Here is a 57,671-nt window from a genome sequence, read left to right as displayed (position 1 = left end):
CCATAGATTTTTTTTCAAATTCATCCGAAAAACTTACAAGTCTATCCAGACTGTTTTTTATTTCCCTTTGTTTATCTGACAGGCTTTCAAACTGTAACCGTTTATTTTCTTTCTCATTTAAAAGATCTTTATCAATCGCTTCTATTTTTCCATTAAGGTTTTCACTAATCTTTAGAATTATCCTGTTATCGACTCTTAGAGCATTTGTATCCTCCAATATTCTATTATGGTCTGCCGCCTGGTTGTCATGCGCGCTTATTATTATTGTCCGATGCCTTTCAATCAGGCTGAGAATTTTTGAACCGAATAGCAGTTCACCAAGTATCAGCACTATTATAGTAGTCCCTGCCGATACCAAGCCTATAAAAACACTAGTCATAATTTAATCCCCCATATACCGAAGATACTTTTATTCTATCAAAATATGGAAATATGTCAAACAGTAAACACCTGTGAAGGTGCCGTAAAATAAAACCGGATTTAATAGTATATCCAGATAAATATATGGACAATGCCTCCGGTAGTAAACCGAAGGCACGCCAGTTTAGTCAAAGTGTCTATTATTTTTTTTGATTTGAAATTAATTTAATTTGATTTCACTTTTATATGAATCTGAGTATACAAGGCTTTCAATTTCAACCTCGAGCTTTTTATGTTCTCCATCAACTTGTATGGATTTCTTTAACGGTGACTTTTTCCCGTCCTGAGAGGTCAGACCCAATCCTTCTTTAAGCTTATCAAAAATATTTTCAAATTCATCCGAACTCGAGCTTGAGGACCATGAGAGATGTTGAGTATCAGCTTTTATTCCAACATCAAAGTCACTGAATTTTCTGTTGCTGTCATTTACCTCCAGATCAAAGCATGTTGTTTTTCCATCCTTGATTTTCAAATTTGTCACTTGAATTTCAGAACCGTCTACTTTGATTTTATAATCCCCCGGTGTCTTGTCAAAATCAATTTTTATGCTCTGCCCATATTTTATACTTCTTTTTACTGAATCCACATAAAACGTCACATCCTTAAGGTCTTTCCGGGTTATGGGATATTTAAATATTATTTTACCGGCAAGATCGCCATTTGAGGTTGACCCCTGGACATTTTTGTTTCTTATGTTCATTGAAACCAAAGGCTCAAGTCTGGTCACTTCATAACCCTTATCCGGTATAAATTCATAATCAAGATAAGTGCTTGCCGAACCAAGGTATATGTTTTTTATCTTAAAGCTGCCGCCCTCACTTTTATACTCCTTGTTAACACTAACAGTTTCAACTTCTGCCTTTTTAACCGGTATGGGCAGGCTCCAATTTGCAACCTTCTCACTGCATGTAACTGATATTGTGACCGGTTTGTTGAGTTCAGGCATTCCGTCAAAATACAGGCTGCCATACTTACCTTCATCCCCCGAACTTCTGCCATTGGCGCGGAAAACTTTTTTGTTGGCATCTGTCAGAGTGATTTGAGGGAATAAGTCGTGAACAAAAATATTAGTATCCGGATCACTTTTGGTTAATTCTTTTATTTCCTGTATATAGTCAAAAGTATAATCGATACTCAGTCTTTCCCTTGAGTTACTTGCTGTTACAAACTTTAAAGTGCCATAGTCCGTTTTAATTTCTTTTCCGGGATTGTATTTTGCTCCGTCAGCGGACAGGGATTTATCAAGCACCATTGTATAGGTATAATCAGGCTTTTCTCTTCCTGCTTTGCGTAACGTATGTATTTTTAAATATAATTTATCACCCTTGATTAGTTCCCTGTTCAGATTAAACTCCAGTACTCCTTTTCCATTTCCGCCGTATTCACTGCCATGACCCTGGCTTACAGATTTTCCTTCTTCATTTACAAGAGATATCTGTGACGGCATGACTGAATCCTCTTTGTCTGCATCCGGAACAGAAAAGGCCACTAAAAGCGCATAGTCCTCCCAAACGGCATTTTCAAATTTTATTTTGTGATCTCCGTACTCGAATATTTTATTAAGTTCGACGGCTTTGCCGTTTTCAACAGCAGTATTAATACCGCCTGTCCATCCCCAAACTGGTTCTGCTCCTGCAGCAAACGCTGAAAAAGGCAGCGTGACCGCCATAATCACGGCCAGCAATAATATCTTTGTCTTATTTGCATACTTCATAAAATAATCCTCCAATTCTAAATTCTTCACCAGAAATATACCATTATTAAGTTAGAACCTCCAATATTTCCCCATGGTAATAATTTCCGTATTTACTGGTATATTATAACACACCTGTATTAAGTAGTATTTTCGGTCACACAAATTTAATCTTTATGTAATTTCTTTCGGAAACGGAATAAACCTGCCCATATTAACTTATGGCCAAAACTTTTCTCAGATCTGCTTCCTTTAGATTGTTACCCATTTTCAATCCTGTATCTATTATATAACAACCTGCCTCAGCTTTTTCCAGGTCAGCGCATTTGTCAAGCCAACCGGCCGGAGCCCAATCCACAACCCTGTCATATACATTTGCAGGCCACCCGTATGGCTCGCCCGATTTTCCGATTTTTCTCCGGTTACCTGCAACAGTGATATAATAGTGTTTTTGAAGTTCAACGATTGCACGGTCCACTTTGCTGCCGCCTTTTTTACCGACACCCGCCTCGCGTCTTATATCACTTGTATTGAGCAGTGTTTTAGTCTCGAAGAGCTTCCAGAGTTCTTTTACCTCAGGGCTTACCACTCCCTGCCTCCACCTTTCTTCCATCGTTTCCTCCGGCCGGCAGCAAGCATAAAAGTATGGATACATGCCAGGCGAAACAAACCCCTTATGCCCTCCAAGAATACACCCAAAAGCCAGCTGCTTTTCTCCTGCCGCTTTATCCTTCCAGCACCAGGGGTCGGTATCAAAATCACCGGTATGCCAGGCCTCTTTCCTGGTTTCAGCGGCTAATGAAGGAAGACCGGGAAGTATATCTGATAATGGCATAAAACCCAACTCATTTACTCTTTCTATAAATTCACCGTAATTTTTAATAAAAGCCATAATTACTCCTTTTGACGGTTAACCGGTCCGGTAATCCATCTGTTTTCATACTGCAATAATATCCTTTTCTCCACCGGTAATCAGCTGTCCGCCCTCCGGAGTCACTATATAGGTATCCTCAACACCTACCATGCCCACTCCGGCCATCCCTTTTTTCGGTTCCAGGGCAATAACCATATTTTCCTCAAGAGGTCTGTCAAAACCTTCCGCTATGGCAGGAGGCTCATCGATGTGAAGACCTATTCCATGGCCCAGGAACTTGACCTTCCTGCTCCCGAAGCCCATAAAGTTCTCAAGGAACTCCTCCTCTATCCCCGACATTACCGATTCATATATCCGGGACGGAATGCTGCCGGGCTTCAATAATTCTGCAGCCTGCTTCTGTATCTCAATACATTTGCGGTGAGCCCTGACAACTTCTGCGGATGGAGTTTCACCAAACATGTAAACCTGTGTTCTGTCACTGTGGTAACCATACATTCCGAATCCGATATCCACAAAAACCAGATCACCTTTCCTCAGAAATCTGTCCCTGCTGCCTATAATGGGAACTGCCGCACTCATCCCCTTCATGCCGCCAGGTCCATCAAAATTCGTATGATATAAAGAATTTTCGCCAAATGCAATTTGCCCCGCTATCATTTCGGTCTGATATCTGGAAAACCGTGAAACCCCATGGAAGCCTATTTTCAGCATGTGCCTGTATAACTCTGCAGTAAAGTCCACTTCACTCATGCCTTCTTTCAAAATTGAAGGCACTATTTCATCAAGCAGCTTTTGGTGCCGCTTTCCGGATTCCTTCATGCAGTGTAGTTCGTATGGGCTCTTTATGGCCCTCACTTCAAAAATAATGTTGTCCAGGCTGTACATTTTTTCTATTGAAAAATGCTTTTTAATTCTTTCCAGAATTCCAACCGTTAACAGTTCTGTTTCAAACAAAGTATTTCCCAGCTCGCGGCCTGCCGCGGCCGCAGCATCTCTATAGCTTTCCATGGGATATATGCATGCGAGAGGCGATTCAATCCTTGCCCTGTCGTAGCTTCTCCTGGCAAAATACATCACCTCCCCGTTCTTCTTTATTATAAGTATTCCATCCTGCATGGTACCTGTAAAATAATATTGGCTGACACGGCTTAAAATCACTGCCGTGTCCCATTCGTCATACCTTTTGGTGATTGCCTTGCAAAGTCTTTCTATTCTATCCCTTAATTCTCTTTCAGTAACCTTTATATCCATTAATCAATAAAGTCTCCTTCAGCTGTAATAAGAATAATGTGTTGTATGTTATATAGCAGTGTTATGTAATAATGCTCCATCCAACTTAATTTTACCATAAGGAGTAATGATAGACAAAAATTAATATATCAGCTCATGAATAATAAATGTCTGAAAACTCAATATTTATACGCTCGATCCTTCTCTGCGTTTCAACCTCCTCAAGGTAAAACTCATCCCTCTTGTTTTCTATTGTTGTCACAGGCAGGTCTATAATAAACTCACTTCCCTTGCCATACTCACTGACAGCAGTTATTGTACCCCCATGCATCTCAACAAAGGATTTCACCATAGCCAGGCCTATGCCGCTGCCATCCTTGTTCTTTGTCAGTGTCTGCTCGACCTGGACAAAACGCTCAAAAATGGCAGCCTGCTTGTCCCTGGGTATGCCTATGCCTGTATCCTTTACGGATATTACAACATTTTCACCCCTGTCCTCAACCTTAACATAAATACTGCCTCCCTGATCGGTAAACTTAATTGCATTTGATATAAGATTGAGCATAATTCTCTCTATCTTATCTACATCACAGGCAATTATCTTCTCCTCGGAATTTTTTTCAAAAAACAGATTAATCCCTTTGTTCTGGGTAAATTCCTGTATGGACATGGTTATGTCTTCAACTATTTTTATTATGTTATTATTGCCTGCATGTTTTTCGAGAAATCCCACGTCAATCTTTGTTGTATCAATTAAATTATTTACAAGCCTCATAAGTCTATAACAATTCTGCTTCATGGTCTTTAAGTGTTTTGACATATTGACGTTATGAGTTCCCTTCTCCTTTTCAAAATAAAGTTTACAGAGCTGTATGGACGCCAGAATCACATTAAGGGGAGTCCTCAGTTCATGTGTGATATTGGCGAAAAATTGTGTTCTTAACTTTTCAAGCTCAGAGGATTCCTTTAATAGACGTTTATCCTCCTCAACCCGAAGTTCAAGATCTTGAACAGTTTTCCTTTTAAATAAATACCCTGCTAATAAAAGACAGCAAAATATACAGAATGTTATGGTTATGAGTATCAGTGAAAAGAACTTCTTTTTGAGGATATCCAGCTTTTGAAAAACCTCCTGCTCGGGAGCTGTTAATGCTAAAAACCATTCGGTATCTGCAATTTTTGAATATGTAGTAAAATAATCCTTTCCTGCGTAATTGTATAAGGCATATCCTTTTTCCCGGGAGCCCATTTCATGAATAAAATCTCCAAATTCGGGATTTTCATTGATATCTGACTGCTTGTCCAGTATTTTTTCCCTGTCGGGGCATGCAATTATTCTTCCATCTTTATCTATTATGAATCCGAATCCGGTTTCACCCATCTGCAAATTGCTTATACTGTCAATTAAAAAATGAGAGTCTAATGAAGCTGTCAAAGCTCCGACAATATCTTTCTTTTTATTTTTTATGGGCACAGAGCATGCCATGATTGCCCCCTTGCCGGCACTTTCCTGAAATGGCTCAGATATGTACGCTTCACCTTTTAAGGCACTATGAACCCCTTCCAGGTCGGGCAGATCGAACTGAGCTTCCGGGGTGGATTGGGAATATCCCGCCAGGTCCGTTATCTGAAACCTCATAACGTTTAATCTCTCGGCTTCTTCAAGCAAAACCGGCTTTTGGGACGACCAATCCATTGACTGAATTTCAGTTCTGAAGCTCACTCCTTCAATAATTGTCTTTAGTTCTTTTAAATGCTGTTTCAGCAGATTGGAATTATCGGCAGCCATGCAGATGTTGGAATCAACAATGCTATTTTTCAAAACAATAGATGTATTCTGATATGATATAATTCCGAACGCTCCAAATATGATTAAAATTGATATAAAAATCATTGCTAGGAAATCTATCCCGGGAATATGTTTTGATTTGAGTCTCATTTTATTCAATCCCCTATCAGAAGCTATTATATTAAAATGTTTTCATGGAATCTATATCATTTTACTACTTTCTTACATTAATTTCTATATTTTCTAAGTAATTTAACACTTTCCCAAAAATTTTAGGATTTTGATTACCACTCCCCCTGAATTTCATCATTTTTATGATCAAGAGAAAATTTTGCCGTGTCAAAGTAATTTCCTCCGTTTACTCCAAAAGTGCAGTCCACATTGACCCATCTTTTTGACTGGGAATCGTAAAATTGATTCCAGGCGTGATCCCCCCATGAAAGACCGCTGTATCCCAGCCCTGTTACCAGCCTTACCTTAATTCCGTTTGCCTGGCACATGGATATGAATAAACTTGAATAATCGAAGCATATCCCTTGTTTGGTCTGGTAGCATATTATTGTTCCGGATTGTGTATCCTTTGTCTCTTTTGCTATTTTTCTCGCTTTTTCGTAGTCATATTTTATATTGGCTGTTATCCATTTGTATAGTTTTTTACCTTTTTGGTAGTCCCCGGATTCCCCCCTTGTGAGCTCAACAGCAAGCTTATCTATTTCAGGCGTTGATTTTACGGCATCATCCAGAGTTACACCGTTAAAGTACTGAATTACCTTTATATTATAATTTCCAAGAGCATCCTTGATATTTTCGGCAATTTTTGCTCTTTGCTCACCAACACCCTGCTGCTTGTTGAACTGGTCATTTATGATTACAGGTATTTTCTTTGCAACCTCCGAATCAATGACAGGCTTTAAAGCAGTATCATACACCGAATTCAACACCCTGGATTCATCGATGTATTTTGAGAGTCCCGGCACTGTAAAGTAATATGAAAAAAAGTAAAATATGAAACTCAGACATATTAATGTTACCAGCGCTCTGGGAACACTGCATATTAAAGAAATCAACTTTTTTGAAATGGGGCCCATGGAACTCATGGATTTGTATATCCTGTTGGCAATACCGTCGAAAACATAGTTGTACAAGGGATAGGTTATCAGTCTTAGCAAGAGAACCACAATAATAAGAATTATAAAAGCAACACATAGATAAGTATAAATATTATTGGCAGCCAAACTGGATTTGACAGCCGCAGGCAAAAAATCATAAATAAATTTGAAAACCGCATTGCTTTTATCGAAAAGTATGCCTTTAGTTATAAATAGTGCTATCAGCAGGGCTGTTATAAATTCAATATTGTTCACAATTGAATAAAACCCGTTTAGAATCCTGTCACGGCTGAATGAAGTAAACAAGGCCGAAACCAGTATAAATGCCACGGGAACAATTAATATCAGGCTGACGGGATTAAAATCTATGTTAATATGCATTACCACCTTTATTATATCTATTTAAGTTCTGAATTGTTCCGGTTTAGAGAACATGTCAAAAAAGAGCCTGAGGCTAACATAATAAGTATTATAGCACAGTTGCTCCCGTATTTTAAATTTCCCTGTTAAAAAAGTCAATTACTATCGGCTGAATGCGAAAGTTCTCAACCGTAATTGACTTTGGTAATATTTCTGTAAAAGAACACCATTATAGTCAGAAATGGGCAGATTTTTTTGAAGCAAAAATCAAGCAACTTGCAATTTTTCCGATTACCTTTCATAAACAATATTTTTTATTTTTCACAAAAACAGCTATTTTCAGGCAATACATATTTATTTAAAAAAATCCTCTCAATCCCAAAAAGACGTAATGATTTTTTTCTCTTGCAATTATAATTAAAAAATTGTATCTTTTAATAGTATAAATTAATATGAGTGTAAATTAATAAGATAATAAGTAACTTGGTTTCCAAGCTGCTTTTAATAATTTTTCATGAGGTGATTTATGAGTCATATAAGTGAGATCTTTGGTTCCAGTGTATTCAACGATTCGGTAATGAGAGAAAGACTCCCAAAAGCCACGTATAAAGCACTTAGAAAGACTATTGACGAAGGACTTCCTCTCACTCTGGAAATCTCAGAAGTAGTTTCCAGCTGTATGAAGGATTGGGCAATAGAAAAGGGCGCAACCCATTTTACACATTGGTTTCAGCCAATGACAGGCATTACGGCCGAAAAGCATGATTCTTTCATCAACCCTACTGAGGATGGCAAGGTCATATTGGAATTTTCAGGTAAGGAATTGAGCAAGGGTGAAGCCGACGGTTCCTCCTTCCCTTCGGGGGGATTGCGCGCCACCTTTGAAGCCAGGGGATATACAGCCTGGGATTGTACTTCTCCGGCATTTATTAAGAACAATACTTTATATATTCCTACAGTTTTTTGTTCCTATACCGGCGAAACCCTCGACAAGAAAACCCCTTTGCTCAGATCCATGGAATGTCTCTCCAAAAGCGCTATACGGGTACTTCACCTCTTTGGAAACGAAAAGGTTACAAAGGTTACCCCCACTGTTGGTCCCGAACAGGAATATTTCCTTATCGACAAAAAAATCTATGACAGGCGTAAAGATCTGATCTTTACCGGCAGGACCCTCTTTGGTGCAAAAGCTCCCAAGGGTCAGGAAATGGAAGATCATTACTATGGAAGCATAAAACAGCGTGTTTCAGCCTTCATGAAGGATCTTGATGAAGAACTGTGGAAATTGGGTATCTCCGCCAAGACAGAACATAATGAAGTTGCTCCTGCACAGCATGAGCTTGCCCCCATTTTTACCACTGCAAATATAGCTACCGATCACAATCAGCTCACCATGGAGCTGTTGAAATCCGTAGCCTTGAAACATGGCCTGGTTTGCCTGCTTCATGAGAAGCCCTTTGCAGGAGTTAACGGTTCCGGAAAACACAATAACTGGTCATTGTCCACCAATGACGGTCAAAACCTGCTGGATCCCGGCAAAACACCCCATGAAAATGCCCAGTTCCTTATTTTCCTATGTGCTGTAATCAAAGCGGTTGACGAATATGCCGACCTTTTGAGACTTGCTGCAGGCAACCCCGGAAATGACCACAGACTGGGTGCAAATGAAGCACCTCCCGCCATAATATCGGTCTTCCTGGGTGACGAGCTTACAAAAATATTGGATCAGATTGCTTCGGGCGGAGATATAAGTACCAACAAGGCAGGTAAATTAACCGTCGGTGTATCCACTCTGCCTGCCTTTCCAAGGGATACAACCGATAGAAACAGAACCTCTCCGTTGGCATTCACAGGTAATAAATTTGAATTCAGGATGGTTGGCTCCTCTGCCTCCATCGCATCCTCAAATTTCTTCCTGAATACAACCGTCGCCGAAGTCCTGGAGAATTTTGCCGACAGGCTGGAAAAGGCCTCGGATATCAATGCTGAAGTCAGCAGCATTATAAAAGATGTTGTTAAACATAACGGCCGGGTTATTTTCAACGGAAACGGCTACTCTGAGGAATGGGTGGCCGAAGCTGAAAAAAGAGGGCTGCCCAATATCAAGAGTTATGTTGAATCCATAAAGTGTCTGCTGGAGGAAAAAAATATCTCTGTTATGGAAAAGCACAAGGTATTCAGCAGAGTGGAAATGCATTCCAGGTACGAAATATCCCTCGAAAAATATATAAAGACAATAAACATCGAAGCCCTGACCATGCTGGAGATGTCCAGACGGCAAATCCTCCCGGCCGTAATAAGCTTCGGTGCCCAACTGGCAAACTCCATAAACCAGATAAAGAGCTGCGGAGTGGATGCCGATATCAGTGCCAATGCCGAGCTTCTGAAAGAAGTGACTTCACTGACAACACAGTTAAGCAAGGAAATCGCCCTGCTTGACAAAAAGGTTTCCGAGGCTCAGGAAGCAACCCATGACAGCTATGCGCAGGCTATGCTTTACAGAACCGGAGTATTTGCCCAAATGGGAAGTCTAAGGGCCGTAGCCGACAAACTTGAGTGCATTGTGGATTCAAAATTGTGGCCATTCCCGACCTATGCCGATATATTGTTTAACATTTAGCATTTGCCGGGAACATGTTTAAATAACTAAAATAATTTATAACTTAAAGGGGCTGTTGCACAATGAATACATTTTATTTACCTTGGCAGCAGTTCCTTCTTTATCCTTAAAATGGTAAAACGGATGTCTCAAAAGGAGGGAATTGTAAATAATGGAATACTTATAGTGCGCGAGTACAACTTCGATAAATGGGAAGCTCTGTTAAAAGTACATGCCTGAAATTGTAGGTGAAACACAAGTGTTTTAGCTGACAAATCGGCAGGAAGCCGATTTGAGCAGAACCCAAGACAGGATGTTGAGTGTTCTGCGACAGCTTAAAAATACTTGTGGTGAATCATACAAATTTCAGGTATGTGCTTTGTGAGCAATCCATTTATTGAAGTTGGTATGGGAGCACGATTATCATTTTCCATATATATTTCAATTGTGTCAGTTTTGCGACATCCCCTTCATTATCCTCCCTTACCTTTTCAGCAGCAGAAAAACTGAAAAGATACTCCCTTCCCCAAGTTTTGACTTTACCTTTATATACCCGTTCTGTCTGGTCACTATCTCTCTGGACAGGTACAGACCAATACCTGCTCCGTCCTGCTGCCTGGCGTTGGGACCCCTGTAGAAGCGTTTAAATATATTATTTATCTCCGCTTCTTCAAAACCGGGGCCATTGTCTCTTATATCTATTCTGGCATACATTTCATATTTATAAACATTAATTGCTATTCTGCCGCCATCTCCCGTATACTTGACTGCATTTTCCAGTATGTTTGTAATGGCTTCCGACGTCCACTTGATATCGGCTGTCAGCTTAATATCTTCATCCGGGATGAACTCCATATCCATACCTTTTCTTTCAGCCTTGTGATAAACCTGCTTCAGGGAGGTTAACAGCAATTCATTAACAGAGCTTTCTTCAGGCTTTAATTGAATGATCCCGCTCTCCAGCCGCGACATTTTTATCATGCTTTCCATTAGCCAGTTCAACTTTTCCAGCTGGTTGGAGATATTATTTACATATTCCTGTCTGCTTGATTCATCCAGACACCTATCTTTAAGAAAAGAAATATATAGATTCAGGTTGGACAGGGGATTTTTCAACTGGTGTGCAATATCCGATATCAGGGACTTTATTTCATTTTTTTCCTTCTCGAGTTTGCTGTTCTGCATTTTAAGAATTCCGGAAAGCTTTATTACCTGGGACTGCAGCTTTGAGAGCATATTGTCATCCAGTGCCGAAAATATTTCAGTTTCCCGCATGTCAGTGATGGCAGCTATAACCTCCGACAGCTGCAAAAAGACGTCCTGCATCTGCTTTTTCACCGCTGTGTAGAATATAAAACCGGCAGCCGCTTCAAAGCACATCAGGCAGACATTTATGATGATTTCAATAAAGCTTTTGGAAATTATTATGCCGTAAAACAGGTATACCAGGTTAACACTGATAAACAAAGTTACTATTACGGCTATTTTTTTGTTGAAATTCATGATAACTCTCCATCCTGGCAGCTTTGTAAAACCAATGATACCGGTATTGAATAATACCTACCAGCCTCCCCAGGTATACCCTATACCAAAAACAGTTTTAATATAATAAGGTTTTTTAGGATCCTTTTCAAGTTTCTGCCGGAGCCTTCTCATATTGACACTCAGTGCATTCTCGTCAACAAAGGCTTCATCCACGTCCCACAATTTTTCCAAAATACTCCGGCGGGTGAGAACCTGACCGCTGTTTTTTGTGAGCAGCGTAAGAAGCCTATACTCGGTGGCAGTCAATTTTACTGTTTCATCCGCCCTCTTTACCTGCATCTTATCATAATCAATCAGTATCTCTCCCGAACTGAAAACATTGTTTTCAGTTCTTCCCATTCTCCTTAAAACAGCCTGGATTCTGCGGTACAGCACCTCCAGGGAAAACGGTTTTGCCATGTAATCGTCACAGCCTGACAGAAACCCCCTGACAACCTCCTGTTCGGTATCATTAGCCGTGATAAAGATAATGGGAACCTGTGAAGTTTTTCTGATTTGCTTGCAAAGCTCCAATCCACTTTTATCCGGAAGATTTATGTCAAGTAATATCAGATTAAAGCTCTCAGCCGTAAAATAGGAATACCCCTCAGAATATGTATAACTGCAGGCTACCGAATAATTATTTTTTTCAAGAGCTAATTTTATACCCCTGTTTAGCAGGATATCATCCTCTACAATAAGTATTTTGTCCATTAATCTTTACCCTCGGCGATAAATTTATCTTCGTAATTTATTGTAGCCTAACCCTCAATACTTCTCAACCTTTCGGTAACACTTTGCTTTGATATCAATTTAAAGGTTATTTCCGGTACCGTAAGACATACCGTGAAAATCAATAAAAATGAAACCAGCAGCGCTGTAAATGGAAAGGAATAAACTGCATATGTAGCTTCAGTTTTAAACAACGCAAATAATCCGTATGAGATACCATTGCCTAAAAGTAAAACCAGAATACAGGTTATTGCCGCATACGCCCCCCCTTCAAACAGCAGCATTCTTCTTATTTGTACGGTGGTCATTCCCACACTCTCCAGTACTGCAAGTTCATGCCTTCTGACGTTAATACCGGTTATCATAACATTAACAAAGTTCATTATTCCGATGAAAGCAAGTATCATGGACATTCCTCCTCCGAGAACAAACATTACAAGTTTTGCACCTTTAAACTGTTCAAGCATCTTGATTCTGGAATCCAAAGTAATTTCTCTGTCCCCTCCGGTCAATGCCTGTAATTGGGCTAATACCTCTTTCTCAGCTCCATCTTCAGCCTCAAGTGTAACAGCATATATGACCGGGTCACCGTATAACTGATGCATTTTGGCATTGCTGATATAAATTACTGGAGCAAGCCCCCTGGAACCTTTATATGGCGCATCCTCCGGTATAATTCCTCCCAATTTGGCCATGGTCTTTTTACCGGTATCTTTATCCATGAAAGCAATATCTGATCCAATACTGTATAGTTCCGGCTTGTCAGATGAAAACAGAACTATCTGCCCTTTTTCAAATGCGCCGGTGTCAACAGGTGTTTCAAGCTTTTCATTAAGTTCACTGATATAATCTGTATCAACTCCCACCAGACATGTCCAGAATAAATCAGGATTATTTAAAAACTGTTCCTGGTTATGTGGCGGCAATTTGTACCTTTTTTCCAAATCCGCCATATGCCTGCCGAATATTTCTTCTGAATACTCAACGTTTACCTCATGCATGGATATTTGTCTTATACTGTTGACAGACTTCAGCGATTTCAGTCCGGATAAAAAATCAGTGTCAAATTTCTGCCTGACTGTTGCTCCATATACCGTAGTATTATTGGTTAACCTAAAATCGTTTTTTATATACTCCGAAACAAGATTTTTTACATCCATGCTTTGAACAATTGTATTTACTGCCAGAAAGGTTGTAATACCCAGGAACAGTGATACCAGAACAAGCGCCGCTCTCCTTTTGTCCCTGAAAATATTTTTAAGGGCCATTCTATGAACTTTACCTCCGCCGGTCGACCTGTTTGTATTTCTTTTAAATGTTAGTCCCGTATATCTCATTGCCTCAACCGGAGAAATATTTCCCGCTTTTCCGGCAGGTTTCATACTGCCTATCAGTGTTGTAACCAGGGTAAAAAACGCCGCTCCCATATATATAACCGGGTTAAATGAAACCTTAACTCCAAGGTCGCCGCCTTGAAAATTTAATAAGGAAAGTGCCGTCGGCACCGTAAAAAGTGAAACAAAACCGCCCAGCAGCAGCCCTGCCGGAATTCCGACCACCGTAAGCCGAAATGCCTGTCCCATCACTATTTTGCCCAGCTGTGCCGGTGTTGTGCCTATGGTTTTCAACAGCCCGTAATATCTTATATCCTTTGAGACTGACAGGGATAAAACGTTGTATATCAGCAGGTATCCGCTTGACATTATAATAAATACAATAAAAATCATTGCCAGCAGCGTACCGGTATCAGCCATGCTTCCATTATCATACAAGGGTACGACTTTAAGCTTCTGGTCACCGGAAAGCTTTACATCTCTTTCCAATTCCTTAACCTTGTAATCCATATTATTATCCGATTTAAATACTATAGAGGCGGCACCGGATTTTTGAGGTGACTTTCCCTCTCCTTTCAAAAATTCTTCTGAAACAAGCATGGCTCCGATATTGTCAGAACGCAAATTCATATATTCGGTGTAATAGCCGGATAAAATGAATTTCCGGCTCTTTTCTTCTGAAGTCGTGCCATTTGAGGAAACTCTGTATTTTAAATCTATTTCCATTCCAATTTCAGGTTTATTTATTCCCATTCGTTTAAGAATCCACCCGGCAATCATTATTTCATTGGATTTCTCAGGGTATGAACCCACAATATCACTAACTGTGGGCTTGCGTAAAACCTCCCATTCGGTTTTGTCATACCAGTGAAGCGAAAGTACCATACTCCCCATTTCAGGAGTTTCCGATACATCTGCCGCATTTGCCTGCAAGCCGACTGCCTTAATATAGTCCAGGGTGTGAATCTTTTGTATCTGCCGGTCTGTGGGATAGGTCAGTGCCAAATGCGCAGTTGTGCCCATAGCTCTCAATTGCTGAAGTTTCAATGATTCAACAGTACTCATCCCAATACTGAAAACAGTGGTGAGCAAAAAAGCAGTTAAACCTACGGCAAGTGTGACAAAAGTGTTGCGAAGCCTGTTAGCCCGCATTGTACGTATTGTCAGCTTTTTAACTATGAATTTGTTATTGGTGGGGAATTTCATTTATCTTCACCCCCGGCGATTTTACCGTCTTCCATGCGTATGACCCTGTCAGCCAGCTGCGCAAGTTCCTCGTTATGTGTTATCATAACAATGGTCTGGTTAAATAAGCTGCTGGTCATTTTCAGCAGCCCCACCACTTCAAAGCCTGTTTTGCTGTCAAGGTTTCCGGTAGGTTCATCCGCAAGAATTATTGCCGGCTTGGCGGCAAGGGCTCTGGCCATGGCAACTCTCTGCTGCTGCCCGCCAGAAAGATTATTCGGAAGATTGTTCAGTTTGCCCGACAGCCCCAGAGTTTCAATAATATTTTGGAGATATGTTTTATCAAGGGTTCCGCCGTCAAGCTCAACCGGAAGCGTAATATTCTCATAGACATTGAGAACCGGCACCAGATTGTAATTTTGAAAAACAAAACCTATATTTCTTCTGCGGAAAATTGTCTTTTGTTCATCATTCATTTTAAAGATTTCCCTGCCTGCTACCAAAACAGTTCCGGAAGTAGCATTATCAAGTCCTCCCAGCATATGCAGCAGCGTTGATTTTCCGCTTCCCGAGGAACCCACAACAGCCACAAATTCTCCTTCAACTATTTCCATACTCACTCCATCAAGAGCTTTGACCAGATTTTCGCTGTCACCGTAATACTTCTTCAGATCAATTGTCTGCAAAATACCCATAAATTTTCTACTCCTGTTTCTGCACAAAAAAATTCAGACCATAAACTAGTTTATAGTCTGAATTATAATTTAAAGTTCTTACAATTTAGTGACAAAATTTATTAAATTTATTTTAATAGTCATGTCCAAGATTCAGGGCCTTCATTTCCTCTGGAATCATGTGGTGCTTCTTGGCAGGCAGTACTTTTTTCAGGGCGGTTTCAAAGCTTTCCCTGGACACTATGCCTGTTTTGGCAAGTAATTTCCCTAAAATAATAATGTTGGCGTATGTGAGGTTCCCCATATCCGATGCGATTTGAGTTGCAGGAACTCCGGAAAAATCGATGTCGGTTCTCTTTGGCTTTGCTTCTACCAACGAGCTGTCGGAAATGATCAAACCATCCGGTTCAACCACTTTCTCAAATTTCTCAAGTGAGGGGCCGTTCATAACCACCAGAACATTTGCCGTGTCAAGTATGGGTGAACCCACAGGCTCATCGGATATTACGACACTGCAGTTTGCAGTTCCGCCTCTCATTTCAGGGCCGTAGGACGGAAGCCATGAAACGTATTTTCCTTCCAGCATTCCGGCGTATGCAAGCAATCTGCCTGCCGACAGTATGCCCTGTCCGCCGAAGCCGGCAATAATCAATTCCAACTGTTTCATTATAGCACCTCCAAATCCTTTCCTTTAAAGTTTCCCAAAGGATAGAAGGGCATCATATTCTGCTCAAGCCATTTTAATGAATCAACAGGATTTATGCCCCAGTTTGTAGGACAGGTTGAGAGAACTTCAACTATTGAGAAGCCCTTTTTGGCCTTCTGTACCTGGAAGGCCTTCTTTATTGCCGCTTTCGTTTTGTTTATATTTTTAACGTCATGGACTGAAGTTCTTTCAACATAAACAGCACCTTCAAGTGTGGAAAGCATTTCACAGACTTTAACGGGGTAACCGTGTATTTCAGGCTTTCTGCCGTATGGGGATGTAGTAGTCACCTGATTTAACAGGGTGGTTGGTGCCATCTGGCCCGAGGTCATGCCATAGATGGCATTGTTGACGAAGACAGTTGTAATATTCTCTCCCCTGGTAGCTGCGTGAACGATTTCGGCAGTACCTATTGCAGCAAGGTCTCCGTCTCCCTGATATGTGAATACGTAGTTGTCGGGATGCACTCTCTTTATGCCCGTAGCAACTGCAGGAGCTCTTCCGTGAGCGGCCTGAACGAAATCGCAGTTGAAATATTCATAGTTATTGTAAGCACAGCCAACCGGCGATACGCCTATTGTAGTACCTTCTATTTCAAGTTCGTCTATTACTTCCGCTATTATTCTGTGAATGATTCCGTGTGTACATCCGGGACAATAGTGAAGTGACAGATCTTTTAAAGCATGTGGTTTTTTAAACACCGTTGCCATATAACCTCCATTCCGCTGCTGTGCAGCGATACAATAGTAAGTATTGAAAACCCGCTTGAGGGTTTTATTTTAAAATTTCCTTGATCTTATTAAGAATTTCCTTCTGGCTGGGAACCATACCACCCATACGTCCGTAGAAATGCACCGGACATTTGCCGTTTACTGCTAGACGGACGTCTTCCACCATTTGGCCGGCACTTAATTCAACGCTGAGGAATGCCTTTGGCGTCTCAGCATATTTTTCAAAGGCAGCTGTCGGGAATGGCCAGAGTGTAACAGGACGGATAAGTCCAACCTTAATGCCTTCTTTTTCAGCTGACTTTATAACATTCTTGATGATACGTGCAACAGTACCATAGGCAGTTACTATTATATCGGCATTTTCACAGTTGTAGGTTTCAACGCGCACTTCATTCTGCTCTATTTGCCTGTATTTGGCCTGAAGCTTCAGATTATGTTTTTCAAGCACTTCGGGATTGATATATATGGAAGTTACATTGTTGCTTTCCCTCTGCATTTTTGTTCCCGTGGTAGCCCACTTCTTGTCATCGTGATATATTTCTTCCCTGGCTTTAAATTCTACAGCTTCCATCATCTGTCCCAGCATGCCGTCACCCATGATCATGGTGCAGATCCTGTACCTGTCGGCAATATTAAAGGATTCGACTGTCAATTCGTACAGTTCCTGAACACTGGAAGGAGCAAGCACTACCATCTTGTAGTCCCCGTGTCCCCCGCCCTTGACCGCCTGGAAATAGTCGCACTGTGCCGGTAATATTCCGCCCAGACCAGGTCCGCAGCGTACTATATTGACAATAACGCAGGGAAGCTCGGCACCTGCGATATATGAGATACCTTCCTGTTTGAGGCTGATTCCGGGGCTTGACGAGGATGTAAGCACACGTGCACCTGCTGCTGCAGCTCCGTATACCATATTTATAGCAGCTACTTCACTCTCGGCCTGAACAAATGTACCATTGATTTCAGGCATTTTCTTTGCCATGTAATGCGCTACTTCGGTTTGTGGTGTTATGGGATATCCGAAATAATGTTTGCAGCCGGCTCTTAAGGCGGCTTCTGCAATAACTTCGTTACCCTTCATTAATAATTTTTCAGACATTTTTTATCCTCCCAAATAAATTCTCAACATTTCAAAACACGGGGAACTGCATGTTTGCAGCATTGTGTACCGCCGCGCTTTATTTTTCGACCTCAATGACGCAATCAGGACAAATGGTGGCACAGAAAGCACAGCCGATGCATTTTTCCATTTCGTCCACACCTGCAGGATGAAAGCCCTTCTGATTCAATTTGTCGGATTTCATTATGACAATTTTTTTGGGACATACTGTTACACAAAGCTTGCAACCCTTGCATCTTTCCTCATGGAATATTACTTTTGCCATTGTCAAAACCTCACTTGTATTTGATTTAAATAATAAATTTAAATAATTGATTTGAAATTATTTACTGATTTATTTACTGATTTAACGAACTAAAACTATTGTTTATTATAAAACTCTTTACTTGTATTTGCAAGTCAATTACTAGCAGCTGAAAGCCGACAGCAATTGACTTTGATAAAAATCAGTCCGGCAATTCTTTGAACCTGTCCCCGCTGTATCCCGAGAGCTCCATGATCAGCTGCTGCAAAGTTTTGCCCTGATTTTTCAAATCATCTATATAAACATCTGCCGCTATCCTTCCACGCCGGAGAATGATAGCCCTGTCAAGAAAATTTTCTATTTCATTGACATGGTGGGTGCTGACAAGAATGGTCTCTAATAAGCCCATTAGTCACAACAGCTGAAAAAGGGGTTGAAAAGAGCATATACCCTGTCAGTATGCTGATAAGCTGGAAACATATGAGCATGAGCAGATAAATAAGGCCCGGTATGACTTTGGAGAAATAAATGGCCGACCTGCCGTCAGGAATTGCCATAAGCGTATAGATGCCCTGCTGCCTGAATAATCGGACAGAATACTGTAAACACATCCCGCAAGAGTTGATGTAAAACCAATATAAAATGCCAAGGATACACCCGAAAGTGCTATCAGCTTTTCAAAGGGTATATACCTGTCGGCGGGATAATCCCCGGCCGTTATGTAAAGGAGCATGTTCTGCGCCACGATGAGCAGTAAACACTCAAGCAATACAAGCCTGGAAATAAACCCGAACTGGAAATTTATCAATTTATACAACTTCTTCATATATTCACCCCGCTTGTATTATAGCTATAATACACTAATCCGTTATATATCCCATTTATCCGTTATAAGGCGGATTACTTTTTTATAGGACAGGTTTACTTCTCTGGCCGCAGAAATAAAGTCACTGACCAGAGACTCGGTAAGCTCAGACTCGATCCTGGAATATATTTGATCATTTATGCAGATTACGCTGCCCACATTTGTGCTGGTGACAATAAATCCCTCGTCCTCCATCAGTTTGTATGCCTTCTGGGCGGTATTGGGATTGATGTTCAAGGCGGCGGCCAGCTCACGTCTTGAAGGGAGCCCGGTGCCGTTTTCCGCATGCCCCAGCAGTATTTTCTTTTTTACATAATTAGATATTTGTATATATACAGGATCCTTGTTATTTAGTATCAGTCCTGAAAAATCCAACACTGCCAGGTCACCTCCGCCATCCAGGTGTATTATACCACTAATACACCTGGATGTAAATAATTAATGCACTTACTTGCAAACAATGACACCATTTTGCCTGTACAAATTCCGCAGTCAATTCAATTGCCTCCCATACGCCCCCACTGACCCTTACTGATAAATTCCCCGGCTCTGTTTTCTGCATTTTCCACCATTTCTGCATCATAGCCGAGAATTTTCAGCAGCTTTATGGCATTGCGCGTAGAAGCCTGTCCAGGATAGATTTTATAATCAAAGGCAATCTTCTCCTGGTCAAAAAACTCCTGAAAATGATAATTGTCCACCCTGTCATTTAATATCTGGGCCAGCTCTATATCATGTGTGGCGCACAGGCAAATACAGTTGCTCTGTGAAATATAAGCCACTATTTCGGAAGAAGCCGCTATCCTCTCAATTGTATTGGTTCCCCTGAGCACCTCATCAATGACACAGAGGACGGGAATGTCAGGATTAATACCCTGAAGGATGCGTTTTAACGACTTTATTTCAACAATATAATAACTCTCCTTTGCCTCCAGATTGTCATTAAGTGCCATTGAGCTGTATATATTGAAAAAGCAGGAGCTGTATTCCTTTGCCAGACAGGTGCAGATGGTCTGGGCGAATATGGCATTTATGGCTGCCGACTTTAAGAAGGTCGACTTTCCTGAAGCATTTGAACCTGTGATAAGTACTGATTTTAATGTATCAAAGCTGTTTGCCGCCGGATTATCTATCAGCGGGTGGTATAATTCTGTAAAATGAAATTTTTTATTGTTGTTTTGGTCATTATTTATGCAATTTATTGTATTGCAAAGTTCGAGTTCAGGCAGCGTATAATATTCGAGGCTATCCCTGTATGAAGCGACAGCTATAAGGCTTTCAAGTTCGCCCAATGTCTCATAAATGGTCTTCAGCTCTCCTCTGTACTTCTCGATCAGCCTGAAAATACTGTGATAGGCAATGGGTTCACCCAGAAAGAATATTTTGATAATCTCAAAAAAATAATTCTCAGTTGTATAGAACATAAAAAAGAAAGTGTTAAGGCTGATGCCTTTGATCCTGTTTGTACACTTTTTCAATTTTTCTGTATAGGACCCGATTTGCCCATAGGGCAGCCTGGCAATCCTTTTCGCGGTACCGATCATGTTTACCAGGTAACCCAGCGCCTGCAAATGACCGACTATCTGATCCCTTGCTTTGAAATACATTGATATATTCAAGGCCATTGATATGAAAAACAGGACAACGGCAGGAGGATAAACAGCTGCTGCAAAAGGTGTAACAATAAAAGCAGCGGATAAAATTTTATAGAACAGTCCGCTTTTTCCAAGACCCTTTCTTTTTCCGCTTATGTATTCGAATAAATTTAAGAATCTCAGCTTTCCCAATTGGGACAGCAATATCTGTATTTTTTCTCTTTCGGTGTCATTGCAGCGGAAGTACTCGATCATATCGTTTCTGTTCCGCAATATTTCCTTATCGTATTGAAGCTCTCTAAGAGTCTTGTACAGATATTCCTCACCAATATCGGTCTGCGTGTTATTGATTCTGGAAAAAACCCTGTTCATATCAAGGTCGTTCCAGGTTATATCATCTATATAAAATTTTTCACTGTTTTCTTTGACATTGTTAAAATAGCTGCCGATAGAGATATAATCATTGGGGGTGCACTCTTTTGCGGGTTTCTTTCCCCATTGGGACTGTACATTCTTCCGGCATTTCCTGTCATGTGCGACTTTCCCGTAAGCACTGAAAATAATATAACCCGCTATAACCGCTAAAAAGAAATATAAAACCATCATGATATATTACCTCCATTATGGAAGCTCAGGTATCAAATGGGCTCCCCTTGCCGCCCTCAGCCCCTGTTCCAGGGCAGGTGAATCTGCTTCCTCAGCGGCAGCAGCTCGGAACCGCTGAGCCTGCTGCTTTCAAGACGGCTTATGACCCCTTCCAGACCTGCTGTTATACTCAGTGGAATGCCGAGCTTTTCAGACACCTCAAAAATTATTCCATTGCCTTCAAGAATAATTTCAGGAGTGGTCTCCTCAAGAAGGTTGCTGTTGTTGATAAGCCTGGTGACCTTGATATTGGCACTGTCTTCTACCAGCGCTATCATCTCAAGAATTTTTTCAGGAGTATCGGTCATACCCCTCCTTGTGTTGATGACAAAAAACATTTCATAATCATCACTGAGTATTTCCTCTTTAAACCTGGATACCGCCTTCGCCCCCAGGTCATCTCCTCCCACATCCAGAACGGCCTTGTACTCCTTTTTCTGAAAGAGGGAGTATATTTCGGACGGTATGGCCGGAACATCCACATTGGTATTTGCATACATGGGCAGAATAACCCAGATGTTGTTCTTTTCCAGTTCTTCCCTTGCATCGGCTGTCCTGAAATAGGGATTTACTATATCAAAGTCCACTATTGCGGTCTTATAATGGGCCTCTGCAAGCTTCAGGGCATAATTGACCGCAACTTCGGTCTTTCCGCTCCCGAAATGGCCGGTAAATATATTTATACGCTTCTCAAACATGCTGTTTCTCCCATTCGATAATATCCTTTATAACTTCACCGGCTATGATCAAACCCATAACCGACGGTACAAAAGGCAGACTTCCCGGAATCTGGTGCTTGACAGTGCATTTTCTGGTAGACCCCTTCGGGCAGATGCACCCTGCGCTGCAGCTGGAGCTTTCAGTTTCAACGGGCTTGCGCGGCTCCTCCTTTGAGTACACCACCTTGAGCTTCTTTATTCCCCTTAAGCGCAATTCCTTCCTGACCACCTTTGCCAGAGGATCCACCGAAGTTTTATATATATCCGACACCTCAAACTTTGTGGGGTCAAGCTTGTTTCCTGCTCCCATTGCGCTTATTACCGGTATCCCCAGCTCATTCGCCCTTACGACAAGGTCAATTTTTGCTGTCACGGTATCTATGGCATCCACAATATAGTCGCAGCTTTTATCCAGTATCTCTTCGGCCACCTCCGGCATATAAAACTTCTGTATAATTGTAACCTCACACCTGGGGTTAATTTCCAGAACTCTGTCCCTCATAGCTTCAACCTTGGGTTTTCCCACCGTTTTCCTTGTTGCGTGCAGCTGCCTGTTCAGATTTGTAAGGCAGACACAGTCGTCATCTATGAGTATAATTTTTCCCAGCCCGCATCTGACCAGAGCCTCGACGGTGTATGAGCCCACACCCCCTACGCCAAAAACTGCAACCTTGCTGTTTTGCAGCTTCTCAAGGCCTTCTTTTCCTATTATCAATTCATTTCTTGAAAATTCATTCAGCATACAATTGCTCCATTTTATTCTATAAAAATTAAATTCTTGTTTATGTAGAATTATTAAGAAACTCTACAGTTGTTATTTTATCAGGTTAATTGAACCGTATTCCTTCTGTGGCTTTGCAGACTTCGACCATTCTTTTTGCCGAAATAACCGCCCTTTTCACAGCGTTTTCATCCTCCCTGGCAGGTCTCATGGCACATACCCCGTGGTGCCCGCAGTCATCGTCAATATACCCGTCCCCCACAATTATCATACCGTTGACCAGCATCATATCGTGCATTGCCTTCAGAGCAGCTTCCTGTCCGCCGAATCTTGCATTTCCTACGCTGACTCCAAGCCCTACCTTATTATAAAACCACTTGTTCACTCTGGCTTTTCTTGTTTTATCAAACATCGCCTTGAGCTGTGCCGATACGCTTCCAAAGTATACGGGGCTTCCAATCACAATGCCGTCGGCTTTTTTCATAAGCTCAAAAGCTTCTTCCAGTGAAGTGCCTTTGTAGCAGCTGCCTGTACACGGATTTGAGCACACCGTACAGTATCCGCACTTCTGCTCACCCATTATTTTTCCTATATCCAGTAAAATAGTCCGTGCTCCGAGCTTTGAACATTCCTCAAGCACCCTGCCTGTGAGAAAGCTTGTATTTCCCTCCATGTTCGGGCTGCCGTTGAGTCCAACAATATACACTTAACATCACTCCAAAAGAAAAAAATATGCGTACTTCTAAAAGAATACACCAATTGGTTGATGAAAACAAGTTGTCCTGCTTGTATTAACCTGTATTAAGCCTTATTGGACGGGTAAATAAAAAGAAATTATTCATTTTATGACCTTTCGAGAGTTCAAATCAAACAGCAGGGATTTTTTTATTGCCTTTTCTGCTCCGTCCTTTGCCCTGATTTCCCGGCTGAGTTCAAAGGTATGGTTATCCCGCCATTTTACAAAATCAAAACTATATACATACAACCCACTTATCAAATATTTTTTATCCCTGGCCATATCCCTGCTGCTGTCAAATATCTGTTTGTTATCCCTGCAGTTAAAAACTATAACATTGTCTTCCTCGTTGCAGGGAATATTCTGCTGACTGGCAGAATACCAGCAGGCATTATATTTTCCGTCAGGTGTTATTGCAAAACCTTTAAAAACTCCAACATCATAATGGATTTTTTCCAGGTGGGAGTTCTCCAGGTCGTAGGAATACAGAGTTGTACGGTAAAACCTGTCTTCATTTTTTCCCTCCACGGCAAAGTAAAGCCTCTTCATTTTCTCATTCAGCAGCATATGCTTTATATCATATCCGTTTCGGTACTTTTCCCTGAATCCGAAGATATTTCTTATCTCCTTCATTTGAAAAGCATCGATATTGCCGGTTACCGGTCTGCCGCCAAGCTTATAGTCAAGCTTCAGCGTAACAAGACCATAGTTGTCTTCGGTCAGATACACCTTTAAATCCAGTTTTGCCGCATTATTGGATACATTTATTTTTTCCTGCCTTCTCGCAGTACGTTCATTCTGAATTTTAACGGAATCCCTTTCATCAAAGGACCTGGTCTGAGGACCGGAACTGTCCGGGCTTATTTTATGTGAATAGGCACTGTTATTAATATTGGCCTGGGACTTGCTGAATAAAATAGTCCCGCTGACCAAAACTGAAATCATAACCACATATAGGATCGATAGATATAGTCTTTTCATAAATACCTCCCATCCAAAAATATCTATATTGTATTTTATACAAAAATAGAAAATGTATTTACAATAAATATTCCTGGTGTGTTTTCAAGGTATTTTAAAAGCCCGGTAATTTGAAAATTATCTCAGAAAGGCATCAATAGCCAGCAGGAAGACACCTGTGAAGACGGATGTGAAACCGTTTAAACCAAGAAGAATCAACCGTGTCCCTTCATCCGTTATTTCGCCTTTGTCATGTTTTGGTTCTGCTGCATCAACCACAGTGGTTCTATTCTGGTTTTTGGATATTATGATCACAATCCCTGCTAAAACCAGAACAAGTCCTATCAGAAAAAGTGTCTCAATAAAATTGTAACTAATCCTTAGTGAAATCAGATATCCTGCCAGACAAAAAAGTACAGATAGAACAGCACTGTATGCCAGGGTTAAAATACTCTTGAGCTTCAATTTGCCCATATGTCTACCCTCTTTCCTATTCGAGCTGAAATATTCTTTTGGCGTTTTCGTTAAAAATCAGTCTTTTCTGACTTATATCAAGGTTAAAATTCATAATCCTTTTTAAATCATGTATGGGACTTCCCCAGGGAAAATCCGACCCGAATATAATCCTGTCAGCACCGATTTCATTTATTATTGAAGTAACTTCACCATCATCAAGCCAGCTTGGTTCATTGACATTCAATATTTCAGGATAACCGGTTATGACAATCGATGTATCCAGATAAACGTTTTTATATTTTTTTGAAACTTCCAGACACTGTTCAACACTGCCGTCGGCCATGTGCGCGAGAATTATCGGCAGGTCGGGATATCTTTCAATAACCGGCAATATACATTCAAAATCAGAATATTCATTTAATCTGGCATTGGAAACACGTCCACAGTGGATTAATATTGCAAAACGCTTTTCATTGCAGCTTCCATAAAGTTTTTGCATCCTTTCATCCCTGACGTCAAACCCCTGAGCCATAGGATGAAGTTTTATGCCTCTGGCACCCATATTTATATAGTTTTCAAGGTGTTCCACCAATATTCCTTCCATTTCCGGATGAAAACTTACCAGGGGAATTAATTTTCCGCATGAATTTTTTCCAGTTTCCAGTGTCCAAAGATTGTTTTGATGAATTATCCTGGGCGGAGCGAAGTTAACCATTACAGTGCGGTCTATTCCACCCGTCTTCATATTGTCCAGAACATTGTCAATTGTTCCGTTTCCCGGATTTGTGAACTCAATATCATAAAGCTTGTTAAAGGAAGATATTATCCTTCCCGCTATTTCATCACTGGCGAAAGTGTGTACATGACTGTCAATAATCTCTATGCCGCTTATCATTTTTCCCTCTGGATCTGCTGTACCGTAGCTATATAATCCCGGTGGCCTGTCACATTTTAGACATTACAGCCCACTTGTATGTTTTATTATTTTTAATATAACTCAAGTTTTTTATAAAATCAATATAAAAGCAGTATATTGTATACACATTTTATAAAATCATATTACAGGCATATTATCAGGAATTAATGTAATAATAACTTTGAAATAAAATAACAGGAGGTAATTTATGAGAGCATCTGTAGATCAGGATGGCTGCATCAGCTGTGAATTATGCGTTTCCATATGTCCGTCGGTATTCAGCATGAACGAGGACAACAAGGCCGAAACCATTGAAGACGATATCGCCGAAGAGTTTGAACAGGATGCTGAAGACGCCAGAGACGGCTGTCCTGTAAGCGTTATAGATTTGGAACAATAGAATAGATTGATACCACAAGGTAAAATCCACCCTTCATAGCATCCGGGTGGATTTTTGTTTTCTGAATTAAAGCACCGGTATCCAGATTTCAACCAGATAATCTCCGGACTCCACATCATTTGTAAAATACTTCTCTATCGTTGGCAGCGAGGACTGTTTGTAAATGCTCTGGGGCAGGAACTCCCCGTAAATTCTGCTCCAGGTATTGCCCAGCGTGGGATTTATGGGACCTGCTGACTCGAATACCAGCCAGGTGGACCTGGGAACAGTTACAGTCTTTAAACCGGCTGCATCTTCTTTAACTGTTTCAATACCCACCATGTAATCATTGAAACCTTCCTCGTTATAGCCGAAACACATACCATAAGTACTTGTATCAATGCCCACCTCAAGCAGTTTTTCAATGGTGCCGTCCCTTTTGCATTCATCCCAGAACTGCGGGATCACATTGTTTTCAAGTGATGACCTAACCACTTTCCCTGCAACTCTAAAACTTTCTCTCTCAACAACCCGATAATTCATTTCTGCATCCCCTTTAATGGTTAATGTAAAGGACAAGCGTGGAAAGGATTTCAGCTTGATATTCTGCTGCCGTGCATTTGCCGGCGGAATACCGTGCATCTTCTTGAAGGCCACACAAAAGGCATCTGAGGATTCGTACCCGTATTTCACAGCAAGGTCGATCACTTTGCAGTCGGTGGACTGGAGTTCGAAAGCCGCCATGGTAAGCTTTCTTCTCCGGATATACTCGGAAAGTGTTATTCCGGTCAATAAGGAGAAGGTCCTCAGAAACGGTCCAACCGGGCATAATACTATCCTTCCTATTTCCTCATTTCTTATTTCTGTGTCAAGATGCTCTTCAATATAGTCAATAACAGAGTTAAGTCTTTCAATCCATTCCATTCCGGCTCTCCCTCCATATCCAATTATAAGGAATATTAATTTAAAATTCCCGTTATTTAAAATACAAAAATTAACGGGTTACACCACACAAATTAATACTATATATGGAGTATAATTTAGTCAAGCTTCCGGCATGTAAATATTCCCGGCACAAGACAGGTCAAATTCTACCTGACAAGTATATCCGGTCTCATAATCTCCTGCCCGTCAATTATTATCTTTCTCATAGGCCAGCCGGGTATTTCGGTCAAAATCCTGGGACCCTGGGGGGTTGCCAATATGGTATCCTCGCTTTTGGTTCCTGAAATAGTTGGGTTCCAGGCATACATCTGGTTTTCCTGAACCAGCTCCTCTGTGTCAAAGTTCCCAAGGAATTCTCTGGCCCTGTACCCTGCCGCCCCTCCCTGATGATGGAATTTCCATTCCCCGGCAAAGCCTGTCATTTCATATTTATTGACAGCTGCTTTGAAAATATCGGATACACCGGCACCAACAACGGTATTCCTTATCAAAGCGGCATCAACCTCCAGACAGGCTTTCTGTTTTCTCAGAATTTCGTCATCAGGTTCTCCAAAGCTCACCATCCTGCTCATTGATACATACAAACCGTACTTTTCGGCCCCAACTACAACTAAAGCATATTTTTTCACCTTATTTCCTGCAGGAACGGGATGCCTGTACTTTTTAATCCTGCCGTCGGCCGCAATGAGGCAGACAGGCAGCTGTATCCCCTGCTTCATAAGTTTGCTGCCGATGTTTGCAGCTATTTCGTGTTCGGTATCTCCCACATATATTTCCCTGCAGGTTTCCTGTACGGCAATTGCAGTCCTGCTGCAAAGCTCCTCCAGCCTCCCGGTTTCTTCGGTGCACAGAGAAAATCTCAGCCTTCTGAAATCTTCACAAAGGTTCGGCGTATTGAAATTTCCCGTATCACTGGCAACCTTCCTGCCTCTGGTCAACTGGCCGATAACATCATTTTTATCCCTGTACCAGTCAAAACTCACAAGCTCAAAATCCGGTATTTTTATCTCCTCGTCCATCATCCTGCAGCGCTCTATCTCGGAGGCTGCCACATAGCATTTGTCCTTCATAACTATCAGGTCGGCAACTCCTGTTTCTGAAAATTTGGCTACAAAATCATGAGCTCCGCAGGTCAGCCAGGAAAAGGATTCTCTTCTGGATAAAATTATGCCGTCCAAACCTTTTGCATCCAGGAACCTCTTCACCTTCTCAAGTTTTGTTTGAAATTCGTTCATAGTCCAATTCTCCTTTTACTTTCGGTCTATAGTGTATTAATTAAAGTAAACAGAGCTTTTGTTGAGGCCAATGTTCCGTCGGCATTTTTTTCCATAACTTCCTTCAGGCCGGGATATGACAATATCTTCTTTAAATATTCCTTATCCATCCTGCCCAGGATTTCGGCAAATGAAAGGTGTGTCAGCTCTGATACGGCAGCCAGCTGCTTTCTTGCTCCAGACTGAACCTCTTTTCTGTGCACCGGATATCCTGTGCCGAATTCCACACTGAAAAGCTTCTCAAAGACAAACTCAAGATTTACGTCCCCAGCCCATCCAAAGCCCTTGTTCAGCGCCAGTGAAATACTGTTCCCGCCGTTTATCTGCCCATAGAGCCAGGCGTCAAGAGGCTCTGAAATAAGACCGCAGACTACTCCGGGATATTGAACTATGGCGTTTACAAAGCCCTGTCCCGTACCGCAGCCTCCCACTACAAAATCCACACAGCCGGTATTGAGGAGTAATGCCCCCATAAAGCCGGTATCAATATATGAAACCGCCGGCTCACCGTCCACACCGTACATACCAAGATTTATTATTTCATGTCCTGTCTTGTTCAAAGCGGCTTCCACCATTGAGTTTTTAGCTGCCGAACTTGATTCGGTAACAATTGCTATCTTCATGCAATCAGTCCTTTCGTTTTTATCCCAACCGTTTGAAATTCCACGTTTGTAAATTCTTTATTTTAAAAATCATCTTATCAGAAAGTTTTCAATTTCTTCCCTTGTAGGATCCACAGGGTCGGGAGTAAGTCCCGGAATATACTTACAGGCCTCATACAGAGCTACGGCAGCTTTTCCGTGAACTCCGGTACAATGGTGTATATAAGGGCCATTGATAAGGCGGTTCTCCATCTTCATCCAGTCCCTAAATTCAACCCACACGTATGTGCCGTTGTTTTTCGGGCCCTGAATTCCCCTGCCTTCAGCCAGCAAGAGCTTATACTCTCCACTGACTCCGTCAAATCTGGAAACTGTTATATCCCCGCCCTCTATTTCCCACTCACAGGCACCGGGGAAATTGGCTCCATAGTGGTTATTCAGCACTGTCTTTGAGTTCCTGCTCTTAAGACTTTGTGGGAAAACACCGCAGTGCCACAACAGCTCGGCATTATCATTTTCAGGATGCCGGACAGTCATGTCCGCTAGAAAAGTAGCACTGTCTCCAAGAACTGCAGCCTGAGTCATAATGGAAGTTACCGCACCATGTATATCAGTTTCGCATATGACCGGAAGTCCGTCATCTGTCAGGTCTGACATTGTGAAGCAGGGAGTGATGCCGAAGGCTTCCCTTACAGGTTTATTGCAAAGCATGGCAATAGCTGAAAGTCCTTCGGCATCGGCCCATTGCCTGATGGCAATCTTCAGGGCCGCTGTTTTTTGAAGGGCTTCGTCATTTATATCTATCCTGTCAATCTTTATTTTAATATCATTAAAGGTCTCTTTGAGTATAACAGGCTTCACTGACAGAATTTCATCCATTGAACTTTTGATTTCGGGTATTGTTACAGGTACCACTTCAATGCCAAAGCGTTCAAGCAGCTCTTCCTCGTTGCATTTTACAGTCCAGAAGCCTGCGGGACGTGTTCCTATCTGACCGATTCTCAAATTTGTCATTGACTTGACAACAGCCGCTGCCGATATAAAATTTTTCAGTCCTTTTTTAAACAGTGCATCCTCAACTCGGGTATTTGGTATATATGTAAATGGGACCCCGAATTGCTGAAGAACCTTTGAGGTGGCAAAAAGGCCGCACTGGCTGTCTCTCTCCCGGCTTCCGTCCTGCTTTGGAGCTCCATCCCTGGGACCCCACAATAGCAGCGGCTTGTTAACTTTTTTAGCCAGCTTTGCAACTGCATCTTCAGTCCCGAAATTGCAGTGTGGTGCAAAGATGGCATCCACACCTGCTTCGATGAATTTTTTAGCCGCTCTGTCGGAATCACAGCCCTGATAAAGCAAACCTTCTTCATTAAGAAAATCCAGATTTACATATTCTATTCCATTCTGATCCAGAGTGTCTTCTATAATATCTTTTTCTTTTATGGCATCGGCTTTGTTAAAAAAGTTCTTTCTGGTCAGAATTCTTCTTGTCGGAGCTAAACCGATCTTTACCCTGTGCTTTTGCTTGTATTCCTCCAGCATAAAATACCTCCTCAGCGTGCTTTTAATGTGCACGTATACTAAATTGACCTGTTTATATTGATTTTCCTTGTGTTTTTCATAAACTCCATAACCTGGTCCATACTGTGTACAGCGCCATTTGAGCCAACCTTCCCCACCGCCAGCGATCCCACGGCGTTCGCCAGTTCTATGCACCTGCTCAGCTCCCAATTCATGTTTAAGCCTGTCAAAAAGCCTGCAACAAAGTTGTCTCCCGCACCTGTCGTGTCTACTACCTCAGCCTCATAGGGAGCTTCATAAAAACTTTGTTTATCATTGGAAACAAAGCAGCCCTTTGCGCCCAATTTGATGATCACATTCTTTATACCTATATCCAGCAGCTTTTCTGCTATCTTTTCAACCCTTGTTTCTCCTGTTACTGCTGCAGCCTCATCATAACTGGGAATAAAATAATCCAGCTTGCCCAATGCTCCCTTTATTGCATCAAAGCCTTTTCCGTATGTGTCACACATCATGTCCGCGCATGTAATGACTCCATTTTTGCGCGCTTCAAGTAAAATAGTCTCTACACCTTCCCCGTCGAGTTTTTTCAAGGCATAGATACTTCCTATGTTTACAATTTTGGTTTGCTTTAGAATTGAAAGATCTATGTCCTCCAGAGAAAATTCACAGTTTGCGCCTCTGTGAGATGCGAAATTGCGGCTTCCGTCCTGATTGACCAGCATTACACATACACTCGTACCAGCATTTTTATCCTTACATATGTATTTCGTGTCAACTCCTGCCCTGGAGGTCATCTCCAGCAGTATCTGACCGAAAATGTCCTCTCCGATTTTCCCCACAAGTCCCACTCTGTTGCCAAGCCTGCTCAGGGTAATGGCTTCATTCATGGCATCTCCGCCCGGCATTATATCAATTGCATCCACCATTGTCACATCCCTGTCAAAAACACCTTTATCAACCGGTCTGACAGGCATGTTCATATTTATAAGCCCAATGCACAGCACATCGTATTGGCGGTTAATGTTAACCTCAGAGTCTCCCAAACTATTCTCCCCCTTTCTTTAAGCTTGCGGCCCGGATAATTTTTAAGCAAATTGTTTTCCGGGCTGTCTCAAAACAAATGAAAATAATGTGTTACTGATCATAGTGCGCGAGTACAACTTCAAAAAATGATAAGCTCTATTAAAAGTACATGCTTGAAATTGTAGGTGAAAAACAAGTGTTTTTGCTGGCAAATCGGCAGGAAGCCGATTTGAGCAGCAACCCGAAACAGGATGTTGAGTGTTCTGCGACAGCAAAAATACTTGTGATGAGCCGTACAAATTTCAGGCATGTACTTTGTGAGCTATCCATTTTTTGAAGTTAGTACGAGAGCACTAAAGTTTCACATGGATTTAAATTGTATTAGTTTTGCGATACATCCTTTGTAAACAAGTTGCTTATTATAAAGAACCATCCCAGGTACTGACGTTCTTATTATTTTTTTCAGCATCGTCAAACCATCTGGTAGTTACCGCCTTTGTCTCGGTAAAGAACCTGACTCCGTCTTTTCCGATGGCATGCAAATCTCCAAAGAAGGATTGTTTGTGGCCTGTAAACGGGAATATACCTACCGGAACAGGAATGCCCACATTTATCCCCACCATGCCTCCGTCTGTTCTCTTTGCAAATTCCCTGCTGTAATATCCGCTTTGAGTAAATATTACCGAGCCGTTTGCAAACCGGTTTGCATTCATTACTGCAAGGCCTTCTTCAAAGTCCTTTACACGCTTTATGCATAAAACAGGCCCGAAGATCTCATCATCACCCACAGTCATACCAGATGTCACATGGTCAAATATGGTGGGCCCGATGTAGTATCCGCCTTCATTTCCATCCACCTTCACATCTCTGCCGTCAAGCACCAGCTTTGCTCCTTCGGAAATTCCCTTTCCGATCCAATTGAGCACCCATTCCTTGTGGGAGGATGATATAACCGGACCCAGGGTTGATGTTCTATCATAAGCAGGTCCGATTTTAAGCTCTTTAGCGTATTTGACCAGTAAGCCGGTCAATTTATCGGCTATGCTCTCCTGTGCCACAACCACGGGCAGTGCCATACATCTTTCACCCGCACAGCCAAAGGTTGCATTGATTATTCCTCTTGCAGTTCTCTCCAGCGGTGCGTCTTCCAGCACCAACGCATGATTTTTTGCTTCGGTCAATGCCTGGACTCTCTTTCCGCTGGCAGCTGCGGTTTTATATACGTGGGCACCTATCGAGGTTGAGCCCACGAAGCTTACACCCTTTATTGCAGGATTTGTCAATAAAATTTCCGCTTCATTCCTGCTGCAGGTTACAGCATTTATAACTCCGGCCGGCAAACCCGCTTCCTGCATAAGTTCCAGACATCGGATAGAAGTCATGGGCGTCATACTTGCAAGTTTAAGCACCATTGTGTTGCCGGTGGCTATACACAAGGGCATCATCCAGCCCATAGGGATCATTCCGGGGAAATTAAACGGTGCAATTCCTGCAAAGACTCCCACAGGTTCACGGTAAAGCACCGTATCATATCCGGCCGAAGTATTCATCAGAGATTCCCCCATCATCAGAGACGGAATACCGCAGGCATGTTCTGTTATCTCTTTTACCTTTAAAATATCACCTTTGGCTTCTTCCCACACTTTTCCGTTTTCCCGCGCGCAAATGTATGTAAGCTCATCCAGGTGCTCTTCCACCAGACTTCTGAACTTATATAAAATTTGCACTCTTTTAATTGCAGGCGTATCGGACCATGCAGGAAATGCATCATTTGCAGCCTTAACGGCCAGCTCTACCTCTTCCTGTGTACAGCACGGAGTTTGTGCTATGACCGTACCCGTACTCGGATCCATAATGTCCATGTATTTTTGGGATTTGGACTCCACCCACTCATTATTTATAAAAAGCTTTAATTTATTTACTTCCATTTTTCATACCTCCTGTATTAACCCGTTATAATTTTTTTAACTGTGCCGGCCAGCTGTTTTGCGCTGAGTCCCAGATGTTCTGCAAGCTGTTTGTATGTACCTGAATGAATGAATATGGCTTTCCCGCTCTCATCCAGGGCATTGATGGAAAATATTTTATTAAGATCGAAGTTCACTTTATTTTTAAACATGGTTTTCTGGAATTCCGAATATAAATACCCGTTGTTCTGTTCTGCAAAGAGCAGTGACTTGCCTGATCCGGCCAGTTCAACAAACATTGCTTCATCAGCCGACGGCATGTCAATAATATCAACTTCCACACCTTCGCTTTTCAGGATTTCTGCCGCAGCAAGGGCTTCATGGGCACCCCTTCCGCTTGTTATAACAGCAATTTTACTGCCTTCATACCTGCTGAGATAATAGCCCTTTCCATACTCAAAGGTATAATCGGAGGAATAGAGCACCTTCGATTTTGCCCGCATTATTCTCAGGTACACCAGGCCCTTGTTTCCTTCGGCAATCCATTCCATGATACTCATAAGCTGCTGCGGACACGAGGTGTCTATTATTTTAAGATGTGCAATTCCGCTGAATACGGTTATATCGTCATTTCCCATATGAGTTGCACCGTTTGTCTGGGTCTCGAGATTCGGTGCCGTAGCCAGGAAGGTGAGATCAAGCCGGTGTCCGTCGCTAAGCCAGCCAGCTTTTGACTCTATTGCTTCAAGGCGTTCCTGGTATCCTATGGCTATTCTTCTCAGCGCTCTCCATTCAAAGAAGGGACAGAAGGTGCTTACCCAGGCATTATAGCCGGCTGCCGCGTAAGCCTCTCCCATACACATCATATTAACTTCTGCGATTCCCACATTTACGGCCCTTGTTTTATCAACGGCACTTATCCCGTCAAATAACCCGCTTGTTGACGACAGGTCGGAATCTATGGACACAACCTTTTCATCCCGTGCAAAAACCTTCATTACATCTGTGACTATTGAGCTGGCAGCATATTCTTTTGTTTTATCAAGTACCGGCAGCATATCCCGGGGATATTGCAGCTTTTTGTTTCTGGGCGCTGCTTTGCAGGTTTTAACCTTTGGCTCTGTAACTGTAACTCTAAAAGAATTGTCCGGGGCATCCGGAACAACAGACAGGTTCATACCGGCGGCAAAAGCTCCCAATTCCTTTACTGCGGTTTCTTCCTTTCCCTCCAGTCCCGACCAGAAGCCTGTCAGCTCTTGTGCCCTGTTTGCAAGCCTCTTTTTTTGATATTCCATTTCCAACTCAAAAACCTTGCCTGAGAAATTCGTCTTATGACTGTCAGTAAGATTGGAAAATCCACCAAAGCCTTTGGTTGTATTGGATATAATCACTGTAGGCCTTCCGTCCCGAACTTTGTTTTTAAAAGTATCAAAGGCTTCATAGGCTTGAGAATAGCTTCTTCCGTCAATTTCAAATACCCTCCAGCCGAAGGCCTCAAATTTTGCTTTTAAATCGCCCAGTCCAAGTATCAAACGGTTGGTGCAATCCAGCTGTCCGTAATTTCTGTCAACTATAAGGCACAGATTCTCCAAACCGGTTTCGCCGGCATACATAACAGCTTACCAGATGGAACCTTCCTGCAGCTCTCCGTCCCCGGACATACAGTAAACATCCCGTTTGGGAGCTTCCCTCCCTATCAATGCGAAACCGGCTGCTGCTGATAGTCCCTGCCCTAAAGGTCCGGTGGAAATATGCACTCCAGGCATCAGAGGACCGGGATGACCGTTGATTATACTCTCAATTGATCTTGTATTCTTTAATAAATCCTTCGGGAAATATCCCTTATCGGCATATATCGTTGTAATTGCCGCTACCGAATGGCCTTTGCTGAGTACAAATGCATCCTGGTCTTCTGCGGTGGGATTCTCAATATCCAGCTGGATAAATCCGCCGTAATACAGCGTCGCAAGCGGAATCACCGCAGAAAATACTCCTCCTATGTGGACTCCGTTATCCACAGCATCGGCAGCTTGCTGCAGGACAGATATTCTGAGAATTGAGTCCTTATATTCCAATAACAGTTCTTTTCCCTTTTGCAGTATGTATTCCGTATTTTGTCTACTCATTTTTTAACCTCCATGTCCCAATGTGCCGGATGGTTGTCCCATGGCGGCACACAAAAAAGCATCTATGCAATACTTTTTCATTTTCTTTCTGTGCTTATCATCTGAAATAACTTTTTAAAAAGTTTAAGGAATCCAAAGCATCTTTTTCGAAGTCATTTGTATAGGCTTCCACACTGATTCTTGCATCGTAGTTTATTTTTTTCAGAGCTTCAATAAAAGATTGATAACTGTCTTCTTCAAGCTGCTTTGGGAAGACCCTGTCAAATGTATTTGCTATGTGTACGTGTTTTATATAATCCTCTGTTTCCAGTATTACAGAGGGGTCTTCCTGCTGGTGCCTCAAGTGAAAGAAGTCCACCAACAGCTTAATATTCGGATGTTTTACACTTTTAGCCAGTCTCAAACCTTCCCTGACCGAATTTATTATGTTGCATTCCTGGCGTCTCAAGGGTTCGATCAGGACGGTAATATTGTATTTCATGGAAACCGTTCCAATATAACGGGTTATGGCCACCAGACGGTCCCAGGCATCAATTCTGCCCAGTCCCTCCGGAACTGTTCTGGAGGGTCCGCTCCCAAAGACCGCATATTGCACACCCAGTCTTTGTGCACGGGAAAATGCATGCTTCAGATACTCTCCTATTTGCTTGTCACTTGTTTCAGATGAAAAGAGTTTAATTTGCGGAGGAAATAAAATGTTGCATACCTCACATTGAATTTCCGATTCCTTCAAGTTTTGTTCCACTGCTCTGAAATCCTGCTCATCAAGCTGTGCCATCGCAGCCAGTGGAAGCTCGATATAGTCGTATCCCAACTGCTTTATGACCGGAGCTGTAAAATCTCCCACACCGGTTTGTACCAGCATATTGCCGCAACAGCCAAACTTCATTTTCATCCCCCATTCCATTATTTATTGGTCGTTTGGTTTCCTCAGACAGCCAAATAAAAGGATAAATTCCTTTATAAGCTTTGTAAGCTCTAAACGCATATCCTTTGAGAAATCCAGCCACACACTGTATTCGGATTGTTTTGTTCTGAAAAAGTCAAGTGTACAATCTGAAAGTGCGGTATATATATTTACCTTTTTGATTCCTGTTTTTACCGCCCTCACAAAATCGGTCTCAGAGATTCCCGAGCCGCCGTGAAGTACCAGGTCGCAGGCTGTCGCAGCTCTTATTTTTTCCAGTCTGTCAAAGTCAAGCTTCGGACTGCCCTTGTAGTGACCGTGCAGATTTCCTATCGCTACCGCAAGTGCATCTGCTTTTGTACGCTCTGCAAAGTCGGCAGCCTGCTCGGGTTTGGTCATCAGTGAACTGTCTATTGCTCCGCTGGCTGCATTTCCCACGTATCCAAGTTCCCCTTCAACTGAAACCCCCATTGCATGGGCAATTTTTACTATTTCGGCTGTCTGCTTTACGTTTTCTTCATACTCCAGTGCCGAACCGTCGAACATGACCGAGGTAAAGCCTCTTCTTAAAACTTTCATGACCATATCAAAGCTTTTGCCGTGATCAAGATGTACGACAATCGGTACCGAGGCATTCCGGGCCAATTCAACGCACAGATTTGACATCATATCTATATCATAGAATTGGAAAAATCTTTCGGGCATGCCGATGATTGCAGGCATATTTGCTTCCTCTGCAGCCTGTACTATCGCTGCGGCATATTCGGCTGTTACCACATTGAACATACCTATACCGCACTCTTTTTGTCCTGCAAAGTCCAGTGCTTGTTTTAATGTGCATAAAGACATAGTGTGCTCCTTGTTTTTTTAAATTTGTATACATGTATACATATATGATTAAAGCAGTACCACTCCTGTTACCAGGTTTGTATCAACCTGATACTGACAGCTGTAAGTGCTACATGCTTAATCTGCTTTTTTCAGTTATATTTCTTAGAACAGCAAAGTCAGGATAGAGTGTGCTTTTACGTTAAAATCCGCAATTTTCCCTTCAATTCTCAGTGTAAATTCCTGGTCGGCATCATTTTTATTCATAACTATTGCAACCTTTTGCCGGTCGGGATTTTCAAAGGCTATGGCCTCCAGATTCGGAGTATATGTACTTAAGCCTATTCTTCTGGCACCTCTTTTTACGAATTTGCTGAAATGACCCATGTAATAATATGCTGCTCCGTAGGTTATATCACCTGTCCCGGTATCTGCCATAATGGGTGAATTTCCAAACCAGTAAACGCCTTTGTCACCCATTGCTATTTGCTTTTCCCGCCAGTGACTCGGACCGGTATTCTCGTCCAGAAGCAGATTCCAGTCGGTCCAGGCACAGGACCAATTATTAAAGTTCCCAATTATATCATGTGCATATCTTTCCCCGGACAGCCAGGGATTTTCAAGGTTCTGTCTGGTACAGGCCTCTGTTCCGTAAATATTTTTGTCAGGGAATAATTCATGAGTTATGTTAAGAGCCTCAAAATGATCTCCAGAGTAATAATGCACTCCCACGCCGTCAATATACTCCGCTGCTGCCGCATCTCCAAAAGCGACCCTGGAGCGCTCTACAATTCTCTCCTTATTGTGATCCCAAATAATTATCCTGATATGGCCGAGTCCATTTTCTCTTAAAATGGGGCCGAGATAATCCCTGACAAAATCCCTTTCCTCTTCGGCGGTATACACGCAGGATTCCCATGGCTGTACCGCCTTTGCTTCATTTTGTACTGTAATACCCCATATATCTATATTCTGGTTTTGATACTCCCTGATATATTTTGCAATATACCTGGCCCAAACCCCATAGCATTCCTTTTTAAGTTTTCCGCCGTTGACCATTTCCAGGTTGGTTTTCATCCATCCCGGCGGACTCCACGGACTGGCGAATAATTTCATGTCAGGGGCAATGGCAAAAGCATCCCTGATCATTGGAACCAAGCTTTTAGTATCACGTTCTATGGAAAAATGCTTCAGCTCAAAATCTCCCTCAACCTCGTCATATGTATATTCTTCCAGGGCGTAATCACAGCTGTTGATATGTGTACGGCAAAAATTGTAGCCTATTCCCCTGTCTTTATCGAAGTAAGCAGTGAGAATTTCTTTACGCTGTTCCGTTGTCAATTTGTCCAGGGTGGTACAGGAGGCTTCAGTAAATGCTCCTCCAAAACCTTCTATTGCCTGGTATTTAACATCACTGTATATGTTTATCAATTTGTTTTCCTGCTCAAGTGCATCAATTCTGAACTCTTTTGTACCTTTATCGCTCAGCCTGTCCTCTGTATCCTTACAGGTTTCTATTACTCTTATCAAGCTCTTCATATTAACCTCCTAAGCCATGTTATGGCTTTGAGCCGAATAGCGGCCGCAAACCAGCTATGTTTCATACCGGACAAACATCCAGTATATATCAGGAATTTGTCCGGTATGGCATTGGATATTACTTGTTATCTGCTATAAATTTATCTATTTGTGCCTGGAGTTCGGCAAGAACTTTTTCATTGCCGGCTGCCTTCATCTGTTTCTGTGTAGTGTCCAAACCCTTGACAGGATCCACATAACCCAGCTCAAGAGGATTGAAGTACTGTTCCATAACATTCTGTACGGCTGCATATTCGTTCTTTATCTTTTCAGTGTCCATGTAGTATGATCTGAATTTATTGGGTACTGCCGTGTCATGATATTCTTTCTGAATCTGTGGAAGTGTTTCAGGTGATCCCACCTTGTTCAGGTCGAAGTCTCTCATCTGCATTCCCCAGAAACCATTCTGAAAGGCGAACTTTGTGGAATCTACAGACTCAATTGTGTTGTCTTCATGAATCTTGTAGTTTACACCTTCAATACCGAAGTTAAGCAGATTGTAGTAGGTTTTGTCGGATTTGATTTTATCCAGAAGCATTAGGGCACGTTCGGTATTGTTTGAAGAAGTAGGTACCGCCATGGCATCCTGCATGTGTGAAAGTATTTCTATCGGCTCAACAAAGTTATAGAAATTGAAATCCCACTTTGTATCAATGTTACTGCTTACCCAGACTTCAAGATTCTTTATTCTTGATGCGGCAGTTCCGTTGTTCATCTTTTCGGTATCCTTGTTTGCCAGGGCGGATTTGGACCAGCAGCCCGCATCACTCCATTCCTTCATCTTGGCAAGGAATTCAGGCATGCCATCCCAGTCGGTCTTTGAGAAAACCTTGGGCTGCTCCTGCTTCGGATCAATCCAGTATATGCTGCCTGAATTTCCCGTTAAAGGATACAAGCCCTTGCTAAGCATATAAATATCATCTATTTCACTTCCGGTTGAAGTAAAGAAGGTGGGGTCCATACCTTTTTCATTCTTTGCAACAGCCTTGAGGAAATCGCCGTACTGGTCAAAGGTATCAATGGATTTCATACCGTACTTGTCCATCAGGTCTTTTCTCACAACCGGTCCATATGCGTTGTAGCTTTCCTTGGTTCCTGCCACGGCATAAACATGCCCGTTTACGGTTGCCTGCTTCATAGCTTCTTCGGTAATGGTTTTGTAGCTTTCAGGGCAGTATAACGGCAGCAAATCCTCAATGGGCTTGAAGGCTCCCTTTTGTGCCTGGTAATAGTAGTTCATCCAGGTAGCGGTATAGATCAGGTCAATTGGTTCACCGGCCGAAAGTATCAGAGGATACTTGGTTTTGTACTCACCCCAGTTGAGGTAGTTTACCTGCAATGTGGCATTCAGGTCGTCCAGTGACTTTTTGTTGAATTCCTTCATTACATTTTCAAAATCCGGAGATTGATTACCTATTATGTACATCACTATCTCCGCCTCTTTAGATGTATCGATCTTACTCTGAGCTGAAGAACCGGCAGTTGAAACCGCACTTGTGTCTGACGCTCCCGACGGGTTGCCGGCCTGACTGCCGCAGCCGCCGAAAACCAATGCTGCAGCCAGTACCGATACCAGTAAGGAATAGAGCTTTCTTTTCATACTTTTTCCTCCCGAAAATATAATTTGGTATTTATTTTTAACCATACTGCAGTTATATTATCCCTTAACTGCACCAATGGTAATACCCTTGACAAAATACTTCTGAACAAATGGATATACCAGCAGCACAGGTCCTGTAGCAATAACCGCCATAGCCATCTTTAATGATTGTGCCGGCATATTCGATATCTCAATACCCGACGACGAGGATATCCTCGAAATTGCCTCTGTCGCAGAAAGCATGTTGTACAGCATGTACTGCAACGGATACATTTTATAATCTGAAATATACAGCATCGCATTGTACCAGTCATTCCAATAGCCCAGCAGGATGAACAATCCGATGGTAGTCAGTCCCGACTTGCTCAATGGCAGGATTAGCCTGACATAAATGAGAAATTCTCCGGCACCGTCAATTTTAGCAGATTCAATAATGGATGAAGGTATTGAGGTCATAAAACTTCTCATGATCAGCAAATAAAAGACATTTATGAGTAACGGCAGTATTAGGGCCAAATAACTATCCTTCAGGTTTAAATATTTTACAAAGAAAATATATATGGTCAGTGTTCCCCCGTTAAAAAGCGTGGTGAAGTAAAAGAAGAAAGAAAAGCCGTTACGGTATTTGAAGTCCTGTCTGCTGAGCACATATGCGGTCATGCTTGTAACAAACAGGCCGAAGAAGGTCCCGGCTGCAGTTATAAATATGGTTACACCATAGGCATGTACTATTTCTCCCGGATTTTTGAAAAGCAGGTCATAAGCATTTGTGGAAAATTCCCTGGGAATAATGCCATAGCCGTACTGTGCTATTGATTGCTCTGCAGTGAAAGAACCCGATAAAAGCATGATAAAAGGGAATATGCAAAGCAGTGCCAAAACCGATAATATTGAGTAACCGATTATGTTAAATATTATTGTAGATTTGGACATCCGGATTCTATTGTTTACTAATGTAGAATAACTCATTTATAAGGCTCCTTTGTTGTTTTTTATTTCTGGAGATAAGTTCAAGTCTAGAACAGCGCGTATTCTTTATTGACCCTTTTTACAATTCCGTTAACCGCCAGAATGATTACCAGGCAGAGTACCGACTGGTAGAAGGAAACTGCGGCGGTCATTCCCATATCGCTGCTGGTAAGCAGTGACCTGAATACAAAAGTGTCAATGACATCCGTTGTATTATACAGCTGCCCGTTGTTGCCGACGATCTGGTAAAACATCTGGAAATCTCCCCGCAGTATACGGCCTACATTCAGTAACAGCATAACAATGATTGTGGGCATGATGCTTGGAAAAGTGATGCTTCTGATTTTCTGGAAAATGTTAGCTCCATCAATATCGGCTGCCTCATAACATTCGGCATCAATGTTTGTTATGGCCGCCATATAGATTATCGAGTTATAACCCACCCATTTCCAGGAATTGAAAATCATTATAATCCATACCCAGGCTGACGGTATGCTGTACATATTGATGGGCTCCATATTGAAGAATTTTAAAATTGAATTAAATGTTCCCGTTTCATAGTTGAATATATTATAAATAAAGGTTCCCACAATAACCCATGAAATAAAATACGGAAGAAAAATCAGAGACTGGCATATTTTTTTATAGGTCTTCCCAAATATTTCAGTGATAAAAATAGCTACAAGCATGGATAAAAACTGAGATGTTATCAGATTTATCAAATTGTAGAATATGGTATTGAAAGTTACTCTTGCACCCGTTCCCGATAAAAAGAAATATTTAAAATTCTCAAACCCTGCCCAGGGACTGCCAAAAACCCCCAAATCATATCTGAAATTTTTAAAAGCCAAAACCAGGCCGCTCATTGGAATGTAGGAAAGAATTATTGTTAATAGGACTGCCGGAGCAATCATAATAAAGAGTGCCTTGTTTTTATTGAATTCATTTAGGAATTGATGATTTTTCATTATACCGACCCTTTCTGGTTCCCGATTGGATGTTTGCATTTGCATTTGGTGTGTGCTGCTCTTGTTGTGTTAAATTATAAAGCATGGATTTTGATAATTTAATACGACAAAACTACTGTTTTAAGGAAAAATCTAAGATATATTTTCACATGGCACCAGGACGTATTGCGTTATAATTATTAGTATGTTAATCTAACAATGACGCTGTTTGGAGAGGGTTTAGCGTTCCATATCATCTTGTTTCGGGGATAATTAATTTGTTATCATTTTATAAATTGCATACTGAAATTTATTTTGAAATTTATTTAATATCTGTTATTATCTTTTAGTCAAGCCATTGTATGCGCATTGCTAAACCGGCTTGTCAACACGTGGGGGTGCAGGGTCTGTGAAGATTTTAATAGTTGATGATGAAATAAGCACAAGAAACGGTTTAAAAAAATATATTCATTGGGACATGCTGGGTATTGATGAAATACAGGATGTCGGAAATGCCTTTGATGCAATAGACCTGTCCAAGACATATCAGCCCGATATAATTTTGTCTGATATCTGTATGCCGGGAATGGATGGAATACAACTGTGCCGGCAGCTGCGCCAGCATCAGCCCAACTGCCGTATAATTTTCCTGAGCGGCTACTCCGAAAAGGAATACTTAAAGGCTGCCATTGCATTGTCCGCAGTAAGCTATGTGGAAAAGCCCATTGAAATACCGGAGGTGGAACATGCAATCAAAGCTGCTGTGGAACAATGTCTCCAGGAACAAAATCAAAAGCGTGAACTGGAAAATATTAATCAGACTTTGATAAACAGCCTTTCACTGATAAAAAACAGAGTTGTTTCCACATTGATATCTTCCCGTAATACCGATGCGGTTGAACACGACCTGAAACTGCTGGATAACTTGTTTCAGAAAAAAGAGGACTTTTATCTTGTAATCATCTTCAAGTTAAAAAATGAATCGGCCCACTGGCAGCAGGAGGATTCAAATATAAAAAGCAGTCTGGCCGGGGTGCTTTCAGCCTTTGAGCATATTATTACCTACAAGGACAGCCGTCATCTCATTTCAATAATATCCTGCGATAATGCTGCCGATCTGAAGAGCCACGGAAGAGCAATTTCAGCAATCAATCAGGCTTTTGCATCCGAAAGCATTGATTCCGACGGTATGTACTAACCTGAAAAAGGCCTGGACCGTGTAATCGATTCTTATCAAAAAGCAGTGATTGCACTGCAGAAGCTTTTTTTCCATGGTTACGGAAATGTTGTTGAATACAGTGACACCTACAGTGATAATTCCCTTTCAAATACATTTTTGTATGATGAGTTTACAAAGTCTTTTGATAACCATGATAAAGCACTGACAACCGGTATTGTCAACAAAATATATGATTTCTTTAAAACCCAGGACAATGTCCTTATTAACAACATCAAACATATATACCTGCAAATGATATACCAGCTCATGCACTCTGCCGATAAATTTCACGGCCAGCTGGACTTTACTGTCGATGTACCCAGTGACTATATCTGGGAGAAAGTGTCTTCCATGGATACTCTGCAGGAGCTCCATGATTTCCTCATGGAAAAGGTAGACCTGGTTTTTAACTATTTTCAGGATTTGAACAGCAATCATGCAACGATACTGGATGTTGCCTATCATATACAGCAAAATTACTCCGATGTGAATCTCTCGGTGCCCTGGCTGGCTGAGAAAGTATACCTGTCGCCTACATACCTGTCAAATCTGTTCAAAAAGGAGACCGGCAAAACCATAGGCCAGTATATTACTGCTGTTAGAATAGAGCGCTCAAAGGCATTTCTGAGGGATAAGCAGTTTAAGCTGTATCATATTGCCGAAAGTGTGGGCTATCAGGATCCCAATTATTATGCCAAGATGTTTAAAAAGCTGATTGGAATTACACCTTCTGAATTCAGGGAGAAAGGCTTATGATGAATTTTCCTTTTAAAAGGCTGTACCAAAAATATATGAACCGTTCCATGCGGACCAAACTCATGCTGTCCTTTTCCGCCCTGATCTTCATTTCGATAATGACGGTCCTTGTGGTAGTGTACTCTTATGTATCAAGAGATTACAAGCAGCAGATACAGTATTCGGCCGATAAATCCTTTTCCCAGGCATATGATTTCATTGATAAAAAAATAGAGTCCCTTCTGTATACCGCCGATGTGGTTTATTCCAATGAAGCAGTCCAGTCAATATTGAGCAAGGACCTTTACAGCTACAGATATGATTATCAGCAGCAGCACTTGGATATGCTGGCACTGGAAAAACTTTTAAACTCCCTCAGTTATTCCAAGGATGCCTATCTTGCAAGCTTATATGTAGACGACAGTCTTATGTATTCCAGGCAGAACCTGTTCTTTTTCTCAAACCAACTTCTGGAACAAAATGAAGAATATAAAAAATGGTTTAGTTCCAACGAAATGCGGATCTGGCTTCCGCCCGAAAAAATCAGGCTGCCCGATCAGCAGTCACCTGTCACGCTTATCAGTCTATTGAGAAAAATAAACAGCATATACGGAGGGAATAACACTATCGGAGTCGAGCGGATCAGCATGAAAGCCGACGGTATCAATGAAATTATTCAAAAGGCCAATATTACACAAAACGGTGTAGTGTATATCCAAAATTCAAATAATCAGATGATAAACTCCTTGAGGGAAAATGCCTTTGAAAAGCTTGATCTGGCCCGCGATCAGCTGCCCGACCGGGAAATGAAATGGGAAAAGCTCACAAGAAATGGAAAGTCCTTTTTGGTAAATTCCCGTCGCTTTCATGACTCGGATTGGACTATGATAGCTATAATCCCCTTTTCGGAAATATTATCCCTGAGCAACAGGCTGGGAGTTATTATAATGCTCCTGCTGCTGGTCAGCATAGCCGTCACCTGCAGTGTTGCCTACCTATTCGCCCGTTCCATGACAAAAGGGCTCAGCATTCTCTCCAGGCAGATGGAAAACGTACAGAATGGTATACTTGATAATACAATAACCACAAAAAAAAGGGATGAAATCGGTAAGCTCATAAACAGCTTTAATTACCTGGTAAACTGGATAAAACAGCATTCAAAGGAGCAGTATGAAAGCGGTAAGGCAATTAAAACCGCCGAACTCAAAGCCTTGCAGGCACAGATCAATCCGCACTTTCTGTATAATACCCTGGACCTTATAAACTGGAGAGCCCTTAATTACAATGCTCCCCAAATAGTGGAGATTTCAACGGCACTGGCAAAATTCTATAAAATAAGTCTCAATAAGGGCAGGGATATTTTAAGCATTGGGGAAGAAGCAGCCCATGTTTCAGCATATGTTAAAATACAGAATTTCAAATATGACGGAGCTATAAATCTTACAATTCAAATACCTGATGAAATAAAGTCATATTCAATCATCAAGACTGTGCTCCAGCCTATTGTGGAAAATTCCATAATGCACGGTATCATGCTCAACAGGGATGGACGTCCGAAGGAAATAGAAATAAGCGCAGTCCGGCAGGCTGAGGATATAGTCATATATGTGAGGGATAATGGCGTTGGAATGTCCCGGGAACAGCTTGCCGTTATTCTGGAAGAAAAATCAGGTACTTCCATTTCGGGCTATGGGGTATGGAATATTCATTCCCGGCTGCAGCTGTGTTACGGCCCTGACTACGGACTTCATTATGAAAGTGCTCCCGGCGCGGGAACGACAGTAGCTGTAAAAATACCGGCAGCACCATTGTGACCCGTCAGGCAGGGAGAGTATTTTAACTTCCGGATAAAGAGTTTTTCACTCACATATCTTAAATTCATTACTACATTGTGTTATTATATTTCCTTTTTTACATTCACATAAAAAATATGGATGATATTGAAGCTTTTTATAGCTAACAATTTCAACGCAATTTAATTTGCAGTAACCTTTAATTCCAAATAATCGTTTAAAAAATTTAGATCTTACATAATATTTACATTCCATTACAGTCATCCTTTTAAAAATAGAAATTTATATATTGAAGGTTTTATAAAACTGATAAAATCTTTGGGCATTCCCGGGCTGGTTCATTCCCTTATAGGAATTGCTGATCAGCAGATATATCTCAGGATTGTTCAATTCCATTGACAGGGCGGTTTTCAATACCTCAAGCGCTTTATCGTACCGGTTTTCTTCAATAAATTTCCTGGCATCATTTATCAAATCCGCCGGCTGAGCTGCTGCTTTTTCAATATTTACAGTTTTTAAACCAAATTCCTTCAGTACACTTCTGATCTTTTCTGCCGAAAAGGGCTTCTGAATATATGCCACCGCTCCCAGGTTTGTGCAATCCACTGCATTCTTTACGGTGGCATACGCCGTTATTATTATCACCGGAGTCCTTATGCCCGCTTCCCTTATTCTCTTGAGCACTTCGGTGCCGCGTATTTCGGGAAGCTTGATATCCAAAAAGGCCAGGTCAAAAGTATTGTTTCCGAACAGCTCAAGAGCCTGCTTTCCGTCACTTGCGGTCATTACCTCATAACCTTCCAGTTCCAGACACTTTGTCAAAATCATCCTGATATTTTTTGTGTCATCTACAACCAGTACTCTCTTCATCTGTTTTGTTCCTTCCCGGCTATATTGAGAGTAAAAATGAAGCTGCTGCCCACATCAAGTTCACTTTCACACCAGATTTCCCCATTGTGCGCCTCTATAATTTCTTTAACAACAGCCAGTCCCAGGCCTGTACCCCTGGCTTCAAAATCTCCGTCTTTAACCTGTACAAACTTATCAAATATTTTATCTGTGAATTCCTTTGGAATGCCACGTCCTGAATCCTTAACCGTTATATAGATCATCCCCGCTTTTTCTTCTGCATTTATGACAATTTCATCACCTATTTCGGTGTATTTTAATGCGTTGGAAATCAGGTTGTTAAGAACCCAGGTGATTTTTTCAAAATCGGCAACGACATGTGGAATGTCATCCTCACAGCTAAAATACAGATTTTTTTCCTGCTGCTGGGCCAACTGATAAAATGGCTTGACAGCACATTCAATAATATCGTCAATGGCATATTCCTCAAATTTGAATACGGCCTTTCCCGACTCTATCCTGGTCAGTTCCAGCAAATCATTTACCAGTTTGGATAATCTCTCACTGTCTTCACGAATAGCCTGAATAAATTGCTTCTGGTCAGCATTGAGCTGCCCCATGCCCTCTTCCTGCAAAACATCCGTACCCATTATGATAGAAGTTAACGGCGTTTTAAACTCATGTGATATGGTAGCAATAAAATCTGTACGGATTTTTTCGACTTCCTTTAACTGGGTGACATTCTGAAACAGTACGATCATCCCTGATAGATTTGCATTGCTGTCCTTGACTGTTGTAACTATGACATTAAAATAATAATTCTCGCTATTTCTTGAGATAAAGAAAATTTTTTGTTGTGTTTCGTCACCCGACTTGAATGTACTGGATATAAAGTCAAATACTTCACCATTTCTAACTCCCTCCAGAAAATGCCTGTTTAAAAAAACATCCTCGGCAACACTGAATATTCTTTCAAAAGCATTATTGACCAATATGATCCTGTAATCGGTATCCAGAACTATCATCGGATCAGAGATACTTTTGACAATTGCCAGGGACTTGTTCTTTTCAATAAGCAATTGGCCCAACGTACTTTGCTCATATTGCTGCAGTCTTCGGGTCATATTGTTGAATTCGGTAGAAAGTTCTCCTATTTCATCCCTTGTTTGTATATCAGCCTGTTTATTCAGCTCTCCGGCTTTAATCAGCTTCATTGTCTGTGTCAGTATGGTTATTGGCTGTAAAAATCTGTTTGTAAAAAATCTTGAAATGGCATAGCCCCCCACTATTGCAAATAAAGAAATTCCCAATACCAGATACATGGACTTTTTTGCATTCTCGGTAGCCAGATCCTTACTTTCAAACATGGCTTTTTCGTTAATGAGACTTAATTTCCTTAAATCCTCCTTGGTATTAATAAATTCCGGCGTCATTTTTGAGTTATAAAACTCATTGGCCGCTTCTACACCCGACCGGCTGCGGATTTCCTGCAAATCCAGGAATAGATTTACATAGTTTGTATACGAGCTCTTAAGTGACTGGACAAGATCCCTTTCACCCTTTTCGGTTACGTTATTGACATCCACCTCGTACCATTTTAAAAATTCTTCGTTGTTAGCCGTGAAAAGCTCCCTGCCTTTTTTTACGTCCACATTTATATATGTCAAAGCGGCACTGTCCTGGCGTTCAATTGCCTCGGTCATTTTGGAAGCAGCATTGATGCTTTTGTAGTTTGCTATCATCAAGCCGTCAATGGCCCCGCTCAAATTGAACAGATTTATGGAAGCAGTGATACCGACTACAGCAATTAATAAAACCAGACTTAAAAACAATACCGAAATTTTGCCCTTTAATGTCTTTATCATTTTAACCTCCATGTCCATATATTACAGCTTTTCAGACTGAAGGCCTTCAAGCTGTCCCCTAAAATAAATTCTTAACTTTAGTATATGTTTGAAGGTATTTTTTATCAAGCAACCATACTATCGCATTTTGGAAAGAAAAAGAGATAACGTTATGAGTAAAGGTGATAAATTTGAATGAATGCTTTTTATGGTATGGGCAAAAGGAGCTATCAAAATTTCTCAGGCTTTAGTTTGACAGGCCAGGGGATTTATAATCTAAACTGTGAATCGGGTTTGTGCAATTGTTGCACGATATCACAATATAGCTAATGCAAAATAGTTAATGCAAAGGAATGTATTTTTTAATCGGGAGGCTAAGCATGTTTGATTTTATTATTCTGATGACTATATTAATATGCTTCGGATCAGCAATCTTATTCCTGAGCTGGTGCAGCAAACAGATTGAATAATAATAGTATAGGGGGTTTAAGCATGGCAATTTTAATCGGTATTGTTGTTTTATTGTTTATATATCTGGGTTACGTATTGATTCACCCGGAAAAATTTTAGTATAGGGGGAAACTTTGTATGGGTATTATTCAAATTATAATAACTCTTGTCCTATTGGCAGCTCTTGTTATACCAACGGGCAAATATATATTCAACGTTATAACCGGCCGAAAATCATTTATAGATCCTGTCTTTGACAGGGTTGACGGTCTGATATACAAAATAACCGGTGTAAGACGGTCTGAAATGAACTGGAAACAATATGCCGTTTCGTTGCTGGTCACCAATCTTGTTATGGCACTGCTTGTTTATCTGGTTTTCAGGCTTCAAGGTTATTTAGGGTTAAATCCAAACAAAAATGGAAGTATGGAACCGTCACTTGCATTCAATACCGCAATAAGTTTTATGACAAATACAAATTTACAGCATTACAGCGGTGAATGGGGATTGTCTTACTTATCACAATTAGCTGCCATCACTTTTCTGATGTTTACATCGGCAGCTGCCGGCTTTTCTGCTGCTGCAGCATTTATGCGCGGATTAGCCGGTAAAACCAAAAATGTCGGTAACTTTTTTGTTGACCTTATAAGAATAACAACCAGAATATTAATTCCGATATCAATTGTTGTTACTTTACTTTTGGTTTGGCAGGGAGTACCTCAGACACTTTCCGGCAATCAGACCGTAACCACAATCGAAGGAACTGTGCAGGACATTCCGTTGGGACCTGTTGCCAGTCTGGAATCCATAAAGCACGTGGGTACCAACGGAGGCGGATTTTTTGGAGCAAACTCCTCACATCCTTTTGAAAACCCCACCCCTCTTACAAATCTTATTGAGATACTGTCCATGATGCTGCTTCCGGCGTCACTGGTATTTACTTTCGGTCTGATGCTGAAGAACAAAAAACAGGGCCGGGTTATTTTTGCCGCAATGGCCATACTATTCCTAATATCCCTTCCCGTATGTTATTTGTCTGAGCAGGCGGGAAATCCCGCATTGGCAGATGCCGGATTAAGTCAGACTATGGGCAGCATGGAAGGTAAGGAAGTACGCTTCGGGATTGCTCAATCAGCACTGTTCTCCACTGTAACAACAGCATTTACTACCGGTACGGTTAATAACATGCATGATTCCCTGACTCCTTTAGGAGGGTTGGTAGCTTTAGGGCAAATGATGCTGAATGTGGTATTCGGAGGTAAGGGTGTGGGCTTTATGAATATGATGATGTATGCAATACTGGCTGTCTTCCTGTGCGGATTGATGGTTGGCCGCACACCCGAATTTTTAGGAAAGAAAATTGAAGGAAAAGAGATGAAATTAATAGCACTGACTATTTTAGTGCATCCGTTTATTATCCTGATCCCATCTGCAACAGCCCTGATCACCAAGTCAGGACTTGCGGGAATTACAAACCCGGGGTTTCACGGGCTCTCACAGATACTTTATGAATTTACTTCGGCAGCAGCAAACAACGGTTCCGGTTTTGAAGGCCTTGCAGATAATTCTTTGTTCTGGAATATTTCCACCGGACTTGTAATGTTCTTTGGAAGGTATATTTCAATAATTGCCTTATTGGCTGTGGCAGGGTCACTGGCAGCCAAGCGGGAAGTTCCTGTAGGAATCGGGACCTTCAAAACAGATAATGCGCTGTTTACTTTTATACTGCTTGCAGTAGTGCTGATAGTCGGAGCATTAACATTCTTCCCTGCAATTTCATTGGGACCGGTCGCAGAGCACTTAACACTTGGGAGATAGGGGATGATAGTATGGATAAAAATATAAAACCAACAAAAAAGAGTTGGATAACTAAAGATATATTGATAAATGCAATTAAAGATTCCTTTAAAAAATTGAATCCGAAGGATATGATTAAAAATCCTGTTATGTTTGTGGTTGAAGTGGGATTTATCATTACCATGGTTTTAACCGTTTTCCCGGATTTGCTCGAAAAAAACGGCAATGCCTTATACAACGGTATTGTATCAGTAATACTCCTTGTTACTATTCTTTTTGCCAACTTTGCCGAAGCTGTTGCGGAAGGCAGAGGAAAAGCCCAGGCCGAGAGCATGAAAAAAACAAAAAAAGATACTCCGGCAAAGCTTCTGGACAAAAACGGAAACATTAAAATTCTGAATTCAAACGAAATTAAAAAGGGAGATATTGTTTTATGTGAAATCGGTGACATAATTCCCAATGACGGAGAGGTTATAGAAGGCCTGGCCTTTGTGGATGAATCAGCCATCACCGGAGAATCGGCTCCTGTAATGAAAGAAGCCGGAGGAGACTTCAGTTCGGTAACCGGAGGAACCAGGATAAAAAGCGACCGGCTTAAAATCAGAATTACTGCGACTCCGGGAGAATCCTTCCTTGATAAGATGATTAGTCTGGTTGAAGGTGCTTCAAGACAGAAAACTCCTAATGAAATAGCTTTGACAACCGTTCTTGTAAGTCTTACCATGATTTTTCTTATTGTTGTTGTTGCGCTTTATCCTATGGCGGATTACACCGGTGTAAGGATTTCAGTTTCAACACTGATTGCCTTATTGGTATGCCTGATACCCACAACAATTGGCGGATTATTGTCAGCCATAGGTATTGCAGGTATGGACAGGGTTACACGCTTTAATGTAATCGCCATGTCGGGAAAAGCGGTGGAAGCCTGCGGGGACGTAGATACTATGATACTGGATAAGACAGGTACAATAACCTTCGGAAACAGGCTGGCAGCGGAATTTATTCCGGTGGGTAAATCTACACAGGAAAACATTGCCCGGTTTGCCTTGATAGCGTCATTAATGGATGAGACTCCCGAAGGCCGTTCGGTGGTTGAATTGGCAGCCAAGCAAGGGATTAGTATCAATAAGGCGGAGTATGATAAGGCTGAAAATGTGGAATTCACCAGCCAGACACGTATGAGCGGATTAAATCTTCCCAATGGTGCACAGGTAAGAAAAGGTGCCTCCGACACTATTCAAAAGTATGTTACCGGTTTAGGCGGAGTAATCCCTGAAGATTTGAAGTCAAATGTTGATAAAGTATCCAAACTTGGCGGTACTCCTCTGGTAGTTTGTGTTGATAAGGAAATAATGGGTGTCATCTATTTGAAGGATACTGTCAAACCCGGGCTGGTTCAGAGATTTGAGCGTCTGCGCCAAATAGGGATTAAAACCATAATGTGCACCGGGGATAATCCGTTGACGGCTCAGACTATTGCAAAAGAAGCGGGCGTAGACGATTTCATTGCCGAATGCAAGCCCGAGGACAAAATAGATGTAATCAAGCGTGAACAGGCCGAAGGCCGGCTTGTAGCCATGACCGGCGACGGAACAAATGATGCCCCCGCCCTGGCGCAGGCCGATGTGGGGCTTGCCATGAACAGCGGTACAACTGCGGCAAAGGAAGCTGCCAATATGGTGGATCTGGATTCCGACCCTACAAAAATAATCGAGGTTGTTGAAATCGGCAAACAGCTTTTGATTACCAGAGGTTCCCTGACTACTTTCAGTATTGCCAATGATGTTGCAAAGTATTTTGCCATCATTCCGGCGATGTTTACAATAGCCGTTCCCCAGATGAATGTTCTGAATATAATGGGGCTTTCAACTCCGCAAAGTGCTGTTCTCTCGGCGCTTATCTTCAACGCAGTTATTATCCCTGCCCTGATACCCATAGCAATGAGAGGCGTAAAATACAAACCCATGAGCGCCCAAGCCATGCTGGCAAAAAATATGCTGGTTTACGGGCTGGGCGGAATGATAGTTCCGTTCGCAGGCATCAAATTAATAGATATTCTTATAAACCCAATCTTAAAGGCACTGAATTTGGGTTAAGGAGGAAATAACTTATGAAAATATTTTTAAGAGCAATTACTGTAACAATAGCATTATTTATTCTGTGTGGATTTGTATATCCGCTTGCCATGACCGGAATAAGCCAACTGATTTTTCACAAACAAGCCAACGGCAGCATTATAGAAAGCAACGGCCAGGCCGTGGGTTCGGAACTCCTGGGGCAGAACTTCACCGACCCGCGGTTCTTTCATGGAAGAATTTCAGCCGTAAATTATAACACTTACAAGGCTGAAGACAAAGTTCCTGATACAAACGGTAAAACGGCTTATTCTGGGGTATCCTCCGGTTCTGCAAACCTTGCACCGTCAAATCCGGCACTGGCTGAACGCGTAAAAAATGATATTGATGCATTTTTAAAGGCAAATCCTGATGTTAAGAAAGAGGATATCCCCGCTGATCTTTTAACGAGTTCCGGCTCGGGACTTGATCCCCATATAAGCCCTGAAGCTGCAAGGGTACAAATTCCTGCAATCTCCAAAGCTACAGGACTCAGCAGTGAAGAACTCGGTAAAATAGTTGAGAAATGTACAACCGGCAGAACCCTGGGAATATTCGGCGAACCCCGTGTCAATGTCCTGAAGCTTAATATTGAAATATCAAAAATGCTGAAATAACCTGTTTTCAGTTGGATAAATGATTGTTTGATTTAAACGATTTAAATGATTGGTTAACCCGGTATTTAGATGGTCGTAAAATAGAAAGAGATGTGAGTTCATGAAAAACATATTATCAACAGTGGGATCCTGCTCTATCACCGTATTAATATTTTATATCATAAAAAAGATCCAGGATTTCCTGCAATCTGAAAACGAAGAAGACGACAATTATAAAATTGATAAGGATGATGATCTGTAGAATATCTTCTCACTGCCACCTCTTGGGCGTATAAACAATTTTGCCGGTTTGAATTTTTCAAGTCCTTCCCGGCAAGGGCAAGTCTGAATTTTGATACTTCAAATTTGATGCTTCAGGATAAATAGCTGCTGTCCCAGAGGGAGGCAGCTTTAAAAAGCCAAGTATCACCAAGTATCAATAGTGTGCAAGACGATAAATCCTATATAGCAGAGTGCGGAACGTTAAATCAGTTACAGTTCATTCGGAATCACATGCACTTCAATGTTTTTGGTCTGTTTCAGCAGTTTTGACACTGTGGACCCGCGAAGTATGGTTTGCAGCCTGGTTCTTCTGGAGTGTCCTATAATTATCTGTGTGATATGTCTCTCGTGCGCGAAATTTATAAGTTCCCTGGAAATGCTTTTGCCTTTTAAAGTCACAACATCTGCTCCCAGCTGTTTGGCCAGCTTGTGGTAGCTTTCCAGTGTTTCCTGCTGCCTGGGAGTTGTTCTGGGCGCGAATCTGTGCGTGCAGTCGACACTAACTACCACCCATTCACATTTGTATCTGCGGGCAATTCTCGCCCCGCGCCTGATGAGTTTTTTGGCAGAAGGGCTGGGGCCGATACATACCATGACTCTCTCCACAATCCTCCAATTTTCTTTAATCCCGTGCTCCCTCATGTATTCTTCAAGATCTTCGTCCACTTCCTCAGCTGTCTGCCTTAAGGCTAATTCCCTCAGGGCATTCAAATTTCCCTTTCTGAAAAAGTTCTTCAGAGCCTGGGGTACTTTTTCAAGGTTGTATACATTACCGCGTTTCAGTCTGTTTTGAAGGGCATCAGGTGTTATATCCACTATGACCACTTCATCCGCCTTTTCCACAATGTAATCTGGTATGGTTTCCCTTACAGCAATACCTGTAATTTGCCTTATTACATCGTTCAGACTCTCCAGATGCTGGATATTCAATGTTGTTATGACATTTATACCCTGACATAAAATTTCTTCAACATCTTCATACCTTTTCTGGTATTTTGATCCGGGCACATTTGTATGGGCCAGCTCATCAATGAGGGCAATATCAGGCTTCCGGGCAATTATGGCATCGGTGTCCATCTCTTCCATAACAACGTTATTGTAAGAAATTTTCTTACGGGGAATTAATTCCAAATCACCGATCTGCCTGTCGGTTTCCTCTCTCTGATGGGACTCAACATAGCCTATGACAATATCCTTGCCCCTTTTTGCCCTTCTGTTGCCTTCATTCAGCATGGAATACGTCTTTCCTACTCCGGGAGCGTACCCGATGAATATTTTCAGTTTTCCCTTCTTCTCTGAGTTGCATTGCTTTAGAGCTTCCTCAGGTGTAATGCGTTTGAATTCTTCGCCCATCGTTTTATACTTATCCTTAAATATTTTGATAAATTTATTTTATCAAAATATTGGAGTTATGGCATTTAAAATGTTAAATAAATGTATATATTGATCATACTTGCAAGTTTGAGTCCGATTGTCTGCGTTTAATACCGTACTAAATATTTCCAAAGGCTGTGTAGGCTCACCCCTTCAGCTTGTTTCTATAGCTATGTTGACCCATTTATTTCTTCTACTTGTATTCCTTTGCATACTACAGATAACCATGGATCGTAAGCGCTTAATTTGAAAGTTTCAAATTAAGCACTCTTGCTGGACCCTTCCTAGACCAGGACATCATGTCTTCCATTCATTCAGATTCGTTTTTGTAATCCATATCCGGCATGTAAAGTAGTAGATAGTTCAAATATGCATATACATTTAGATTGTTTATCTTATGATTATCTCTTGATAAAAGAATGGAATTGGATTCACATGCCATGGATCGAATTTTTCTGAGCCAGTAGTAGTATGACTTTATTTTTACATTATTCTGCTCACACCAGGATACCACTGTCATTCCGCTTTCCTGACAGATTTTAATTATCTGTGTCAATTGCCGTAAACGAAATTCAGTTTTAGTCTCTGTTATTTTATTCATTTGTGATAGCCTCCTTAAGTAACTTTAGACTTTTTAGCACTGTTAAAAAATTCTAAAAAGTCTAAAAAATTATTTGGATGGTAAACGCTTAGTAAAAGGGTGCCTGCCAATTTTGTTGTAAACATGAGATAATACTCCCAAAACTTTTAAGAGTTTTTCAAGTTTTTAAAGTTACTTGAGTAAACTCTGAAGTTAAGGGGGATTCCAGATGGATAATGTATCGGAAGCAAAGGCAGAATTCCGAATCAGACAATGGACAAAGATTGTCCAAGCACGTCAATCCAGCGGTATGACGGTGAAGGACTGGTGCAAACAAAATAATATCTCAGATACGGCATACTACTGCTGGCTGCGGAAAATACGCCACGCAGCATGTGAAGGCAATGTACCAATCAAGTTACAGGATAGCCAGCGATTTATTGAACCGGCAGCATTCCACCAGGTAAAAACGTCAGCTTCTATCATAATTCACTTTCCCTCCATTACTGTCGAAGTAAACGATGGAGCATCCCAGGCAACTATTGAGGCTGTATTGGTAGCCCTGAAAGTCATATGTTAGGCGATATATCAAAAGCAGAAGATATTTATGTCGTCTGTGGCTATACTGATATGCGCAAGTCTATTGATGGCCTTGCCTCCATGGTCAAAGGAACTCTTGGGATGGATCCTTTTGCTCCGAGCCTATTCCTTTTTTGTGGAAAAAGACGGGATCGTCTTAAAGCTCTCTACTGGGAAGGGGATGGATTTATCCTTTTATACAAGAGATTGGAGAATGGAAACTTCCAATGGCCCCGTACGGCACAACAAGCGAGACATCTTTCTCAACAGGAATTCCGGTGGCTTATGGAGGGATTAAAGATTGACCAGTCCAAGGTAATTCAGAAGGCAAAACCAGGAGATATTTACTGAGAAAAAAGTGCCTAAAAGTATTGAAATTACTGCACTTTAACTGGATTTTCTCCACCAACTATGATAGAATAAAGGTAACAAATTACAGGAGAAAAACAGCTTCATGGATTCAAAAGATCAGTACATCCTTCAGCTGGAATTACTATAAAGAGATTGGAACTACAGGTAAACAACCTGACTGAAATAGTCCTTCTCCTGCGCAAGCGGAAATTCGGAAGTTCCAGTGAAAAGACTCCCCGGATAGCGGATGGAGTTCAATTGAACCTCTTCAATGAAGCTGAACTTGAAGCGTCGCCGGATGTACCGGAACCAATCATTTCAAAAAGCGGAAAGCTCTATCGCAGAAACCCAAAAACAAAGCGTGAAGAAATCCTGAAGGACCTCCCTGTCGAAGAAATCGAATGCGATATTCACGAGAGTGAATGCACCTGCCCCAAATGCAACACAAAACTTTCTCCCATCGGAAAGAGAATGTAAAAATTTTTGATGGTTTGAACTAAGGAAATAGCTCCTTCTTGGCAAGAATTTAAACAAATGCTGAGGAGGAGATTTTTTATGAGTA

General features: G+C 41.6%; 54 protein-coding genes and 1 pseudogene (1 of these 55 running past the window's edge). 13 read left to right on the top strand and 42 right to left on the bottom strand.

The window, feature by feature from the left end:
- The 6 genes from T344_RS0114315 to T344_RS0114290 form a co-directional block, all read right to left on the bottom strand.
- Positions 1-379, bottom strand: the 5' portion of a protein-coding gene (locus T344_RS0114315; RefSeq protein WP_027629283.1) for a hypothetical protein. 170 nt of this gene lie to the left of the window's left edge; 379 of the gene's 549 nt are visible here — the first part of the coding sequence; the start codon lies at positions 377-379; its stop codon lies beyond the left edge, outside the window.
- A 201-nt stretch (positions 380-580) separates the two neighbouring features.
- Entirely contained in the window at positions 581-2,134 is a 1,554-nt protein-coding gene (locus T344_RS0114310; RefSeq protein WP_027629282.1) for a hypothetical protein, read from the bottom strand.
- 193 nt (positions 2,135-2,327) lie between these two features.
- Entirely contained in the window at positions 2,328-3,005 is a 678-nt protein-coding gene (locus T344_RS0114305; protein ID WP_027629281.1) for an AlkZ-related protein, read from the bottom strand.
- Between the two features lie 45 nt (positions 3,006-3,050).
- The gene (locus tag T344_RS0114300; RefSeq protein WP_027629280.1) at positions 3,051-4,241 is read right to left on the bottom strand and encodes a M24 family metallopeptidase; all 1,191 of its coding nucleotides are present in this window, start codon (positions 4,239-4,241) and stop codon (positions 3,051-3,053) included.
- A 133-nt stretch (positions 4,242-4,374) separates the two neighbouring features.
- Positions 4,375-6,159, bottom strand: coding sequence for a sensor histidine kinase (locus T344_RS30400; RefSeq protein WP_084331235.1), 1,785 nt, complete (start codon positions 6,157-6,159; stop codon positions 4,375-4,377).
- Between the two features lie 134 nt (positions 6,160-6,293).
- Entirely contained in the window at positions 6,294-7,499 is a 1,206-nt protein-coding gene (locus T344_RS0114290) for a transglutaminase-like domain-containing protein (protein ID WP_027629279.1), read from the bottom strand.
- 505 nt (positions 7,500-8,004) lie between these two features.
- Between T344_RS0114290 and T344_RS0114285 the strand changes: the two genes are divergently transcribed.
- Complete coding sequence (locus tag T344_RS0114285; RefSeq protein WP_027629278.1) at positions 8,005-10,098, top strand: glutamine synthetase III family protein; 2,094 nt, start codon at positions 8,005-8,007, stop codon at positions 10,096-10,098.
- A gap of 462 nt (positions 10,099-10,560) precedes the next feature.
- Here T344_RS0114285 and T344_RS0114280 read toward each other — a convergent pair whose 3' ends face one another.
- The 18 genes from T344_RS0114280 to T344_RS0114195 form a co-directional block, all read right to left on the bottom strand.
- Positions 10,561-11,580: a sensor histidine kinase gene (locus T344_RS0114280; protein ID WP_027629277.1), complete on the bottom strand. Its 1,020-nt coding sequence runs from the start codon at positions 11,578-11,580 to the stop codon at positions 10,561-10,563.
- A 57-nt stretch (positions 11,581-11,637) separates the two neighbouring features.
- Positions 11,638-12,315, bottom strand: coding sequence for a response regulator transcription factor (locus T344_RS0114275; RefSeq protein WP_027629276.1), 678 nt, complete (start codon positions 12,313-12,315; stop codon positions 11,638-11,640).
- Between the two features lie 47 nt (positions 12,316-12,362).
- On the bottom strand, positions 12,363-14,873 hold the full coding sequence (locus T344_RS0114270; protein WP_027629275.1) for an ABC transporter permease: 2,511 nt from the start codon (positions 14,871-14,873) through the stop codon (positions 12,363-12,365).
- Positions 14,870-15,547, bottom strand: coding sequence for an ABC transporter ATP-binding protein (locus tag T344_RS0114265; protein WP_027629274.1), 678 nt, complete (start codon positions 15,545-15,547; stop codon positions 14,870-14,872). The genes T344_RS0114270 and T344_RS0114265 overlap by 4 nt, the downstream gene beginning before the upstream one ends.
- 112 nt (positions 15,548-15,659) lie before the next feature.
- Positions 15,660-16,193, bottom strand: a complete 534-nt coding sequence (locus tag T344_RS0114260; protein WP_004628234.1) for a 2-oxoacid:acceptor oxidoreductase family protein — start codon at positions 16,191-16,193, stop codon at positions 15,660-15,662.
- Positions 16,193-16,942: a thiamine pyrophosphate-dependent enzyme gene (locus T344_RS0114255; RefSeq protein ID WP_027629273.1), complete on the bottom strand. Its 750-nt coding sequence runs from the start codon at positions 16,940-16,942 to the stop codon at positions 16,193-16,195. Before T344_RS0114255 ends, T344_RS0114260 begins: the two co-directional genes overlap by 1 nt.
- Before the next feature lie 64 nt (positions 16,943-17,006).
- Positions 17,007-18,062, bottom strand: a complete 1,056-nt coding sequence (locus T344_RS0114250; RefSeq protein WP_027629272.1) for a 3-methyl-2-oxobutanoate dehydrogenase subunit VorB — start codon at positions 18,060-18,062, stop codon at positions 17,007-17,009.
- 79 nt (positions 18,063-18,141) lie between these two features.
- A complete protein-coding gene (locus tag T344_RS0114245; protein WP_004628251.1) occupies positions 18,142-18,348 on the bottom strand; it encodes a 4Fe-4S dicluster domain-containing protein in 207 nt (68 codons plus the stop codon).
- Between the two features lie 181 nt (positions 18,349-18,529).
- Complete coding sequence (locus tag T344_RS0114240) at positions 18,530-18,736, bottom strand: ATP-binding cassette domain-containing protein (protein WP_027629271.1); 207 nt, start codon at positions 18,734-18,736, stop codon at positions 18,530-18,532.
- A 45-nt stretch (positions 18,737-18,781) separates the two neighbouring features.
- Positions 18,782-19,153 carry a hypothetical protein gene (locus T344_RS0114235; protein WP_027629270.1) on the bottom strand — a complete coding sequence of 124 codons (372 nt, stop codon included), beginning with the start codon at positions 19,151-19,153 and terminating at the stop codon, positions 18,782-18,784.
- A gap of 42 nt (positions 19,154-19,195) precedes the next feature.
- Positions 19,196-19,570, bottom strand: coding sequence for a GntR family transcriptional regulator (locus T344_RS0114230; RefSeq protein ID WP_004628366.1), 375 nt, complete (start codon positions 19,568-19,570; stop codon positions 19,196-19,198).
- 119 nt (positions 19,571-19,689) lie between these two features.
- Positions 19,690-21,393: a MutS-related protein gene (locus T344_RS0114225; protein ID WP_027629269.1), complete on the bottom strand. Its 1,704-nt coding sequence runs from the start codon at positions 21,391-21,393 to the stop codon at positions 19,690-19,692.
- 56 nt (positions 21,394-21,449) lie between these two features.
- Complete coding sequence (locus T344_RS0114220) at positions 21,450-22,130, bottom strand: ATP synthase (protein ID WP_027629268.1); 681 nt, start codon at positions 22,128-22,130, stop codon at positions 21,450-21,452.
- Positions 22,123-22,893 carry a tRNA threonylcarbamoyladenosine dehydratase gene (locus T344_RS0114215; protein ID WP_027629267.1) on the bottom strand — a complete coding sequence of 257 codons (771 nt, stop codon included), beginning with the start codon at positions 22,891-22,893 and terminating at the stop codon, positions 22,123-22,125. The genes T344_RS0114220 and T344_RS0114215 overlap by 8 nt, the downstream gene beginning before the upstream one ends.
- A gap of 85 nt (positions 22,894-22,978) precedes the next feature.
- Positions 22,979-23,578: a flavodoxin family protein gene (locus T344_RS0114210; protein WP_027629266.1), complete on the bottom strand. Its 600-nt coding sequence runs from the start codon at positions 23,576-23,578 to the stop codon at positions 22,979-22,981.
- Between the two features lie 132 nt (positions 23,579-23,710).
- Positions 23,711-24,589, bottom strand: coding sequence for a hypothetical protein (locus T344_RS0114205; protein WP_027629265.1), 879 nt, complete (start codon positions 24,587-24,589; stop codon positions 23,711-23,713).
- 117 nt (positions 24,590-24,706) lie between these two features.
- Positions 24,707-25,042, bottom strand: coding sequence for a hypothetical protein (locus T344_RS0114200; protein WP_027629264.1), 336 nt, complete (start codon positions 25,040-25,042; stop codon positions 24,707-24,709).
- Between the two features lie 16 nt (positions 25,043-25,058).
- Positions 25,059-25,919: an amidohydrolase family protein gene (locus tag T344_RS0114195; protein ID WP_027629263.1), complete on the bottom strand. Its 861-nt coding sequence runs from the start codon at positions 25,917-25,919 to the stop codon at positions 25,059-25,061.
- A gap of 229 nt (positions 25,920-26,148) precedes the next feature.
- Between T344_RS0114195 and T344_RS0114190 the strand changes: the two genes are divergently transcribed.
- Positions 26,149-26,340 (top strand): ferredoxin, encoded by a 192-nt coding sequence (locus T344_RS0114190; RefSeq protein WP_027629262.1) that lies wholly within the window; start codon positions 26,149-26,151, stop codon positions 26,338-26,340.
- 66 nt (positions 26,341-26,406) lie between these two features.
- Here T344_RS0114190 and T344_RS0114185 read toward each other — a convergent pair whose 3' ends face one another.
- The 14 genes and pseudogenes from T344_RS0114185 to T344_RS0114120 form a co-directional block, all read right to left on the bottom strand.
- The gene (locus T344_RS0114185; protein WP_027629261.1) at positions 26,407-27,243 is read right to left on the bottom strand and encodes an AraC family transcriptional regulator; all 837 of its coding nucleotides are present in this window, start codon (positions 27,241-27,243) and stop codon (positions 26,407-26,409) included.
- A 167-nt stretch (positions 27,244-27,410) separates the two neighbouring features.
- A complete protein-coding gene (locus T344_RS0114180; RefSeq protein WP_027629260.1) occupies positions 27,411-28,499 on the bottom strand; it encodes a M24 family metallopeptidase in 1,089 nt (362 codons plus the stop codon).
- Between the two features lie 26 nt (positions 28,500-28,525).
- Positions 28,526-29,161: an RpiB/LacA/LacB family sugar-phosphate isomerase gene (locus T344_RS0114175; protein WP_027629259.1), complete on the bottom strand. Its 636-nt coding sequence runs from the start codon at positions 29,159-29,161 to the stop codon at positions 28,526-28,528.
- 69 nt (positions 29,162-29,230) lie between these two features.
- Complete coding sequence (locus tag T344_RS0114170) at positions 29,231-30,679, bottom strand: L-fucose/L-arabinose isomerase family protein (RefSeq protein ID WP_027629258.1); 1,449 nt, start codon at positions 30,677-30,679, stop codon at positions 29,231-29,233.
- 38 nt (positions 30,680-30,717) lie between these two features.
- Positions 30,718-31,704: a carbohydrate kinase family protein gene (locus T344_RS0114165; protein ID WP_027629257.1), complete on the bottom strand. Its 987-nt coding sequence runs from the start codon at positions 31,702-31,704 to the stop codon at positions 30,718-30,720.
- Between the two features lie 399 nt (positions 31,705-32,103).
- Positions 32,104-33,612 carry a CoA-acylating methylmalonate-semialdehyde dehydrogenase gene (locus tag T344_RS0114155; RefSeq protein WP_027629256.1) on the bottom strand — a complete coding sequence of 503 codons (1,509 nt, stop codon included), beginning with the start codon at positions 33,610-33,612 and terminating at the stop codon, positions 32,104-32,106.
- Positions 33,613-33,629: 17 nt separating this feature from the next.
- On the bottom strand, positions 33,630-34,094 hold the full coding sequence (locus T344_RS31585) for a transketolase C-terminal domain-containing protein (protein ID WP_242842087.1): 465 nt from the start codon (positions 34,092-34,094) through the stop codon (positions 33,630-33,632).
- 3 nt (positions 34,095-34,097) lie between these two features.
- Positions 34,098-35,717, bottom strand: a pseudogene (locus tag T344_RS31580) (transketolase family protein); the annotation flags it as partial.
- A gap of 97 nt (positions 35,718-35,814) precedes the next feature.
- Positions 35,815-36,606, bottom strand: a complete 792-nt coding sequence (locus T344_RS0114145; RefSeq protein ID WP_027629255.1) for a sugar phosphate isomerase/epimerase family protein — start codon at positions 36,604-36,606, stop codon at positions 35,815-35,817.
- 21 nt (positions 36,607-36,627) lie between these two features.
- Entirely contained in the window at positions 36,628-37,473 is an 846-nt protein-coding gene (locus tag T344_RS0114140; RefSeq protein WP_027629254.1) for a class II fructose-bisphosphate aldolase, read from the bottom strand.
- 144 nt (positions 37,474-37,617) lie between these two features.
- Positions 37,618-38,991 (bottom strand): glycoside hydrolase family 30 protein, encoded by a 1,374-nt coding sequence (locus tag T344_RS0114135; protein WP_027629253.1) that lies wholly within the window; start codon positions 38,989-38,991, stop codon positions 37,618-37,620.
- 118 nt (positions 38,992-39,109) lie between these two features.
- On the bottom strand, positions 39,110-40,630 hold the full coding sequence (locus T344_RS0114130) for an ABC transporter substrate-binding protein (RefSeq protein WP_027629252.1): 1,521 nt from the start codon (positions 40,628-40,630) through the stop codon (positions 39,110-39,112).
- Positions 40,631-40,687: 57 nt separating this feature from the next.
- Positions 40,688-41,599, bottom strand: a complete 912-nt coding sequence (locus T344_RS0114125; RefSeq protein ID WP_027629251.1) for a carbohydrate ABC transporter permease — start codon at positions 41,597-41,599, stop codon at positions 40,688-40,690.
- Positions 41,600-41,646: 47 nt separating this feature from the next.
- Positions 41,647-42,567: an ABC transporter permease gene (locus T344_RS0114120; RefSeq protein ID WP_027629250.1), complete on the bottom strand. Its 921-nt coding sequence runs from the start codon at positions 42,565-42,567 to the stop codon at positions 41,647-41,649.
- 388 nt (positions 42,568-42,955) lie between these two features.
- Here T344_RS0114120 and T344_RS29810 point away from each other — a divergent pair, with 388 nt between their 5' ends.
- The 3 genes from T344_RS29810 to T344_RS29800 are packed head-to-tail and all read left to right on the top strand — an operon-like array spanning position 42,956 to position 46,314.
- Positions 42,956-43,744 carry a response regulator gene (locus T344_RS29810; protein ID WP_027629249.1) on the top strand — a complete coding sequence of 263 codons (789 nt, stop codon included), beginning with the start codon at positions 42,956-42,958 and terminating at the stop codon, positions 43,742-43,744.
- A gap of 45 nt (positions 43,745-43,789) precedes the next feature.
- Positions 43,790-44,521 (top strand): helix-turn-helix transcriptional regulator, encoded by a 732-nt coding sequence (locus T344_RS29805; RefSeq protein ID WP_027629248.1) that lies wholly within the window; start codon positions 43,790-43,792, stop codon positions 44,519-44,521.
- Entirely contained in the window at positions 44,518-46,314 is a 1,797-nt protein-coding gene (locus tag T344_RS29800) for a sensor histidine kinase (protein WP_051571879.1), read from the top strand. The genes T344_RS29805 and T344_RS29800 overlap by 4 nt, the downstream gene beginning before the upstream one ends.
- A 261-nt stretch (positions 46,315-46,575) precedes the next feature.
- On the opposite strand, the gene T344_RS0114100 is transcribed toward T344_RS29800, so the two are convergent.
- Positions 46,576-47,163 (bottom strand): response regulator, encoded by a 588-nt coding sequence (locus T344_RS0114100; RefSeq protein ID WP_027629247.1) that lies wholly within the window; start codon positions 47,161-47,163, stop codon positions 46,576-46,578.
- Positions 47,160-49,007: a HAMP domain-containing sensor histidine kinase gene (locus T344_RS0114095; protein WP_027629246.1), complete on the bottom strand. Its 1,848-nt coding sequence runs from the start codon at positions 49,005-49,007 to the stop codon at positions 47,160-47,162. The genes T344_RS0114100 and T344_RS0114095 overlap by 4 nt, the downstream gene beginning before the upstream one ends.
- A gap of 471 nt (positions 49,008-49,478) precedes the next feature.
- Here T344_RS0114095 and kdpF point away from each other — a divergent pair, with 471 nt between their 5' ends.
- The 5 genes from kdpF to T344_RS31020 all read left to right on the top strand — a co-directional run bounded on the left by kdpF (position 49,479) and on the right by T344_RS31020 (position 54,205).
- Positions 49,479-49,556 carry a K(+)-transporting ATPase subunit F gene (kdpF, locus tag T344_RS31940; RefSeq protein ID WP_083909041.1) on the top strand — a complete coding sequence of 26 codons (78 nt, stop codon included), beginning with the start codon at positions 49,479-49,481 and terminating at the stop codon, positions 49,554-49,556.
- A gap of 18 nt (positions 49,557-49,574) precedes the next feature.
- Positions 49,575-51,254: a potassium-transporting ATPase subunit KdpA gene (gene kdpA / locus T344_RS0114085; protein WP_034861590.1), complete on the top strand. Its 1,680-nt coding sequence runs from the start codon at positions 49,575-49,577 to the stop codon at positions 51,252-51,254.
- 23 nt (positions 51,255-51,277) lie between these two features.
- Positions 51,278-53,329 carry a potassium-transporting ATPase subunit KdpB gene (gene kdpB / locus T344_RS0114080; protein WP_422784864.1) on the top strand — a complete coding sequence of 684 codons (2,052 nt, stop codon included), beginning with the start codon at positions 51,278-51,280 and terminating at the stop codon, positions 53,327-53,329.
- Between the two features lie 14 nt (positions 53,330-53,343).
- Positions 53,344-53,964: a K(+)-transporting ATPase subunit C gene (locus tag T344_RS0114075; protein ID WP_027629243.1), complete on the top strand. Its 621-nt coding sequence runs from the start codon at positions 53,344-53,346 to the stop codon at positions 53,962-53,964.
- Positions 53,965-54,064: 100 nt separating this feature from the next.
- Positions 54,065-54,205, top strand: a complete 141-nt coding sequence (locus tag T344_RS31020; protein WP_154669448.1) for a hypothetical protein — start codon at positions 54,065-54,067, stop codon at positions 54,203-54,205.
- 230 nt (positions 54,206-54,435) lie between these two features.
- Here the strand turns inward: T344_RS31020 and T344_RS0114065 are convergent, their stop codons facing one another.
- Positions 54,436-55,578 (bottom strand): universal stress protein, encoded by a 1,143-nt coding sequence (locus T344_RS0114065; protein WP_027629242.1) that lies wholly within the window; start codon positions 55,576-55,578, stop codon positions 54,436-54,438.
- A gap of 331 nt (positions 55,579-55,909) precedes the next feature.
- Positions 55,910-56,200 (bottom strand): IS66 family insertion sequence element accessory protein TnpA, encoded by a 291-nt coding sequence (gene tnpA, locus T344_RS31370; protein WP_051571877.1) that lies wholly within the window; start codon positions 56,198-56,200, stop codon positions 55,910-55,912.
- A gap of 208 nt (positions 56,201-56,408) precedes the next feature.
- On the opposite strand from tnpA (T344_RS31370), the gene tnpA (T344_RS0114055) reads away from it, so the two are divergent.
- From tnpA (T344_RS0114055) to T344_RS30390, 3 genes are all read left to right on the top strand, one after another.
- Positions 56,409-56,759, top strand: a complete 351-nt coding sequence (gene tnpA, locus T344_RS0114055; RefSeq protein WP_027629241.1) for an IS66 family insertion sequence element accessory protein TnpA — start codon at positions 56,409-56,411, stop codon at positions 56,757-56,759.
- Positions 56,753-57,109, top strand: a complete 357-nt coding sequence (gene tnpB / locus T344_RS0114050; protein WP_027629240.1) for an IS66 family insertion sequence element accessory protein TnpB — start codon at positions 56,753-56,755, stop codon at positions 57,107-57,109. The genes tnpA (T344_RS0114055) and tnpB overlap by 7 nt, the downstream gene beginning before the upstream one ends.
- A 153-nt stretch (positions 57,110-57,262) precedes the next feature.
- Complete coding sequence (locus tag T344_RS30390) at positions 57,263-57,586, top strand: IS66 family transposase (protein WP_162178037.1); 324 nt, start codon at positions 57,263-57,265, stop codon at positions 57,584-57,586.
- The last annotated feature ends 85 nt before the right edge of the window (positions 57,587-57,671 follow it).

The organism is Ruminiclostridium cellobioparum DSM 1351 = ATCC 15832, assembly GCF_000621505.1.
Classification (GTDB): domain Bacteria; phylum Bacillota; class Clostridia; order Acetivibrionales; family DSM-1351; genus Ruminiclostridium; species Ruminiclostridium cellobioparum.
Note: the sequence above shows the minus strand (reverse complement) of the source record. Positions and strands in the feature narration are given on the sequence as shown.

What these genes read in the sequence shown, in the direction of transcription:
- T344_RS0114100 (WP_027629247.1), bottom strand. Translation starts at nt 47,163, where the DNA reads ATGAAGAGAGTACTGGTTGTAGATGACACAAAAAATATCAGGATGATT.
- tnpA (WP_051571877.1), bottom strand. Translation starts at nt 56,200, where the DNA reads ATGAATAAAATAACAGAGACTAAAACTGAATTTCGTTTACGGCAATTG.
- T344_RS0114065 (WP_027629242.1), bottom strand. Translation starts at nt 55,578, where the DNA reads ATGGGCGAAGAATTCAAACGCATTACACCTGAGGAAGCTCTAAAGCAA.
- T344_RS0114215 (WP_027629267.1), bottom strand. Translation starts at nt 22,893, where the DNA reads ATGCTGAATGAATTTTCAAGAAATGAATTGATAATAGGAAAAGAAGGC.
- T344_RS0114310 (WP_027629282.1), bottom strand. Translation starts at nt 2,134, where the DNA reads ATGAAGTATGCAAATAAGACAAAGATATTATTGCTGGCCGTGATTATG.
- T344_RS0114170 (WP_027629258.1), bottom strand. Translation starts at nt 30,679, where the DNA reads ATGCTGGAGGAATACAAGCAAAAGCACAGGGTAAAGATCGGTTTAGCT.
- tnpB (WP_027629240.1), top strand. Translation starts at nt 56,753, where the DNA reads ATGTTAGGCGATATATCAAAAGCAGAAGATATTTATGTCGTCTGTGGC.
- T344_RS0114225 (WP_027629269.1), bottom strand. Translation starts at nt 21,393, where the DNA reads ATGATGGTTTTATATTTCTTTTTAGCGGTTATAGCGGGTTATATTATT.
- T344_RS0114285 (WP_027629278.1), top strand. Translation starts at nt 8,005, where the DNA reads ATGAGTCATATAAGTGAGATCTTTGGTTCCAGTGTATTCAACGATTCG.
- T344_RS0114255 (WP_027629273.1), bottom strand. Translation starts at nt 16,942, where the DNA reads ATGGCAACGGTGTTTAAAAAACCACATGCTTTAAAAGATCTGTCACTT.
- T344_RS0114190 (WP_027629262.1), top strand. Translation starts at nt 26,149, where the DNA reads ATGAGAGCATCTGTAGATCAGGATGGCTGCATCAGCTGTGAATTATGC.
- T344_RS0114270 (WP_027629275.1), bottom strand. Translation starts at nt 14,873, where the DNA reads ATGAAATTCCCCACCAATAACAAATTCATAGTTAAAAAGCTGACAATA.
- T344_RS0114195 (WP_027629263.1), bottom strand. Translation starts at nt 25,919, where the DNA reads ATGATAAGCGGCATAGAGATTATTGACAGTCATGTACACACTTTCGCC.
- T344_RS0114155 (WP_027629256.1), bottom strand. Translation starts at nt 33,612, where the DNA reads ATGGAAGTAAATAAATTAAAGCTTTTTATAAATAATGAGTGGGTGGAG.
- T344_RS0114235 (WP_027629270.1), bottom strand. Translation starts at nt 19,153, where the DNA reads ATGAAGAAGTTGTATAAATTGATAAATTTCCAGTTCGGGTTTATTTCC.
- T344_RS0114280 (WP_027629277.1), bottom strand. Translation starts at nt 11,580, where the DNA reads ATGAATTTCAACAAAAAAATAGCCGTAATAGTAACTTTGTTTATCAGT.
- T344_RS0114200 (WP_027629264.1), bottom strand. Translation starts at nt 25,042, where the DNA reads ATGGGCAAATTGAAGCTCAAGAGTATTTTAACCCTGGCATACAGTGCT.
- T344_RS0114180 (WP_027629260.1), bottom strand. Translation starts at nt 28,499, where the DNA reads ATGAACGAATTTCAAACAAAACTTGAGAAGGTGAAGAGGTTCCTGGAT.
- T344_RS0114075 (WP_027629243.1), top strand. Translation starts at nt 53,344, where the DNA reads ATGAAAATATTTTTAAGAGCAATTACTGTAACAATAGCATTATTTATT.
- T344_RS0114135 (WP_027629253.1), bottom strand. Translation starts at nt 38,991, where the DNA reads ATGAAGAGCTTGATAAGAGTAATAGAAACCTGTAAGGATACAGAGGAC.
- T344_RS0114240 (WP_027629271.1), bottom strand. Translation starts at nt 18,736, where the DNA reads ATGGGCTTATTAGAGACCATTCTTGTCAGCACCCACCATGTCAATGAA.
- T344_RS31585 (WP_242842087.1), bottom strand. Translation starts at nt 34,094, where the DNA reads ATGCGGGCAAAATCGAAGGTGCTCTATTCCTCCGATTATACCTTTGAG.
- T344_RS0114130 (WP_027629252.1), bottom strand. Translation starts at nt 40,630, where the DNA reads ATGAAAAGAAAGCTCTATTCCTTACTGGTATCGGTACTGGCTGCAGCA.
- T344_RS0114205 (WP_027629265.1), bottom strand. Translation starts at nt 24,589, where the DNA reads ATGAAAAGACTATATCTATCGATCCTATATGTGGTTATGATTTCAGTT.
- T344_RS0114250 (WP_027629272.1), bottom strand. Translation starts at nt 18,062, where the DNA reads ATGTCTGAAAAATTATTAATGAAGGGTAACGAAGTTATTGCAGAAGCC.
- T344_RS31020 (WP_154669448.1), top strand. Translation starts at nt 54,065, where the DNA reads ATGAAAAACATATTATCAACAGTGGGATCCTGCTCTATCACCGTATTA.
- T344_RS0114300 (WP_027629280.1), bottom strand. Translation starts at nt 4,241, where the DNA reads ATGGATATAAAGGTTACTGAAAGAGAATTAAGGGATAGAATAGAAAGA.
- T344_RS0114290 (WP_027629279.1), bottom strand. Translation starts at nt 7,499, where the DNA reads ATGCATATTAACATAGATTTTAATCCCGTCAGCCTGATATTAATTGTT.
- T344_RS0114175 (WP_027629259.1), bottom strand. Translation starts at nt 29,161, where the DNA reads ATGAAGATAGCAATTGTTACCGAATCAAGTTCGGCAGCTAAAAACTCA.
- kdpF (WP_083909041.1), top strand. Translation starts at nt 49,479, where the DNA reads ATGGCAATTTTAATCGGTATTGTTGTTTTATTGTTTATATATCTGGGT.
- T344_RS0114305 (WP_027629281.1), bottom strand. Translation starts at nt 3,005, where the DNA reads ATGGCTTTTATTAAAAATTACGGTGAATTTATAGAAAGAGTAAATGAG.
- T344_RS0114185 (WP_027629261.1), bottom strand. Translation starts at nt 27,243, where the DNA reads ATGGAATGGATTGAAAGACTTAACTCTGTTATTGACTATATTGAAGAG.
- T344_RS0114220 (WP_027629268.1), bottom strand. Translation starts at nt 22,130, where the DNA reads ATGTTTGAGAAGCGTATAAATATATTTACCGGCCATTTCGGGAGCGGA.
- T344_RS30400 (WP_084331235.1), bottom strand. Translation starts at nt 6,159, where the DNA reads ATGAGACTCAAATCAAAACATATTCCCGGGATAGATTTCCTAGCAATG.
- T344_RS0114260 (WP_004628234.1), bottom strand. Translation starts at nt 16,193, where the DNA reads ATGAAACAGTTGGAATTGATTATTGCCGGCTTCGGCGGACAGGGCATA.
- tnpA (WP_027629241.1), top strand. Translation starts at nt 56,409, where the DNA reads ATGGATAATGTATCGGAAGCAAAGGCAGAATTCCGAATCAGACAATGG.
- T344_RS0114125 (WP_027629251.1), bottom strand. Translation starts at nt 41,599, where the DNA reads ATGAGTTATTCTACATTAGTAAACAATAGAATCCGGATGTCCAAATCT.
- T344_RS0114095 (WP_027629246.1), bottom strand. Translation starts at nt 49,007, where the DNA reads ATGATAAAGACATTAAAGGGCAAAATTTCGGTATTGTTTTTAAGTCTG.
- T344_RS0114245 (WP_004628251.1), bottom strand. Translation starts at nt 18,348, where the DNA reads ATGGCAAAAGTAATATTCCATGAGGAAAGATGCAAGGGTTGCAAGCTT.
- T344_RS0114140 (WP_027629254.1), bottom strand. Translation starts at nt 37,473, where the DNA reads ATGTCTTTATGCACATTAAAACAAGCACTGGACTTTGCAGGACAAAAA.
- T344_RS0114265 (WP_027629274.1), bottom strand. Translation starts at nt 15,547, where the DNA reads ATGGGTATTTTGCAGACAATTGATCTGAAGAAGTATTACGGTGACAGC.
- kdpA (WP_034861590.1), top strand. Translation starts at nt 49,575, where the DNA reads ATGGGTATTATTCAAATTATAATAACTCTTGTCCTATTGGCAGCTCTT.
- T344_RS0114120 (WP_027629250.1), bottom strand. Translation starts at nt 42,567, where the DNA reads ATGAAAAATCATCAATTCCTAAATGAATTCAATAAAAACAAGGCACTC.
- T344_RS0114145 (WP_027629255.1), bottom strand. Translation starts at nt 36,606, where the DNA reads ATGAAGTTTGGCTGTTGCGGCAATATGCTGGTACAAACCGGTGTGGGA.
- T344_RS29800 (WP_051571879.1), top strand. Translation starts at nt 44,518, where the DNA reads ATGATGAATTTTCCTTTTAAAAGGCTGTACCAAAAATATATGAACCGT.
- T344_RS0114275 (WP_027629276.1), bottom strand. Translation starts at nt 12,315, where the DNA reads ATGGACAAAATACTTATTGTAGAGGATGATATCCTGCTAAACAGGGGT.